The organism is Bradyrhizobium sp. 23AC (assembly GCF_054863025.1).
Map to the genome: position 1 here is coordinate 1 of NZ_JAVAYN010000014.1, position 57,671 is coordinate 57,671.

General features: G+C 64.9%; 49 protein-coding genes (1 of these 49 running past the window's edge). 23 read left to right on the forward strand and 26 right to left on the reverse strand.

Features of this window, described 5'->3' with window-relative positions; genetic code table 11:
* Positions 1-376 precede the first annotated feature (376 nt).
* Positions 377-1,930, forward strand: a complete 1,554-nt coding sequence (locus tag RAD10_RS27210; RefSeq protein WP_461619912.1) for a DEAD/DEAH box helicase — start codon at positions 377-379, stop codon at positions 1,928-1,930.
* A gap of 165 nt (positions 1,931-2,095) precedes the next feature.
* Positions 2,096-3,163, forward strand: a complete 1,068-nt coding sequence (locus RAD10_RS27215; protein ID WP_461619913.1) for a GGDEF domain-containing protein — start codon at positions 2,096-2,098, stop codon at positions 3,161-3,163.
* A gap of 66 nt (positions 3,164-3,229) precedes the next feature.
* On the opposite strand, the gene RAD10_RS27220 is transcribed toward RAD10_RS27215, so the two are convergent.
* The 8 genes from RAD10_RS27220 to RAD10_RS27255 form a co-directional block, all read right to left on the reverse strand.
* On the reverse strand, positions 3,230-3,676 hold the full coding sequence (locus RAD10_RS27220; RefSeq protein ID WP_461619914.1) for a TfoX/Sxy family protein: 447 nt from the start codon (positions 3,674-3,676) through the stop codon (positions 3,230-3,232).
* A gap of 188 nt (positions 3,677-3,864) precedes the next feature.
* Entirely contained in the window at positions 3,865-4,263 is a 399-nt protein-coding gene (locus RAD10_RS27225; RefSeq protein ID WP_018323036.1) for a HesB/IscA family protein, read from the reverse strand.
* 49 nt (positions 4,264-4,312) lie between these two features.
* A complete protein-coding gene (locus RAD10_RS27230) occupies positions 4,313-4,684 on the reverse strand; it encodes an SUF system Fe-S cluster assembly protein (protein WP_063683732.1) in 372 nt (123 codons plus the stop codon).
* On the reverse strand, positions 4,681-5,928 hold the full coding sequence (locus RAD10_RS27235; RefSeq protein ID WP_461619915.1) for a cysteine desulfurase: 1,248 nt from the start codon (positions 5,926-5,928) through the stop codon (positions 4,681-4,683). The genes RAD10_RS27230 and RAD10_RS27235 overlap by 4 nt, the downstream gene beginning before the upstream one ends.
* Positions 5,925-7,229 carry a Fe-S cluster assembly protein SufD gene (gene sufD / locus RAD10_RS27240; RefSeq protein ID WP_461619916.1) on the reverse strand — a complete coding sequence of 435 codons (1,305 nt, stop codon included), beginning with the start codon at positions 7,227-7,229 and terminating at the stop codon, positions 5,925-5,927. The genes RAD10_RS27235 and sufD overlap by 4 nt, the downstream gene beginning before the upstream one ends.
* An 11-nt stretch (positions 7,230-7,240) precedes the next feature.
* Positions 7,241-7,993 (reverse strand): Fe-S cluster assembly ATPase SufC, encoded by a 753-nt coding sequence (gene sufC / locus RAD10_RS27245; protein WP_461619917.1) that lies wholly within the window; start codon positions 7,991-7,993, stop codon positions 7,241-7,243.
* Between the two features lie 61 nt (positions 7,994-8,054).
* Positions 8,055-9,551, reverse strand: coding sequence for a Fe-S cluster assembly protein SufB (sufB, locus tag RAD10_RS27250; RefSeq protein WP_461619918.1), 1,497 nt, complete (start codon positions 9,549-9,551; stop codon positions 8,055-8,057).
* 125 nt (positions 9,552-9,676) lie between these two features.
* Positions 9,677-10,816, reverse strand: a complete 1,140-nt coding sequence (locus tag RAD10_RS27255) for a cysteine desulfurase family protein (protein ID WP_461619919.1) — start codon at positions 10,814-10,816, stop codon at positions 9,677-9,679.
* A 349-nt stretch (positions 10,817-11,165) separates the two neighbouring features.
* Here RAD10_RS27255 and RAD10_RS27260 point away from each other — a divergent pair, with 349 nt between their 5' ends.
* Positions 11,166-11,813, forward strand: coding sequence for an alpha/beta hydrolase (locus tag RAD10_RS27260; protein WP_014495555.1), 648 nt, complete (start codon positions 11,166-11,168; stop codon positions 11,811-11,813).
* Between the two features lie 10 nt (positions 11,814-11,823).
* Here the strand turns inward: RAD10_RS27260 and RAD10_RS27265 are convergent, their stop codons facing one another.
* The 3 genes from RAD10_RS27265 to RAD10_RS27275 form a co-directional block, all read right to left on the reverse strand.
* Positions 11,824-12,147 carry a DMT family transporter gene (locus tag RAD10_RS27265; RefSeq protein WP_091956854.1) on the reverse strand — a complete coding sequence of 108 codons (324 nt, stop codon included), beginning with the start codon at positions 12,145-12,147 and terminating at the stop codon, positions 11,824-11,826.
* A gap of 9 nt (positions 12,148-12,156) precedes the next feature.
* The gene (locus RAD10_RS27270; protein ID WP_461619920.1) at positions 12,157-12,852 is read right to left on the reverse strand and encodes a glutathione S-transferase family protein; all 696 of its coding nucleotides are present in this window, start codon (positions 12,850-12,852) and stop codon (positions 12,157-12,159) included.
* Positions 12,853-12,946: 94 nt separating this feature from the next.
* Positions 12,947-14,050, reverse strand: coding sequence for an anhydro-N-acetylmuramic acid kinase (locus RAD10_RS27275; RefSeq protein WP_461619921.1), 1,104 nt, complete (start codon positions 14,048-14,050; stop codon positions 12,947-12,949).
* Between the two features lie 165 nt (positions 14,051-14,215).
* On the opposite strand from RAD10_RS27275, the gene tyrS reads away from it, so the two are divergent.
* From tyrS to RAD10_RS27295, 4 genes are all read left to right on the forward strand, one after another.
* Entirely contained in the window at positions 14,216-15,469 is a 1,254-nt protein-coding gene (gene tyrS / locus RAD10_RS27280; protein WP_461619922.1) for a tyrosine--tRNA ligase, read from the forward strand.
* 57 nt (positions 15,470-15,526) lie between these two features.
* Positions 15,527-16,774 carry an MFS transporter gene (locus RAD10_RS27285; RefSeq protein ID WP_095424240.1) on the forward strand — a complete coding sequence of 416 codons (1,248 nt, stop codon included), beginning with the start codon at positions 15,527-15,529 and terminating at the stop codon, positions 16,772-16,774.
* A gap of 220 nt (positions 16,775-16,994) precedes the next feature.
* Positions 16,995-17,432 carry a DoxX family protein gene (locus RAD10_RS27290; RefSeq protein ID WP_461619923.1) on the forward strand — a complete coding sequence of 146 codons (438 nt, stop codon included), beginning with the start codon at positions 16,995-16,997 and terminating at the stop codon, positions 17,430-17,432.
* A gap of 362 nt (positions 17,433-17,794) precedes the next feature.
* Complete coding sequence (locus RAD10_RS27295; RefSeq protein ID WP_461619924.1) at positions 17,795-19,489, forward strand: methyl-accepting chemotaxis protein; 1,695 nt, start codon at positions 17,795-17,797, stop codon at positions 19,487-19,489.
* Between the two features lie 168 nt (positions 19,490-19,657).
* On the opposite strand, the gene RAD10_RS27300 is transcribed toward RAD10_RS27295, so the two are convergent.
* Entirely contained in the window at positions 19,658-23,470 is a 3,813-nt protein-coding gene (locus tag RAD10_RS27300; RefSeq protein ID WP_461620067.1) for a hypothetical protein, read from the reverse strand.
* Between the two features lie 204 nt (positions 23,471-23,674).
* Here RAD10_RS27300 and RAD10_RS27305 point away from each other — a divergent pair, with 204 nt between their 5' ends.
* Together RAD10_RS27305 and RAD10_RS27310 are read left to right on the forward strand one after the other, a co-directional pair.
* Positions 23,675-24,364, forward strand: coding sequence for a peroxiredoxin (locus RAD10_RS27305; RefSeq protein ID WP_461619925.1), 690 nt, complete (start codon positions 23,675-23,677; stop codon positions 24,362-24,364).
* A 110-nt stretch (positions 24,365-24,474) separates the two neighbouring features.
* Positions 24,475-25,827 carry a M23 family metallopeptidase gene (locus RAD10_RS27310; RefSeq protein WP_461619926.1) on the forward strand — a complete coding sequence of 451 codons (1,353 nt, stop codon included), beginning with the start codon at positions 24,475-24,477 and terminating at the stop codon, positions 25,825-25,827.
* 28 nt (positions 25,828-25,855) lie between these two features.
* On the opposite strand, the gene RAD10_RS27315 is transcribed toward RAD10_RS27310, so the two are convergent.
* The 9 genes from RAD10_RS27315 to RAD10_RS27355 form a co-directional block, all read right to left on the reverse strand.
* Positions 25,856-27,091 carry an ABC transporter substrate-binding protein gene (locus tag RAD10_RS27315; RefSeq protein WP_104461473.1) on the reverse strand — a complete coding sequence of 412 codons (1,236 nt, stop codon included), beginning with the start codon at positions 27,089-27,091 and terminating at the stop codon, positions 25,856-25,858.
* A gap of 107 nt (positions 27,092-27,198) precedes the next feature.
* Complete coding sequence (locus RAD10_RS27320) at positions 27,199-28,110, reverse strand: DMT family transporter (protein ID WP_461619927.1); 912 nt, start codon at positions 28,108-28,110, stop codon at positions 27,199-27,201.
* 79 nt (positions 28,111-28,189) lie between these two features.
* Positions 28,190-29,059 carry a DMT family transporter gene (locus tag RAD10_RS27325; RefSeq protein WP_461619928.1) on the reverse strand — a complete coding sequence of 290 codons (870 nt, stop codon included), beginning with the start codon at positions 29,057-29,059 and terminating at the stop codon, positions 28,190-28,192.
* Between the two features lie 14 nt (positions 29,060-29,073).
* Positions 29,074-29,955: an NAD(P)-dependent oxidoreductase gene (locus RAD10_RS27330; RefSeq protein ID WP_461619929.1), complete on the reverse strand. Its 882-nt coding sequence runs from the start codon at positions 29,953-29,955 to the stop codon at positions 29,074-29,076.
* A 2-nt stretch (positions 29,956-29,957) separates the two neighbouring features.
* Positions 29,958-31,089, reverse strand: a protein-coding gene (prfB, locus tag RAD10_RS27335; protein ID WP_461619930.1) for a peptide chain release factor 2 whose coding sequence is annotated in 2 segments (ribosomal slippage) — positions 29,958-31,019 and positions 31,021-31,089 — 1,131 coding nt in all. Because the reading frame shifts where the segments join, the coding sequence is not laid out codon by codon here.
* Positions 31,090-31,197: 108 nt separating this feature from the next.
* Positions 31,198-33,708 (reverse strand): penicillin-binding protein 1A, encoded by a 2,511-nt coding sequence (locus RAD10_RS27340; RefSeq protein WP_091956866.1) that lies wholly within the window; start codon positions 33,706-33,708, stop codon positions 31,198-31,200.
* Positions 33,709-34,006: 298 nt separating this feature from the next.
* Positions 34,007-35,308 carry an N-acetylmuramoyl-L-alanine amidase gene (locus tag RAD10_RS27345; RefSeq protein ID WP_461619931.1) on the reverse strand — a complete coding sequence of 434 codons (1,302 nt, stop codon included), beginning with the start codon at positions 35,306-35,308 and terminating at the stop codon, positions 34,007-34,009.
* A gap of 616 nt (positions 35,309-35,924) precedes the next feature.
* Positions 35,925-36,503 carry a hypothetical protein gene (locus tag RAD10_RS27350; protein ID WP_461619932.1) on the reverse strand — a complete coding sequence of 193 codons (579 nt, stop codon included), beginning with the start codon at positions 36,501-36,503 and terminating at the stop codon, positions 35,925-35,927.
* Positions 36,504-36,770 carry a hypothetical protein gene (locus tag RAD10_RS27355; protein WP_461619933.1) on the reverse strand — a complete coding sequence of 89 codons (267 nt, stop codon included), beginning with the start codon at positions 36,768-36,770 and terminating at the stop codon, positions 36,504-36,506.
* Between the two features lie 51 nt (positions 36,771-36,821).
* Between RAD10_RS27355 and RAD10_RS27360 the strand changes: the two genes are divergently transcribed.
* The gene (locus tag RAD10_RS27360; RefSeq protein ID WP_461619934.1) at positions 36,822-39,113 is read left to right on the forward strand and encodes an Rne/Rng family ribonuclease; all 2,292 of its coding nucleotides are present in this window, start codon (positions 36,822-36,824) and stop codon (positions 39,111-39,113) included.
* A 68-nt stretch (positions 39,114-39,181) separates the two neighbouring features.
* Positions 39,182-40,414: an NAD(P)/FAD-dependent oxidoreductase gene (locus RAD10_RS27365; RefSeq protein WP_461619935.1), complete on the forward strand. Its 1,233-nt coding sequence runs from the start codon at positions 39,182-39,184 to the stop codon at positions 40,412-40,414.
* An 85-nt stretch (positions 40,415-40,499) separates the two neighbouring features.
* On the opposite strand, the gene RAD10_RS27370 is transcribed toward RAD10_RS27365, so the two are convergent.
* From RAD10_RS27370 to RAD10_RS27380, 3 genes are all read right to left on the reverse strand, one after another.
* Positions 40,500-41,834, reverse strand: a complete 1,335-nt coding sequence (locus tag RAD10_RS27370) for a dicarboxylate/amino acid:cation symporter (protein ID WP_091956870.1) — start codon at positions 41,832-41,834, stop codon at positions 40,500-40,502.
* A gap of 84 nt (positions 41,835-41,918) precedes the next feature.
* Positions 41,919-42,476: a biotin transporter BioY gene (locus RAD10_RS27375; protein ID WP_461620068.1), complete on the reverse strand. Its 558-nt coding sequence runs from the start codon at positions 42,474-42,476 to the stop codon at positions 41,919-41,921.
* 89 nt (positions 42,477-42,565) lie between these two features.
* Positions 42,566-43,753, reverse strand: coding sequence for a pyridoxal phosphate-dependent aminotransferase (locus RAD10_RS27380; RefSeq protein WP_461619936.1), 1,188 nt, complete (start codon positions 43,751-43,753; stop codon positions 42,566-42,568).
* Positions 43,754-43,929: 176 nt separating this feature from the next.
* Between RAD10_RS27380 and RAD10_RS27385 the strand changes: the two genes are divergently transcribed.
* The 10 genes from RAD10_RS27385 (at position 43,930) to aat (ending at position 53,814) form a co-directional block, all read left to right on the forward strand.
* Positions 43,930-45,330, forward strand: a complete 1,401-nt coding sequence (locus RAD10_RS27385; RefSeq protein ID WP_461619937.1) for a M48 family metalloprotease — start codon at positions 43,930-43,932, stop codon at positions 45,328-45,330.
* Between the two features lie 98 nt (positions 45,331-45,428).
* Positions 45,429-46,196, forward strand: coding sequence for a DsbA family protein (locus tag RAD10_RS27390; RefSeq protein WP_461619938.1), 768 nt, complete (start codon positions 45,429-45,431; stop codon positions 46,194-46,196).
* Between the two features lie 207 nt (positions 46,197-46,403).
* A complete protein-coding gene (locus RAD10_RS27395; RefSeq protein ID WP_461619939.1) occupies positions 46,404-47,192 on the forward strand; it encodes a DUF1236 domain-containing protein in 789 nt (262 codons plus the stop codon).
* Positions 47,193-47,450: 258 nt separating this feature from the next.
* Positions 47,451-47,918 carry a type II 3-dehydroquinate dehydratase gene (gene aroQ / locus RAD10_RS27400; protein ID WP_092262044.1) on the forward strand — a complete coding sequence of 156 codons (468 nt, stop codon included), beginning with the start codon at positions 47,451-47,453 and terminating at the stop codon, positions 47,916-47,918.
* Between the two features lie 37 nt (positions 47,919-47,955).
* Positions 47,956-48,444: an acetyl-CoA carboxylase biotin carboxyl carrier protein gene (accB, locus tag RAD10_RS27405; protein WP_461619940.1), complete on the forward strand. Its 489-nt coding sequence runs from the start codon at positions 47,956-47,958 to the stop codon at positions 48,442-48,444.
* Positions 48,445-48,541: 97 nt separating this feature from the next.
* Positions 48,542-49,900 carry an acetyl-CoA carboxylase biotin carboxylase subunit gene (gene accC, locus RAD10_RS27410; protein WP_461619941.1) on the forward strand — a complete coding sequence of 453 codons (1,359 nt, stop codon included), beginning with the start codon at positions 48,542-48,544 and terminating at the stop codon, positions 49,898-49,900.
* A 106-nt stretch (positions 49,901-50,006) separates the two neighbouring features.
* Entirely contained in the window at positions 50,007-51,524 is a 1,518-nt protein-coding gene (locus RAD10_RS27415) for a sensor histidine kinase (protein WP_461619942.1), read from the forward strand.
* Between the two features lie 5 nt (positions 51,525-51,529).
* Entirely contained in the window at positions 51,530-51,970 is a 441-nt protein-coding gene (locus RAD10_RS27420) for a response regulator (protein WP_018323001.1), read from the forward strand.
* Positions 51,967-53,070, forward strand: coding sequence for a sensor histidine kinase (locus RAD10_RS27425; protein WP_038970183.1), 1,104 nt, complete (start codon positions 51,967-51,969; stop codon positions 53,068-53,070). Before RAD10_RS27420 ends, RAD10_RS27425 begins: the two co-directional genes overlap by 4 nt.
* 63 nt (positions 53,071-53,133) lie before the next feature.
* Entirely contained in the window at positions 53,134-53,814 is a 681-nt protein-coding gene (gene aat, locus RAD10_RS27430) for a leucyl/phenylalanyl-tRNA--protein transferase (RefSeq protein ID WP_028144855.1), read from the forward strand.
* 39 nt (positions 53,815-53,853) lie between these two features.
* Here the strand turns inward: aat and RAD10_RS27435 are convergent, their stop codons facing one another.
* Positions 53,854-54,885 carry a DUF2155 domain-containing protein gene (locus tag RAD10_RS27435; protein ID WP_461619943.1) on the reverse strand — a complete coding sequence of 344 codons (1,032 nt, stop codon included), beginning with the start codon at positions 54,883-54,885 and terminating at the stop codon, positions 53,854-53,856.
* A 208-nt stretch (positions 54,886-55,093) separates the two neighbouring features.
* Here RAD10_RS27435 and RAD10_RS27440 point away from each other — a divergent pair, with 208 nt between their 5' ends.
* Positions 55,094-56,041 carry an alpha/beta hydrolase gene (locus RAD10_RS27440; RefSeq protein ID WP_461619944.1) on the forward strand — a complete coding sequence of 316 codons (948 nt, stop codon included), beginning with the start codon at positions 55,094-55,096 and terminating at the stop codon, positions 56,039-56,041.
* A 32-nt stretch (positions 56,042-56,073) separates the two neighbouring features.
* Positions 56,074-57,078 (forward strand): Na+-dependent transporter, encoded by a 1,005-nt coding sequence (locus RAD10_RS27445; RefSeq protein WP_461619945.1) that lies wholly within the window; start codon positions 56,074-56,076, stop codon positions 57,076-57,078.
* Here RAD10_RS27445 and RAD10_RS27450 read toward each other — a convergent pair.
* Positions 57,075-57,671: the 3' portion of a GlxA family transcriptional regulator gene (locus tag RAD10_RS27450; protein ID WP_461619946.1), read on the reverse strand. It continues 342 nt past the right edge of the window; the window shows 597 of its 939 coding nt (coding positions 343-939); the start codon falls outside the window, past its right edge; the stop codon is at positions 57,075-57,077. The genes RAD10_RS27445 and RAD10_RS27450 overlap by 4 nt on opposite strands.

The window sequence follows — 57,671 nt, forward strand, 5'->3', positions numbered from 1 at the left end:
CCCAGCCAGCATCTTGAATCATATTCGCCCTAGCTCCGGAATCCCTTCCGATTCAATAAATAAGTGAACCGCTCTAGCGGCTGTTTTGGCGGCTCCGGCCGGAGCGCGGGGCTGGGCGGAAAAACCCCAGTCGCACCCGCTATTTGGTAAAAACCTCAGGTTTTTTAGGACCTTCCCGCGCCCGCTCCATTGACTTTGGCCGATTCCCGCCTATGTTCCGGGGCGACGCGGCTCAGATCGAAGACCGATTCCTGAGCCTGGCGCTTTGTTCGCGTGAGTCAGCACCCCCAGCTTCTTTGAGAGCGCGCCGTTTCGGGGTGGAACGCGACAGCCTTATTACCCTCGATTCCGAACGGCGGTTTCGACCAGAGGCTCAATGTCCTTTTCAGATCTCGGACTGTCCGAAAAAGTCCTCGCCGCAGTGGCGGCCACCGGTTACACCACCCCCACCCCCATTCAGGAACAGGCGATCCCCCACGTCCTCGCACGCAAGGACGTGCTCGGCATCGCCCAGACCGGCACCGGCAAGACCGCGGCCTTCGTGCTGCCGATGCTCACCATCCTCGAGAAGGGCCGGGCCCGGGCGCGCATGCCGCGCACGCTGATCCTTGAGCCGACCCGCGAGCTCGCGGCCCAGGTCAAGGAGAACTTCGACCGCTACGGCGCCGGCCAGAAACTCAATGTCGCGCTTCTGATCGGCGGCGTTTCCTTCGGCGACCAGGATGCCAAGCTGACGCGCGGCGTCGACGTGCTGATCGCCACCCCCGGCCGCCTGCTCGACCATACCGAGCGTGGCGGTCTGCTCCTCACCGGGGTCGAGCTGCTCGTTATCGACGAAGCCGATCGCATGCTGGACATGGGCTTCATCCCCGACATCGAACGCGTCTGCAAGCTCGTCCCGTTCACGCGACAGACCCTGTTCTTCACCGCGACCATGCCGCCGGAAATCCGGCGCATCACCGAAGCCTTCCTGCACAATCCGCAGAAGGTCGAAGTGTCCAAGCCTGCCACCACTGCCGTGACCGTCACGCAATCCCAGGTGCCAGCCGGGCGCGAGGCGCACGAGAAGCGCGAGCTGCTTCGCCGCCTGCTGCGCGAAGCCAAGGATCTCAAGAACGCGATCATCTTCTGCAATCGCAAGCGCGAAGTCGCCATCGTTCACAAATCGCTCCAGAAGCATGGTTTCAGCGTCGGCGCACTGCACGGTGACATGGACCAGCCGGCCCGCATGGCGGCGCTCGAACAGTTCCGCAAGGGCGAGCTACCGCTTCTCGTCGCCTCGGACGTCGCCGCCCGCGGCCTCGACATTCCCGAGGTCAGCCACGTCTTCAATTTCGACGTCCCCCACCATCCCGATGACTACGTCCATCGCGTCGGCCGCACCGGCCGCGCCGGTCGCACCGGCACCGCGATCTCGATCGTGACGCCGCTCGACCAGAAGTCGATGGTGGCCATCGAGAAGCTGATCGGCCAGAGCATTCCGCGCGCCGAAGGCGACTTTGAAATCCACGCCGAAGCCTCCGATGGGACCGAGCGTCCGCGCGAGTCGCGTGGCCGCGAACGTTCACGCGGCGGACGCGGCAAGCCGCAGCGCGGCCGTGATCGTGAGCGCAGCCACGAGCCGCGCGAGCCCCGTGGCGAGGCAAGACATGCTTCCGAGCCAAGACAATCTTCTGAAGCAAGACATTCTTCCGAAGCAAAGAGTTCTTCGGAGGCAAGACAGCCCGCTGAAGCCAGGCATCGTTCCGACGACAAGCGCAGGGCCGAGCCGCGTCACGACGCGCGCCAGCAGGCCAATAGTTCGCACGTGCCGTCGATCGGCCGCCCCGAGCCCCGCCGCCAGCGCGAGGCCGATAGCGAGCCGGGCGATCATTCGCATCTGCCGGCGTTTCTGCTCCGGCCGGTTCGCTCCTCCCCCGCCGGAGCCTGAGGCGCGAAGCGCCCCAGGTTTCGGTTGAGCAAAGCCGCCGCACAATTTTTTAGATGCATTCGTGAACGTATATTTACGGGGTGTTCACGATCGTCCGTTAGCCTACGAACATAATTTAAGCATTGCTGCGGTCGACGGCGCATCGACCGCTGTGGGGTATGTTCCGTGGTCAAGGTTCTCGATGAACACGAACGCACGATGGCGTTCGCCGAGGTAGCACTCGGGCAGATCCGATCGCTGCGGCAGACGGCAATTCCCCGCAACTATGAGATTTGGTACGTCTACGCCACCGGCTACAACGCGCCGCTCAACAAGATCGTCAATGAGACGCTGGCGCGCAGCGGCAAGCTGACTGAAGCCGATCTCGAGCAGATCTACGAGACCTATCTCTCCCACATCAAGACCACTGACCGCATCGACAAGGTCGGCGCGCGCGTCATCGGCGAGATCGACGACGTGATGAAGGTCTTGAGCGATGCACTCGGCATGACCGGCTCCTACGATGTCAGCCTGTCGGGAGCCACCGAGAAACTGGCGTCGGCCAAGAACCGCGAGCAGATCAAGTCGATCGTCGAGACGTTGCTGCGTTCGACCAGCGAGATGCGCGAATCCAACAAGACGCTGGAAGACCGGCTGACGCTGTCGAAGAACGAGATCAGCAATCTCCAGCAGAGCCTGGAGGCGATCCGCGCCGAGAGCCTGACCGATCCGCTCACGGGCCTCGGCAACCGCAAATATTTCGACCGCATGATCGACATGGCGGTGCAGAGCGCCCTCGCCTCGGGCGAGCCGCTGTCGCTGCTGCTGTTCGACATCGATCATTTCAAGTCGTTCAACGATTCCTACGGCCATCTCACCGGCGACCAGGTGCTGCGGCTCGTCGGCCTGTCGCTGAAGCAGACCATCAAAGGCCAGGACATCACCGCGCGCTATGGCGGCGAGGAATTCGCGGTCGTGCTGCCCAACACCGCGCTGCGTCAGGCCCTCACGGTGGCCGACCATATCCGCCGCGCAGTGATGGCGAAGGAATTGAAGAAGAAGTCCACCGGCGAGATCCTCGGCCGCGTCACCATCTCCGTCGGCGTCTCCATGCTCAAGCAGGGCGACGACACCGACGCGCTGATCGAGCGTGCGGATGCCTGCCTCTACGCCGCCAAGCGTAACGGCCGCAACCGCGTGATCTGCGAAGCCGATCCGGAATACGCGGTCGAAACCCACAGCCGGGTGGCGTAGATTTTCAAAGAGCTGCCGTAGGGTGGGCAAAGGCGCGTAAGCGCCGTGCCCACGATCTCGGCATGATTATTTCGAACCGTGGGCACGCCTCGCTTTGCCCACCCTACGCACCGCCTTCTTGGCAACCTTCTTTGCCACACGCTTCTTCGGCACGGCCTTCTTCACCACCGCCTTCTTCGCCTTCGGCCGATTCTTCACCTTGGCACGCTGGGCGGCAGCGAGGGCAGCCCTCGCCCATTGCGCGAGCTCCGCGGAATCGTCGAACAGGCGTGCCGGCAGCTCCCAATAGGAGTTGACCACCACGGTCTTGGCGCGGGTCGAGTACTGAAACGGTTTTGAGCCTTCGGCTTCAAAGTCCGGGATCGTCACCTCGTCGGCACGCAAGAACAGGCCGGCACGCAGTGACAGCGCGAAGTTGATGCCGTCGGCGGAGATGCCGTAGCCTGAAAACATCTTGCGGATGGTGACGGGGCCGAAATCGGCGAACAGGTCGGTCAGAAATTCGCGGTCCATGGGCACCCTCGTGCCCCGGACGCAGCGCAGCGTGACGTAAGCGCGTTTACGCGCGTCTTCGACTCGCTTTGGCGCTGCTGAGCCGGGGCCCAGTCTTTTGCGCTGGTGACTATAGCGTGGGTCCCGGCTCTGCGCAGCAGCGCAAGGGCGCTGCGGCGCGTCCGGGACACGAGAGTATTGGGAAGGCGTTACCCGTCGATCTTGGCCGGCCGCAGCTCGACCGACTCGCCGCAGCCGCAGGCGGAAATCTGGTTGGGGTTGTTGAAGACGAACTGGGCCTGCATCTTGTCGGCCTTGTAGTCCATCTCGGTGCCGAGCAGGAACAGCACGGCCTTGGGATCGACCAGGATCTTGACGCCCTTGTCTTCCACGACCTCGTCGGTCGGGCGGACATCATGGGCGTATTCGACCGTGTAGGACTGGCCGGCGCAGCCGCCGTTCTTCACGCCGACGCGCAAGCCGACGATCTCGGAATCGGCGCGCTGGGTCAGCTCGGTGATGCGCTGGGCAGCAGCGTCCGTCAGCCGCATCACCTGCGGGCGCGGCCGCCGCGGCTTCGGAGTGGATGCTGGTGTCGCCTGGGTCATCTTATCTATCTGGTCCGTTGCGGAGCAAATTCAATGCTGAGGTTACGCGTCACCACATGTTGAGCACGAGGCGCGCCTCGTCGCTCATGCGTTCCGGCGACCACGGCGGCTCCCAGACGACCTTGACGTCGACCACGCCGACGCCGGGGACGCTGGCAACCGCGTTCTCGACCATGGTCGGCAGCTCGCCGGCGGCCGGGCAGTTCGGCGTCGTCAGCGTCATCTGGACGTCGACGGAGCGGTCGTCCTTGATTTCGACCTTGTAGATCAGGCCGAGCTCGTAGATGTCGGCCGGGATTTCCGGGTCGAACACGGTCTTCAGCCCGGCGATGATCTCCGTGGTCAGCCGCTCGGTCTCCTCCGGCGGCAACGCCGAATGGGTCTCCATCGGATTGGCTTTGATTTCGGCCGTGTCACTCATGCGAACAAATCCCGCGCCTTCAAAAGCGCCTGTGCCAGATGATCGACTTCTTCCCGCGTATTATACATGCCGAACGACGCCCGGCAGGTGGCCGTCACGTTGAACCGCTCTAAAAGCGGCATGACGCAATGGGTGCCGGCGCGCACCGCGATGCCCTGGCGGTCGATCACGGTGGCGACATCGTGGGCGTGCGCGCCCTTCAGCTCGAACGAGATCACCGGGCCCTTGCCGCGCGCCGTGCCGATCAGCCGCAGCGAATTGATCTCGCGGAGCCGATCCTGGGCATAGGTGGTGAGATCGTGCTCGTGCGCGGCGATGCGCTCCTTGCCGATCGAATTGACGTAGTCGATGGCAGCGCCAAGGCCGACGGCCTCCACGATCGCGGGCGTGCCCGCCTCGAATTTGTGCGGGGGATCGCCATAGGTGACGACATCGCGCGAGACCTCGCGGATCATCTCGCCGCCGCCATTGAAGGGACGCATCGCGACGAGGTGATCGTACTTGGCCCAGAGGATACCGATGCCGGTCGGCCCATAAACCTTGTGGCCGGTGAAGACGTAGAAATCGCAGCCGATGTCCTGGACGTCGACGGGCAGATGCACCGCGCCCTGGCTGCCGTCGACCAGCACGGGAATGCCGCGCGCGTGGGCGATCTTCACGACCTCCTTGACGGGCACGATGGTGCCGAGCGCGTTCGACATCTGCGTGATCGCGACCAGCTTGGTCTTGGCCGTCAGCAGCTTCTCGAATTCGTCGATGAGGAAATTGCCCTCGTCGTCCACCGGGGCCCATTTGATCACGGCACCCTGGCGTTCCCTCAGGAAATGCCAGGGCACGATGTTGGAATGGTGCTCCATGATCGAGAGGACGATCTCGTCGCCATCCTTGATGTTGGGCCCGCCCCAGGACGAGGCGACTAGATTGATCGCCTCCGTCGCGTTGCGGGTGAAGATCACTTCTTCCGTACGGGGCGCGTTGATGAACTGCGCCACCTTGGTGCGGCCGCCCTCATAGGCTTCGGTCGCCGCGTTAGCGAGGTAATGCAGGCCACGATGCACGTTGGCGTATTCGCTCGAATAGGCCCGCGTCATGCGGTCGAGCACGGCGCTCGGCTTCTGCGCCGAGGCGGCGTTATCGAGATAGACCAGCTTCTTGCCGTAGACCTGCATGGCGAGCGCCGGAAAGTCCTGGCGCACGCGCGCGACGTCGTAGGCGCCGTTCTTGACCGCGGGATGCGTGCTCATGACCGCCGCTCCAGCCAGCGCTCGGCGATGCCGATCACATGCTCGCGCAAACCGTCATCGGCGATCTGCTCGATCGCCTCGCCCACGAAAGCCTGGATCAGCAGCGACTGGGCCTGCTTCTCCGGCAGGCCGCGCGCCTTCAGGTAGAACAGGAGGCTGTCGTCGAGCGCGCCGGCGGTGGCGCCGTGACCGCAGGAGACGTCGTCGGCAAAGATCTCGAGTTCGGGCTTGTTGTCGGCCTCGGCTTCATCCGAGAGCAGCAGCGCGCGGGTCATCATCTTGCCATCGGTCTTCTGCGCGTCGGGGCGGACGATGATGCGGCCCTGGAACACCGAATGAGCGCGGTCGTCGATCACGGCGCGGAAGATCTCGCGGCTGACGCAGTTCGGCACGGCATGGTCGACCACCAGCGTGGTGTCGCCGTGCTCGGTCTTCTGCAACAGGTTGACGCCGTTGGCGGAGAGCTCGCTGCCCTCGCCCGCCAGCGTGATGAAACTTTGCAAGCGGCTGACCGCGGCACCGGTCGTCATGTTGAAGAACTTGAGCTTCACGTTGGCGCCGACGGTGACGAAGTGCGAGGTCACGTTCACGGCGTCAGGTGCATCGTCCATCAAACGGATGTGCGCGACGTCGGAATCGTCACCGACCGAGACGAGCAGGGCGTCGTTGATCTGGTAGGCCTTGGCACCCGCCGCGACAAAGGTCTCGACGATGGTGGCACGCGCGCCCTTGCCGATCGCGATCTGCGAACGGGTGAAGGCCGACGCGGAACCCGCGGCCGCAATGTGGATGATCTGGATCGGAGCGGATAGCTGCGCGCCGTCGGCAATCGACAGCACCACGCCATCGGTCGCCATTGCGGCGTTCAGCGCGATCACGGCATCGGTGGACGCGGTCTTCAGGAGACCGGCATCCTTCTCCAGCGTCTCCCGCAACGTCTTGAAGCCGGCCTCGGAGGCAAGCGCCTTGACGTCGGAGAGATCGGCTGCGAACACGCCATCGACCAGCACCAGTTTGCGGGCGCCGTCGATCGCATGCGTCTTCACCGCGTCCGCGGCGCGCTTCAGCGCGGCTGCATCGGGGCTGGCTGCCAGCGGCAGCACCTCGCCGACCAGCGCGCGCAGGTCGGTGTATTTCCATTCCTCGATCCGGCGGTGCGGAAGGCCGAGACGCTCATAGGTCTCGAACGCCTCGCGGCGCACCGCGGTGACCGCGGTCGAACCCGGCAGCCGGCCCTCGGCGCTGGTGAAGAGATCGCTCACCGCGCGGCCCTTTCCGGTCTTTGCCACAGCAACGTTCATCGCAAAATTCCTTACGCGGCGTCCTCGAACTGGGCGTAGCCGGACGCTTCCAGCTCCAGGGCCAGTTCCTTGCCGCCGCTCTTCACGACACGGCCCTTCGACATCACATGCACCACGTCGGGCACGATGTAGTTCAGCAGCCGCTGATAATGGGTGATGACGACCATCGCGCGCTTGGGCGAACGCAGCGCGTTGACGCCGTCGGCCGCAATGCGCAGCGCGTCGATGTCGAGGCCGGAATCCATCTCGTCGAGGATGCACAGGCTCGGCTCGAACAGCGCCATCTGCAGCACCTCGTTGCGCTTCTTCTCACCGCCGGAGAAACCGACATTGACGCCGCGCTTGAGCATGTCCTGCGGGATGTTCAGCGAATTCGAGACCTCGCGAACCTTCTTCAGGAAGTCCGGCGTCGAATATTCGCTCTCGCCGCGGGCCTTGCGCTGCGCGTTCAGCGCGGTGCGCAGGAAATTCATGGTGGCGACGCCTGGAATCTCGACCGGATACTGGAACGCCAGGAACACGCCCTTGGCGGCGCGCTCGTCCGGCGACATCTCGAGCAGATCCTCACCCTTGAAAAGGATCTGGCCGTCGGTGACCTCGTAGCCGGGCTTGCCGGCGATGACGTGGGAGAGCGTCGATTTGCCGGAGCCGTTCGGCCCCATGATCGCGTGGACCTCGCCCTCGTTCACGGTCAGCGTCAGCCCGTGGAGGATCTCACGCTCCTCGACACGAACCTTGAGGTCTTTCACTTCAAGCAAAGCCATTTTGGTGTCCAGTCTATTCAAATGATGCATGGAGCGCTTAAGCGCACCGCGAGGGTCGATATTAACCGACCGACCCTTCAAGCGAGATCGAGATCAGCTTCTGCGCTTCCACCGCGAATTCCATCGGCAGCTGCTGAAGCACGTCCTTGACGAAGCCGTTGACGACGAGGCCGACCGCCTCCTCCTGCGAGAGACCGCGCTGGATGCAGTAGAACAGCACGTCCTCGGAGATCTTTGAGGTCGTCGCTTCGTGCTCGAACGTCGCCGAGGAGTTCTTGGCCTCGATGTACGGCACGGTGTGCGCGCCGCACTTATCGCCGATCAGCAGCGAGTCGCAGGCGGTGAAGTTGCGCGCGCCGGTCGCTTTCCGGTGCGCGGTGACAAGGCCACGATAGGTGTTCTGCGACTTGCCGGCCGCGATGCCCTTGGAGATGATGCGGCTCGATGTGTTCTTGCCGAGATGAATCATCTTGGTGCCCGAATCGACCTGCTGGAAGCCGTTCGAGATCGCGATCGAGTAGAACTCGCCGCTCGAATTGTCACCGCGGAGAATGCAGCTCGGATATTTCCAGGTGATCGCCGAACCCGTTTCGACCTGGGTCCAGGAGATCTTCGAACGGTTGCCGCGGCAGTCGCCACGCTTGGTGACGAAATTGTAGATGCCGCCCTTGCCTTCCGAATTGCCCGGATACCAGTTCTGCACCGTCGAATATTTGATCTCGGCGTCATCATGCGCGACGAGTTCGACCACGGCGGCATGCAGCTGGTTCTCGTCGCGCTGCGGCGCGGTGCAGCCTTCGAGATAGGAAACGTAGGAGCCCTTGTCGGCGATGATCAGCGTGCGCTCGAACTGGCCGGTGTTGCGCTCGTTGATGCGGAAATAGGTCGACAGCTCCATCGGGCAGCGCACGCCCGGCGGCACGTAGACGAACGAGCCGTCGGAGAACACCGCCGAGTTCAGTGTCGCGTAGAAATTGTCCGAGGTCGGAACCACGGAGCCCAGATATTTCTGCACCAATTCAGGGTGCTCGCGAATCGCTTCCGAGATCGGCATGAAGATCACGCCGGCCTTCTTCAGCTCCGCCTTGAACGTGGTCGCAACCGAGACCGAGTCGAAGACAGCATCGACCGCGATCTTGCGGCGCGCGGGATCTTCCTCGCCCGGCTTGGGTTCCACACCTTCGAGCATGGCGACTTCCCGCAAGGGGATGCCGAGCTTCTCGTAGGTCTTCAGGATCTCCGGATCGATCTCGTCCAGGGAGGTGACCGTCTTCTTCGGCTTTGGCGCCGCGTAGTAGTAGAGATCCTGGAAGTCGATCTTGGGATAATCGACGCGTGCCCAGGTCGGCTCGGTCATGGTCAGCCAGCGCCGATAGGCCTCGAGCCGCCACTGGAGCATCCAGTCGGGTTCGTTCTTCTTCTGCGAGATGAATTTTACGATCTCTTCCGACAGACCCTTGGGGGCCTTCTCGGTGTCGATCAGGGTCTCAAACCCATAACGATACTGGTCGACGTCGATGCGCTTCACGCGCTCGACCGTCTCTTGTACGGCTGGCATTCCATCCTCCGCTCGCGGTTTCAAGGACCGCGGTGGATCAAACTCGAACGATTATTACGGTGTCTATTACGATGTTTTTTGGCGGAAAGCACGCGCTTAGAACCGTTCAAGCCGTGTTTCATCGCTTAGCTCTTAAGTAGGGTATTACCGAGCTTTCGCCAAGCCTCTAACGCCCTATTGATGTCTTCGAGTTCCGTGGACCAGCCCAGACTGAGGCGCACCGCTCCCTGGGCCACGGCGGGATCGTACCCCATGGCCGACAGCACATGGGACGGCTGGACCTTGCCCGACGAACAGGCCGAACCCGAGGAGACTGCGATGCCTTCGAGGTCGAAGCCGATCACGGCGGTCTCAGCCTTGAGGCCGGGCGCCGTGAAAAGGACGGTATTGGGCAACCGCGTCACCTCATCCGAGAAGATCGTTGCGCCGGCGATTCCTCGGATGCCATTTTCCAAGCGATTTCTTAGGGTTGCCATCTGCTGCGCATCTTCCGAAAGAGTCTGAAGCGCGGCCTTCACCGCGGCGCCAAAGCCGGCGATTCCCGCAACATTCTCGGTTCCCGCGCGCCGGTTCAGCTCCTGGCCGCCTCCCCGCAGCAACGGCTCCAAGCCCGCCAGTCCCTCCGCCACGACCAGTGCGCCGACGCCCTTGGGGCCGCCGACCTTATGTGCAGAAAAAGTCGCAAGATCCACGCCCATATCTTTGATTTGGAATGGGATTTTGCCAAGCGCCTGGATTGCATCGACGTGCAGGAGGCCGCCGGCCTCATGGACGATCCGGGCGACCTCCGCGACCGGCTGGAGCGCACCGGTTTCGTTGTTCGCGACCATGACGGAAACCAGTGCCGGAGGGCCGTCACCGAGCAGGCTCCTGAGATGGTCGAGTTCAACGACACCGGAACGCATCACCGGGATCAGACCGATCTTGTCCGCCGCGAAGCGGCCACCGGTCAGCACCGAAGCGTGCTCGACGGCCGAGACCAGCAGCCGCTCGACCGGGCCGCCGGATGACCGCCGCAGGCCAGGCGACAGCGCCAGCGCGTTGGCTTCCGTGCCAGCGGAGGTGAAGACGACGTTTCGCGGCAGCGCCCCTACCGCTCCTGCGAGCGTGGCACGGGCCTCCTCGACCAGCCGTCGCGCCTCCCGTCCCTCGGCATGGACCGATGACGGATTGCCGACCAGGTCCCAGGCGGCGAGCATTGCGCGTCGCGCTTCCGCGCGCAGCGGCGTGGTCGCATTCCAGTCGAGATAAACGCGGTTCCGCATGTAGTATTATATTACCTTACTTGGAAATCTGGCCTGTGGGACCTACCCAGCCCGACATGGCGCCCCGGCACGCACTTGGCAACGGGCGATTCCATATCCACGGCAGCCGATGACGCGACCATGACACGCTAACATCTTGAGCCCATTGAGTGATGTTCAAGATGCTTGCTTTTTGACCCTCTGCCTATGTTAGAACCCGCACCGTCAAGTCACCGCGCGCCTTCAGCGCATCACCGCAAGGCGCGCCTTCTCACCCTTCATTCGCGCTTCCGTCGGCACCTGCCGATGAGGCCACAATCGGTTGATTGCCGAGAATCGTCTCTCCAGCAGATCAATCAAGAGATCATCGATGCCTGAAGTTATTTTCACTGGCCCTGCCGGCCGTCTCGAAGGCCGCTATCACCCGGCCAAGCAGAAGAACGCGCCGATCGCGATGATCCTGCATCCGCATCCGCAGTTTCACGGCACGATGAATCATCAGATCGTGTACCAGTGCTACTATGCCTTCGCGCATCGCGGCTTCTCGGTGCTGCGCTTCAATTTCCGCGGCGTCGGCCGCAGTCAGGGCTCGTTCGACCACGGCACCGGCGAATTGTCGGACGCCGCCGCTGCGCTCGACTGGGCGCAGACCATCAATCCCGAAGCACGCGCCTGCTGGGTCGCCGGATTCTCCTTCGGCGCCTGGATCGGCATGCAGCTCCTGATGCGCCGCCCCGAGGTCGAGGGCTTCATCTCGATTGCGCCGCCGGCCAATCTCTACGACTTCTCGTTCCTTGCGCCCTGTCCGTCCTCCGGGTTGATCGTGCATGGCGAGAAGGACGCGGTGGTGCCGCCGAAGGACGTCAACACGCTGGTCGAGAAGCTGAAGACGCAGAAGGGCATCGTGATCGACCAGCAGGTCATCCCCGGCGCCAACCATTTCTTCGACGCCAAGCTCGAACCGCTGATGGAAACCATCACGGCGTATCTCGATATGCGGCTCGCGAACGTTCGCTGAGACGCCCAGCTCAAGCCAGCTTGAGCGCGGCGATCCCCATCAAGACGAGCGCGATGCCCGCAAGCTTCATCGCGCTCAAGGTCTCGCCGAAGAGCACCACACCCATCACGAAGGTGCCGGCCGCGCCAATGCCGGTCCACACCGAATAGGCGACGCCGACCTCGAGCACCTTCAAGGCTCGCCCCAGCAGGAAGACGAACGCCGCGAGCAGCACCAGCGAAGCGACACTCCATCCCACCCGCGTGTAGCCTTCCGCGTACTTCATCGTAATCGCCCAGCCAACATCGAGCGCGCCGGCGATTACCAGCATCAGCCAGGCCATGGATTGTGACATCGGCTCGCCTCAGGCGGCGAGCTTGAGCAGATGCGCGTCGTGCCGCACCAGGAAAGCCCGCAGCAATTGCGGATAGTCCGCGCCGACCGCGGTGCGTACGCTCGGACGCTTCGCCAGCTCGGCACGCCACGCCCGCACCTTCGGCAGATCGCTGAAGATGCCGAGCTCGGTCAGTTCGTCGAACAGATCGAAGTAGCGGAAGACGGGAGCGAACACCGCATCGACCAGGCTGAACATATCGCCTGCGAAATACGGGCCCGCGCCAAGCGCTGCCTCGACACGCGCGAACTTTGCGACGAGCGCTTGCCGCTTGCTCTCGAACGTCGCCGGATCCGTCGTCGTCTCCAGTCCCCAGAGATCGCCGAGGATCGCCGAGCCGAATTCCATCCAGGCGCGGTGCTCGGCACGCTTCAGCGCATCCGCCGGATGCAGTTTCGCGCCGCCTTGCGTCTCCTCGATGTACTCGCAGATCACGTTGCTCTCGAACAGCGCGACCTCGCCACTATCGGTCGTGACCACCAGCACCGGCACCTTGCCGAGCGGCGAGAGCTTCATGAACCAATCCGGCTTGCTCGCCAGATCAATGTCGATCCGCTCGAACGGCACGCCCTTCTCCTTGAGTGCGATCACGGCGCGCTGCACGTAGGGACAAAGCTTGTGGCTGATCAGTTTGAGCGAAGCGGACGTTCCAAGTGCGGTCGTCATGGCAATGATCCCGGCGATTGATGCAACTGCATCCAATATAAATGCATCTGCATCCACTCGTCAAGTTCAATGCACCTGCATTAATCACGTGGCCTCACGGCCGCGCAATCACCCCGCCCGTCATCGGCATCGGCACGCCCGTGGTGGCCGGATAGGACAGCGGCAGGCCCTTCAGGCCGCGGGCGGCCAGAAAGCCGAAGGCCTGGGCTTCGATGGCGTCGGAGGCCCAGCCGAGCGTCTCGGCGGCCTCGACGGTCGCCGAGCCCACCCGCTCGCGCAGCATGCGCAGCATGGTGAGGTTACGGGCGCCGCCGCCGCAGACGATCCAGCTGCGCGGCCGACGCGGCAAGAGCGGAATCACCCGGGCGATCGCTGTCGCAGTGAAGGCGGTCAGGGTCGCAGCGCCGTCGGCCGGCGCCACGTCGCCCAGCCTCAAGGCGGCGAAATCGTTGCGGTCGAGCGATTTCGGCGGAGGCAGCGCAAAGAACGGCAGCTCCAGCGCGCGAGCGATCCAGGCCTCATCGGCCTTCCCGAGGCTTGCGAACTTTCCTTCCGCATCGAACGCCTGGTTCATGGTGCGGTACATGAAATCGTCCAGCAGCGCGTTGCCGGGGCCGGTGTCGCAGGCGATCAGCGTGTCGTTGCCGTCGATATAGGTGATGTTGGAGACGCCGCCGATATTGACCACGACGATCGGCCCCTCGCGATCCAGCGAGTTGGCCAGCGCGCGGTGGTAGACGGGTACGAAGGGCGCGCCCTGCCCGCCAGCCTCGACGTCGGCGGCGCGGAAGTCGTGCATTACGGGGATATGGATCGCCTTCGCCAGCGCCAGCGCGTCACCGATCTGCACCGTCAGCCGCCGCTCGGGGCGATGCAGCACGGTCTGGCCGTGGAAGCCGACGATGTCGATGTCCTCGGGCTTCATGCGGTTCTGAGCGAAGAAGCCGGCAACCGCCTCGGCATGGGCCCGTGTCACCGCGCGCTCGGCCTCGGCCAGGATGCCTGGCCGGGCGTCACGTTGCGCCAGGTGCACAGCCTCGGAGAGGGCCTGGCGCAGCAGATTGCGCTCCGCGGGGCTATAGGCCCGGTAGCCGGACGGCCCGAATGCCTTCACCTGTTTTCCATCGGTTTCGATCAGCGCGACATCTACCCCGTCCAGCGAGGTGCCGCTCATCAAACCGAGTGCCGTCAACATCATGGATCAGCGTCCTCAAGAGACCCCCTCCGGCATGCCGATCTTGTGCCAGAGGGACACATCTTATAATGCCACAGCGCCAAGCGGCGGGCAGCAATCGGGTTCCCACGGAAGACCCTTAAATTGCGCCCAAAACAGTAAACCAAGAATTGTCAGGCATGCCGACAGATGACTGCATTTAAATCGGATTTTCTCAATATCCTGCAGGAACGTGGTTTCATCCACCAATGCTCCGATTTCGAGGGGCTGGACGCGCTCGCCGCCAAGGGCGAGGCGACCGCCTATGTCGGCTACGATTGCACCGCCCGCTCGCTGCATATCGGCAACTACCTCACCATGATGATGCTGCACTGGCTGCAGGAGTCCGGCAACAAGCCGATCACGCTGATGGGCGGCGGCACCACCATGGTGGGCGATCCCTCCGGCAAGGACGAGACGCGCGCCATGCGCACCGTCGCCGAGATCGAGGCCAACAAGGAATCGATCCGCGGTGTGTTCGCCAAGGTGCTGCGCTATGGCGAGGGCAAGAGCGACGCCGTCATGCTCGACAATGCGGAGTGGCTGACCAAGCTGAACTGGATCGAGATGCTGCGCGACGTCGGCCGGCACTTCTCGGTCAACCGCATGCTGACGATGGACTCCGTGCGGCTGCGCCTCGAGCGCGAGCAGGAGATGAGCTTCATCGAGTTCAACTACATGGTCTGCCAGGCCTACGACTTCGTCGAGCTCGCCAAGCGCACCGGCTGCAAATTGCAGATGGGCGGCTCGGACCAGTGGGGCAACATCATCATGGGCGTCGATCTCGGCCGCCGCATGGGCACCCATCAGCTGTTCGCGCTGACGACGCCGCTGCTGACTACGGCATCGGGCGCCAAGATGGGCAAGACCGCGCAAGGCGCGGTCTGGCTCAACGCCGACGCGTTCTCGCCCTACGATTTCTGGCAGTACTGGCGCAACACCGAGGATGCCGACGTCGGCAAATTCCTGAAGCTGTTCACGACGCTGCCGATGGCTGAGATCAAGAAGCTCGAAGCGCTCGGCGGCTCGGAGATCAACGAGGCCAAGAAGGTGCTCGCGACCGAAGCGACCGCGCTGCTGCATGGCCGCGACGCCGCGAACGAGGCGGCGGAGACCGCGCGCCGCACCTTCGAGGAAGGCGCGCTGGCCGAAACCCTGCCGACGGTGGAAATTCCGCGGGGTGAGATCGACGCCGGCCTCGGCGTGCTCAACGCCTTCGTCAAGGCGGGCCTCGTTGCATCCAACGGCGAAGCCCGGCGCCAGATCAAGGGCGGCGGCCTTCGCGTCAACGACGAGCCGGTCACTGACGAAAAAATGGCACTGTCGGCAAACAATCTGACGCCCGAAGGCCTGATCAAGCTGTCCTTCGGCAAGAAGAAGCACGTCCTCATTAAGCCTGCATAGGCGTATGAGCTTTTCGCTGCTTGTCAGGGCGCACGGATGCGCGCTCCCTGACGAGCAATGGATCAGAACACGCCCAGGGAGAACGTCGCGAGCGATCAGCGGGACGCTGTTCGCACCGCGCTCGTCGTGCTCGCTCTGTGCTTCACGCTGGCCGTGCTCGGCCGCGGGCTCGGCGACAGCTTTACGGTGTTCCTGAAACCGATTTCGGAAAGTTTTGGCTGGGACCGCGCGCAGATCGTTTCGGTCTATTCACTGACCTGGCTCGCGAGCGGTCTCACCGCGCCCTTCGTCGGACGCCTGTTCGACCATTCCGGACCACGCATCGTCTACGCGCTCGGGCTGCTGCTGCTGGGCGCTGCATTCCTGGTCGCGGCCCACGCGCAACATCTCTGGCAGTTCCAGCTCTCGATCGGCCTCTGCGTCGGCATCGGCGTTGCCTTCATCGGCATCGTGCCGAACTCGATCCTGCTCGGCCGCTGGTTCGGGCCCCGCCTGCCGACCGCAATGTCGGTGGTGTATTCCGCGATGGGCGGCGGCGTGCTGGCACTGCTGCCGGCTTCGCAGCTCCTGATCGATCACATCGGCTGGCGCGACACCTACCAACTGTTCGGCTTTACGGCACTCGGCCTGTTGCTCCCGCTGATGCTGCTGCCGTGGCGGCTGTTCGCCGCGGGCTCGCCGCATGTCGTGAAAAGGACCGACCCTGACTTCGTCGACAATGGCTGGACCCTGCTCCGTGCCATGCGCCATCACGCCTTCTGGGCGCTGTTCTGGACCTTCTTCTTCACTGCCGTCGGCATGTACTCGATTGCCGCGCAGATCGTGGCCTATCTGATCGACGCCGGCTTTCCGCCGCTGCAGGCTGCGACCGCCTGGGGTTTCTCCGGCGTCGTGCTTGTGTTCGGCATGTTGGGCGTGTCCGCGCTCGACGGCCTGATCGGGCGCCGGCCGTCGGTGCTGCTGAGCTACGCGATCTCGATCCTCGGCATCGTCCTGCTGTGGCTGTTGCAGTATTCTCCGAACATCCTGCTGCTCACCGGTTTCGTCGTCTGCTTCGGCAGCATGATGGGCTCGCGCGGCCCGCTGATCAGCGCCACGGCGATGAGGATTTTCCAGGGCAAGCGGGTCGGCACCATCTACGGCACCATCTCGATCGGCAGTGGCCTCGGCTCGGCGTTCGGCTCCTGGAGCGGCGGCCTGATCCATGACGCGACCCATGGTTATAACGCGCTGCTTGCCTTCGCACTTGCGAGCGTGGTGCTCGGGATGATTCCATTCCTGATTGTGCCCGCCTTGCGGCGTTAGGTGTCCTGGAGGTAACTTGCGCGCATCCGCGTCACCGGGAAATTACGGATGGGCGCGACGCGGAATACGCGCGAAAGGTGCGGTCGTACGCGGCTGAAATCCTGGCCTGCGGTGTTTTGTCCGACATGACGAAAATGTCAGGACGAATCGAGTGTGCACGGCTTGCAGGGCGAAACCGAATGCGGTCCAAGTCGCAACATTGGATGGAGGGCACAAACCAATGAACTTTCCGTATCTCACTCGCTTTCAACCGGTTCTCTTGAGCCTGTTTCGCTTCGTCACCGGATTGCTGCTGTTCCAGTACGGCATCGCAAAGATCTTCAAGTTTCCGGTGCTCCCCTACTTCGCCAACATCCCGCCGCTGATCTGGACGGCAGGCGCGCTCGAACTCGTGCTCGGCGCGCTTCTGATGCTCGGCCTGTTCACCCGCCTCACCGCTTTCATTCTCTCGGGCGAAATGGCCTTCGCTTACTTCATGGGCCACATGCTCAAAGGCGAAACGCCGGTGTTCCTGCCGCTGCTCAATGGCGGCACCGCAGCAATCCTGTTCTGCTTCGCCTGCCTCTACCTCGCGGCCGCCGGCGGCGGTTCGGTCAGCGTAGATGCGCTGATGGGCAAGGAGAGCGACGCGGCGGGCGACGCCTACGCGCGGCGCTGAGGCGCTCGTAAATTGACCTGAAACCAAGACGGCACCGGCGGATCTGCCGGTGCCGATTCAGCGCGCCCCTAGCACGTTCCAGATCAGGACGAGGGCAGCCACGAGCAGCACGGCCATGACGATGCGGTGAACGAATCGGTTCATTGCCGCTCCGGCCCGGCTCGGTCACCACCAAACTCCGACATCATCTGTCTCAGCGACCTGACGCGCCACGCGCTGGCGAAGCGCGATTCCGCCTGCATGCTTGCGCATCCGGCTGCGGACGCTGCGCGCGCGGCAGCACGTCGCATGCGTCCATTCATGATTGGTAAGAACTTCATGCTACCGACGCGAGCAATAACAACCATTTCTTCGAGGCTGCGATGAAGCTGATGAGTCATCTCAAGATCCGGACCAAGCTCGCCAGCATGGTCTGTCTTTCAGCTCTCACAGTCACGGCCATCATCGGCGTATCGTCCGCCCTCAGCAAGAGCCGCATGATGGAGGATCGGGTCCAGCAGATGCGGACTGCGGTAGAGCTGCTCTACAACTACGCCCAATCGCTTCAGGAAGAGGTTACCGCCGGCAAGCTGACGCCGGCCGAGGCCAGGGCCCAGTTCCACCAGCGCGGCCGCCGCATGAGCTTCAACGGCGGCCAGGGCTATCCGGTGGTCTACAATTCCGACACGTCCTTGCTCGTGAACGGCGCCAACCAGCAGCTGGAAGGCAAGATCACCGGCGCCAAAGACTCCAACGGCGTCCTGATCGCCGACGCCATTCTGAAGGCGGCCGACCAGACCGCGCAGGGCGGCGTGACCTCCTATCTCTATCCCCGCCCCGGCCAGACCGAGCCGGTCCGCAAGACCGTGTTCACGCGAAAATTCGCACCCTGGAACGTGACGATCAGCTACGGCCTCTATGTCGACGACATCGACGCCGACGTGCGCGCGCTGACGCTGGAGCTCGGTGCGATCGGCGTCGGCCTGATGCTGCTGATGGCGACGCTGTCCTGGCTGATCGCCCGCGACGTGCTCGGCGCGCTCGATCGCCAGAAGAACCGCATGCAGGAGATATCGGAAGGCGCCATCGACAAGCCGGTCGAGGAGACCGACCGCGGCGACGAGATCGGCCGCATGGCCGAGACACTCGAAGTGCTCAGGCAGACCGCGCTGACGGCGCGGAACCTAGAAGCCGAGCAGGTCGCCACCAAGACCCGCAGCGAGCAGGAGAAGCGCGACGCCCTGATCGCCCTCGCCGATCGCTTCGATGCCTCCGTCGGTCAGCTCGTCGGCCTGATGGCCTCCGGCTCCGGCGAGCTCGAAACCACCGCCAAGTCGATGTCATCCACGGCTGAGGGCACCAACCGCCGCGCCGCCGTGGTCGGCACGGCCGCCACCGAAGCCAGCCAGCGCGTTCAGACCGTCGCGGCTGCCGCCGAAGAGCTCTCCTCCTCCATCACCGAGATCAGCCGCCAGGTCGCCCAGTCCGCCGAGGTGACGGGCCGCGCGGTCGACAGCGCGCGTCGCACCGACACCATCGTGCGTGCGCTCTCGGACGGTGCTCAGCAGATCGAGCATGTCGCCGAGCTGATCTCCAGCATCGCCGCGCAGACCAATCTCCTCGCGCTCAACGCCACCATCGAGGCCGCGCGCGCCGGTGAAGCCGGCCGCGGCTTTGCCGTCGTCGCTTCCGAGGTGAAGTCGCTGGCAAGCCAGACCGCCGAAGCCACCCGCGAGATCGGCGACAAGATCGCGCAGATCCAGGGCGCGACCAAGGAGGCCGTGGACGCCATCGGCGGCATCACCGCCACCATCGAGGAGGTCAGCCGCATCGCCACCTCGATCGGTGCCGCCATCGAGGAGCAAGGCGCGGCCACCGCCGAGATCGCCCGCAGCGTCTCGCAGACCGCGGAGGCGACCCAGGAAGTCACCACCAATATCGGCGGCGTCTCCACCGCCGCAAACGAGACCGGCAATGCCGCCGGCATGGTGCTCGCCGCCGCCTCGAACCTCTCCAAGCAGGCCGAGCAGCTCTCCGGCGAAGTCGGGACATTCCTCGCAGGCGTGCGCGCGGCTTAGGCGGCCGACAACACTCCAAGCGATCTCGGTCATGCCCGGGCTTGTCCCGCCTGCGCGGCCGAAGCCGCTTCGGCGAGGCGAAGGCCCGGGCATCCACGTTCTTGGTGCCGTGTGGTGAGGCGTGGATGGCCGGGACAGCCCGGCCATGACGCCGGAGACAGCCGGTCCCTACTGCCGCCGCGTCAGGCTGCAGCCGCTCGAGAGCTGGCGCGTCGAGCCGGTCGAACCGTCGTTTGACTGCGAGGGGAATTCTTCGAACGGCGAGTTCTGCTTGCCGGTGTTGAACTCGAAGATCTTGCGGAACAGGCCCGGGGCCATCGCCGAGATCGGATTGACGCGCATCACGGGCGCAGCCGGCGTGCCGACGACCTCATAGGTCACGCCGATCAGCCCTTCATTGTTGCCGCCGCCGAGGAAGATGCCGAACAACGGGATCTGGCCGAAGATGTTGTTGACGCCATACATCGGCACGAAGGTGCCGCTCATGCAGACCTGGTTGCCGGGATAGTCGATCGAGCCCTCGATGGTGGCGCCGATCATGGGACCCTTGACCACACCGTCACGGACCGTCAGTGCGCCGTTCTGCCGCGTGAACTCGGCGCGGAGCGCACTGAACGAGACGCCGTTGCCGGTGCCGTTGGGCGCGCCGGCGGCAACGCGCTCGAGCTGCGCCTCGCCTTTCACCGTGAAGTCGCGGACGTTGATGAGGCCCTCGCGCGAGGTGTTCGGCTCGGATGTCGGCGGCTCCATCGCCACCACCATCTGGCCGCCGACCGCCTTGGTATAGGTATCGGTGAAGCGCAGCAGTGCGCCAGCATCGTTGGTCTGGAGGTAGATCACCTCGCGGTTGCCCTGCGCACGGCCGCCGCGCAGGTCAGCCGCCACCGGCGTGTCTTTGCCGACCTTGCCGCTCAGCGTGAATGCCTTGATGGCACCATTGCGTTTCGACATCTTGGCATCGACGCTGCGCATCGCCTCGCCGTTGAAACCCGCGACAGCACCGAGCTTCACGTCGATGTCGAAATCGACGTTCTTCATCTTGTTCTTGTCGTCCTTGGAATTGCCGGAGATCGCCGACTTCAGGAAGCCCCGACCGTCAAACACATCGCCGCGCATCGTGCCCTTGATGACGCCATCCTGGCTGCGCTCCACCTTGAGCGAGGCCTTGTCGCCATCGGACGGCGAATAGGTGGGGAAGTTCGCATTCATGAGGTCGCCGTTCGCGTCGACCTCGAGCGAGCCCTTGATCGAGGCGCCGCCACCTTCGATGACGATGTCCTCCAGACGCGTCGATTGCGCGGTCGGCACGACCTTGAAGCTGGCCTTGCCCGACTTGCCAGGCAGCTTGACCCAGCCGGGCAGGATGTTGTCGAGCTTGACCGAGGTCAGGTCGGCCTCGACGCCGAGCTTCGTCGTCTGATCGGGGCCGCCGGCGATCTTGCCCGACAGCTTGATCGGCAACGATCCGCTGACGGCGGGGCTGAGATCGAATCCGAGGCGCGCCCGGCTCGCATCATCCAGCGTTGCCTGCAACCTGACATCCGCGTCGCCCTCGGCCGGCTTGCGATAGTCGAGCGAGGCCGCCTGCCCGTTGATCTTGACGTCGCCCTTGACCTGATAGCCCGTGTTGCTCGCGACGATCTTGAGAGTGTTGGCCTCCAGCTTCTGATTCATCACCAGCTTGTCGGCGGCAAAACCGTTGAGGTCGGCGGTGACGGCGTAGGTCGTGTCCGCCTTGGTCAGCTCGCCCTTGACCGGAAGGCCGAGCTGGATATTCGCCGTGAAAGTCCCCTTGCTGGTATTGGGATCGACGACGGTCGATGACAGATCACTCAGGCGATCATTCGAGAGCATCTCGGCCGCCGCGGGCACGGGTCCGTCGACGCGGAACCTGGTCCGCGACGGCGACGGCTTGGGCGCCATATCCGGCACTTCGAAGACGAAATCGGAAATCGTGACCTTGCGGCCGGCAGGCGTATCGGCGATGCCCTGTCCGATGGTCACGGTCGCGGTGCGGCCGGTCACGCGCGCCTTCAGATCGGCATCGTGCACAACAGGCATGCCGTCCACGGGACGGACCGCGACGCCGCTCGCCACGATGTTGACCGAGAGGCCGTCGTCGGGAATTGGCGGGCCCTTGCGCGGAAGGTTCTTCGTCGGCGAATTGACGCCGATCTCGATGCGCTGGAGCGTACCGCGCTCGATCCGCTCGATCACCCATTCGCGCAACTCGGGAACGACCAGCGTCGGCCACATCCGCTTCAGCGCGGAGGCCGACATCGGCGTTCCCGCAAAGCCCAGCGTCAGCCGCGGCTCGCCGGAATAGTCGATGGCACCCGTGCCGGCGACGCCGATCTCGCCATTGCTGATGTCGGCCTGCGTCAGCAAGAGGCGCTTGTGGTCGGTGTCGAAGCGGAAGCCGATCGCGATGCGGTTGAAGACGAGCGGCGGCTCGTTGTCGATGCCGCCGAGCAGGATCGAACCGCCGCTGAAGCCGAGCTGCCAGTCATTGATGGTGCCGTTGGGCGGCTCGAGATGGGCCAGAAGCGTCAGGCGGTTCGCGCCCGACAGGATCTTGAACGGTGCCACCAGCACCCGCCGATTGGCGTCCCACTCGACGTTGATCTCGGCCTGGTCGATCGCCATCGGATAGTCTGGCGTGTCGGTGTCGATGATATTGCCGGCGCCGACCGCGAGCTTGCCGCGGAAGAAGGTCGGCACGCCATCGCGGCCGAGTTCGCCCTTGAGCTCGCCCGTCAGCGGCAGGTCGGCCGTGTAGGTGAGATCCTTGACCCGCAACGCCAACAGGATGTTGGAGGTCGAGACCTTGTCGGCCTTGATGTCGACCGAGCGCACGCCGTTCTCGGCCGGCCCGATCGTGGCGCGCAGCATCCACGGGCGCGCGCCCTCTTCGCCCAGGCTGAGCGTGACGCCCCCGCGGCTCGGCCGGCGCAGGCTGAGCGTGATGTTCTCAAACGACCATTTGCTGCCGCGCTGCTGATCGTCGACGATCAGGTTGCCGTTCTTCAGACCGATCTCGTTGAGGTTCTGGCCGTCGAGGCCGGTCATGCTCAGACTGTCGAGCCAGTCGAGGCCCTGAAGGATGCCGCTCTGTGCCGTCGCCTGAGGCGGGCCTTGAGAGGCGGCTTGGGATGGATCCTGGCTCGCGGGCCCCGTGGCAAATGGCGGCGGCGGGACGCCGTTGCGCGGGAACGTCGGCGGCAGGCCCGCGTCCTTCTTCGAGGCGACGCCGGTTGCCAGCGGCTTTGCGGTATCGCCGGCGGACACGGTGACGGTACCGTCGGGCGCGATGCGGATCGCGAGTTCGGCATCGACCAAATTGAGGCTCTCGGCGCGCAGGTGCCCCATCAAGAGGCCCGCACCCGATAGCTTCACTTCGGCCTTCGGCGCGCTGGCAACGATGGCGTGATCGCGATCGCGGACGATGATGTCTCGGATGCGGACGGCGATGCGAACCCGGCCGGCGCGCTCGATCTGTGTGCCTCCGATCTCAACCGTGTTGCCGTGACCGATATTGTCCTCGATCGCGGCCGCCAGCCATGGCGTTGCAATGTCGAGATTGATGGGGCCGGCACCGAGCCGCCACCACAGGGCGCCGAAGCAGCCGATGAAGATGACGGCGAGCGTCCCGACGACAAGGACGACGCGCTTCAGCCAGCGATCGGCCGCCAGCCAGCGCCGCAGCGCGCCAAAACCGTCACCGAACCGATGAAAGCCCGAATTGGAACGCGACAACAGCCGGCGCGCGCGATGGCCCGCGGCCGCCTCCTGATCCGGATCCCAATCGGCATCGTCCCATTCCTGCGGCTGTTGCTGAACGCCGCGCCGATCGAAGTCCCGATTGTAATCCTGGGGCGACTTATTCCTTGCCATTGCCTCTCGATACAGGCGCCCGTCAAAGGATTGAGCGCCGCCGGGACCGCAGCCGTCCGCGGGAAGCGAAGCTCCCTGCGCCGGCATTGCCGCCATACCTCGAATATTCCTGCTGTTCGTCATTTCGCCCCGGGAGCGCGTTCAACGAGCAGTGGGGTGGTGCGTGGAATTCCTTGTAACCATACTCCGGCGCCGCCAGACTTGCCCAGCCGAGGGCGCGATTCCGGCACACCGGACGAGAGCTGCAATACCGTTTCGGTTGACCCGCCGAAAGCGTCGAAAGGAAGGCGTATGTCCAAGAAATCCCGAACGAAATCGTCCAAAACGCCCTCCGGCAGTCCGACGGCTAAAAAGACGGCCCTGAAAACGCGGGCCTCTACTCCGACAAAGTCCGCGAAAACCCAGCGGTCACCGGCGACCAAATCAACCGGGACCTTAGCAAAAGCAGGATCACATACGGCCGCATCGAAACAGTTAAATTCCTCCAAATCAGCGGCTCCGCCCGCCAAGGCGAAGTCGGGCCTGGCCGAGGGCCAGAAGGCCCCCGCCTTCCGCCTGCCCCGCGACGGCGGCGAGGTCGTCACATTGGCGGACTATGCCGGCCGAAAGCTCGTCCTGTTCTTCTACCCCCGCGCCGACACCCCGGGGTGCACCCGGGAGGCGATCGACTTCACCCGCCTCGCCGGTGCCTTCGCGGCTGCCGGCACCGCCGTGCTCGGCGTCTCCGCCGATCCGTTAAAGGCTCAGGAGAAGTTCCGCGACAAGCACAAGCTCGGTATCCCCCTGATCTCGGATGAGACGCACCAGATGCTGGAAGCCTACGGCGCCTGGGGCGAAAAATCCATGTATGGCAAGAGCTTCCTCGGGATTCTTCGCACCACGATACTGGTCGGGGCCGATGGCAAACTGGCCAGGATATGGCGCAATGTCCGGGTCGACGGTCATGCCGACGAGGTGCTGGAAGCGGCAAGAAGTCTTTAACCAGTCCTTTAAATTCGCGCGTTCCCATTTCCGGAAAATTAACCATGACCGGCCCAGATTGCTGCGGCAATTAGGCCGTACGGACTCATCCGACCGGCGCGGGAGTGCCGATGTCGAAAAGTTCTGCCCAATACTCGCAGTACGCCCAACATCATCCTCACGACCGCGGACGGGCCTCCCAACGCCGTCCCGCCCTCGCGGCAACCGCAGCGATTCCCCTTCCCGCGACCGACGACGCCTACACCATCGTCCATGCCGGCAAGCAGGTTCGCTTCGGGCCCGTGGTGTTCTGGATCGTGGTCGGCACGGTGGTGCTGCTCGGCCTCTGGTCGGCGGCGACCGCCACCTATTTCGCTTTCCGTGACGACGTCCTGACCCGGCTGATCGCCCGCCAGGCCGAGATGCAATACGCTTATGAGGACCGCATCGCCGAGCTGCGCGCCAAGGTCGACCGCACCACCAGCCGTCAGTTGCTCGACCAGGAACAGTTCGACCAGAAGCTCGACCAGATTATGAAGCGCCAGACGGCGCTGGAGTCCCGGGCGACGGCGCTTGGGGCCATGCCTGACGTGACCGGCTCGATCCCCCGCGCGGCCCCGCAGCGCGGCGATTCGAGCCAGAGCACGCCAAAGCCCTCGCCGATCAGCGACACCGTGATTTTCGTGGCGCCGCCGGACCGTGAGGCCCGCCTGGAGTCGCGGGCTCCGACGGTCGCAGCACCCCCGACCAGCCAATTCGCCAAGAACCAGGGTTTCGACAACGTCCTGGTTCGGCTCACGACCTCGCTCGACCAGGTTGAACGGCGCCAGATGGCGGCGCTCAGCGCCGTCGAGGAAGGCATGGATTCACGCATGCGCCGGATGCGCGGTGTCGTCAGTGATCTCGGCCTGAATCTCGCCAATCTCGAATCCGCCGTACCGCGCAGCGCGATGGGGGGGCCGTTCGTACCGGTCAAACTGACGGCCAATGCCGGTCCGTTCGAGAAGCAGCTCTCTCGCATCAACACCACGCGCGCCGAGATGGACCGTCTCAACCGCACGCTGGCGCTGGTGCCCTATCGCAAGCCCGTCATCGGCGAGGTCGAGTTCACCTCCGGCTTCGGCGTCCGCAGCGATCCCTTCCTCGGCCGGCCCGCGATGCATACCGGGCTCGATTTCCGCGCCGCCACCGGCGATCCGGTTCGCGTAACCGCCAATGGCAAGGTGATCTCGGCCGGTTGGTCCGGCGGCTACGGCCGCATGATCGAGGTCGACCACGGCAACGGGCTCTCGACCCGTTACGGCCATCTCTCCGAGATCAACGTCAGGGTCGGCGAGATCGTGAAGATCGGCCAGGTCGTCGGTCTGGTCGGGTCGACCGGTCGCTCCACCGGTCCGCATCTGCACTACGAGACCCGCATCGAGGGCGAAGCGGTCGATCCGCAGAAGTTCCTCCGCGCCGGCGTGCGCCTCAGCGCGGGCTAAGCCCGCGACAATAGGCGCCTGTGCATGATCACTGGCTGCGCTCGTGGCCGACCTCGCCGGTGATGACGTCGCCGAACAGCTCCCAGGCCTGCCCGTTGAAGCGCATCAGCTGCATCTGCTCGATCGGGAAATAATCGTCCGGCGAGGTGTTGACCATGATGCCGGGCAGCATCAGGTCGGTGTGGAAATCCTTCAGGTTGGCGGCCTGCTTCATGACGTTCTCACGCGTGAGATTGTCGCCGCACTGCTTCAGCACCTGCGCCATCGCCTCGGCCTGGACATAACCGTAGATGTTGTTGGAATTGGCCTTGTCGCCGTCGGGATAGTATTTGTCCATGAATTCGCGCCATTTCACCACGGCCGGATCCTTGTCCCAGGTCGGATCGGTCGGGTCCTTCAGATAGACCGTCGAGATGATGTCCTTGGAATAGTCGAGCCCGGCCGGCTTGAGGACCGAGGCGACCGAAGTCGCGGTGTTGGCCAGGAAGAATTTCGGCTTCCAGCCGAGCTCGCCGACCTTCCGGATCGCCTGTGCCGATCCCTTCGGCGCGGCCCATGAGAAGAAGATGTCGGCACCGGAATCGTGCAGCGCGACGATCTGCGAGTCGATCGAGGGATCGCTGACTTCGTAAGATTTGTCGGCGATGATCATATTGGCCTTGTCGCCGAGCCCGTCCTTCAGGCCCTTGAACTGGTCCTTGCCGGCATCGTCGTTCTGCCAGAACACTGCGATCTTGCTGCTCGGGAAATGATCGCGAATGTATTTGGCGTAGATGCGTCCTTCGCTCTGGTAGTTGGGCTGGAAGCCCATGGTCCACGGGAAGTTCTTGGGGTCGCCGAACTTGGTACCGCCGGAGGCGACGAACAGCTGCGGCACCTTCTTGGCGTTCATGTATTTCATGATCGCGGAATTCGAGGGCGTGCCGAGCGGCTGGAAGATCAGCAGCACCTCGTCGCTCTCGACCAGCTTGCGCGCCTGCTCGATCGCCTTCGGCGGCGAATAAGCATCGTCATAGCTGATGAAATTGATCTTGCGCCCGTTGATGCCGCCCTGATCGTTGATCATCTTGAAATAGGCGGCCTCGGTCTTGCCGATCACACCATAGGACGACGCTGGCCCGCTATAGGGCATGATGTTGCCGATCTTGATTTCGGTGTCGCTGGCGCCGGGGTCGTATTTTTTCTGCGCCGAGACCGGTGTCGTGATGAGCACTCCGGCAGCAAGCATGGCGAGGGCAGCAAGGTTTTTGCGACGACCCGGCATCGGTCTCTCCCCTGTTTTGTAGTCTTGTTTTGTAGGGAGTGTCGCAAGGCCGTTCGCGGCTGGCAAGCGCTTCGATTTTCCGCGAGATGAAACGGCGAATCCGGAATTTACTCGCTGCGTCGCAGCAGGTTCAAAACGCGTCCGTCGATCACGAGCAGCGCGCTGCCAATGACGATGGCGCCTGCGATCTCGCGCATCGAGATCGCCTCACCCAGCACCAGCCATCCCAGCAGGATGGCGGTGACGGGAATGAGCAGCGTCACCAGCATGACATTGCTCGCACCGGAGCGTCGTATGATCTGAAAGAAGACGATATAAGCGAGCGCCGTCGAGAGGCCCGCGAGCCCAAGCACGGCGAGCCAGGTCGTCAGGCCCGGCACCGGAAGACGCCAAGGCTGCTCAACCACGCCGGCGACGATCGCCATCATCACCGTCGACGCCACCAGCTGAAACGTTGCCGTGCCGAGCGGAGCTGAATCCTTCAGCATTCGCCGCGCTGCCACTGCGGCGAATCCATAGCTGAAGGCGCCGCCAAGGCAGAGCAGGATGCCGAGCCCCTGCCCCGGCGTCGTCTCGAGGCCCCATCCGCGCAGGATGATCACGCCGGCAAGGCCGAGCGCCACGCCGGCCACCCGCCGCAGCTGCAAGGCCTCTTCGCCCGCCGCGGCCATCACGACCACCGTGAACAGCGGTGTGGTCGCATTCAGGATCGACGCCAGTCCACTCGGAATGAACGTCTGCCCGACCACGATCAACGAGAACGGGATGACATTGTTGAACAGCCCGATCACAACGAACGGCTTCCACCCCACAATGCTCTTGGGCAAGCCGATCCCCTGCATGCGGAGCAGCGGCAGCAGCATGGCGGCACCGAGCGCGACGCGCAAAAACACCAGCGTCAGCGGCGGCAATTCCCGCAAGGCGGCGCCGTTGAAGAAGAACGAGCCACCCCAGAGAACGGAGAGCACCGCGAGCAGCGACCAATCGCGCGCGTCGATCCGGTTGTCGGTTGGGAGCATGCGTTTCACCTCGGCGCGGCTCCTCGCCTAGGACAACACGGAAAATCTCGCCACCCGGTTTCCGACAAGACTGCCAAGATCATCCCCGAGTCCGGCGATCGCCCGCGATATCGGCAACAACCGCCCCAATCACCAACGCGCCACCAATGAGCGCGTGGACGGCCGGTATCTCGCGGAAGGCAACCCAGATCCAGAACGGCATCAGCGGCGTTTCCAGCGTCGCGATCAGGGAGGCCTGTCCTGACGGCAGCAAGCGCGAGCCGAGCATGTAGAAGGTCAAGCCCAGCGCGACCTGAAGGCAGCCGAACATCGCGAGGATCGCGAGGCCGTTGCCGCCGACATGAGCGATGTCATGCGCGAATGGAAGGCTGACGAGGCTTCCGATGAAATTCGACAGCGCGGCCGCCGCCACCATCGACGTCTCGCGATGGCGCCGGACCACCACCGTCATGGTGGAGATGGCGAGCACCATCAGGCAGCTGAGCGCGATGCCACCGAGATCGGCGCCGGCTCGCACACCGCCGACCGTGATCACCACGCCGGCAAAGGCAATCAGGCTCGCAATCAGCGTGCGCCATGTCGCGGCCTCGTTGAGCCACAGCCAAGCCAGTGCGGCCGCAACGAACGGCTGTGTTGCGATCAGCACCGCCACGTTCATGACGTCGGTCATCTGCAGCGCGGGAATGAACGAAACCATGCCGATCGCGGACAATGAGGCCACGAGCAGGCCTGCCTTGCCCGGCGCCAGCAACTGCCGCAGGCCGGCGCGGCCTTGCATCACCACGAGAAGCACGGTGATCAGGCCGCCGGCGAACAGGCCGCGCCAGAACAGAATAGTCCAGGGATCGAACGGTAGAAGGCGCGTGAAGAACGGCGCCGTGCTCCAGGCAATCGCGGCGGCGACAACGAGGGCAATGCCAAGACCGCGTTCCGAACGAGGCTGCCCCATGTGGATGCGACCGGCTAGGACGGCTTCTTCGGCCGCGACACCAGCTCGATCATCCTGCCTTCGTCGTCGTCAGGCATCGCCGCCTTCGCTTGCGCGTAGGACTCGACCGCGGCCCGCGAGACCAACGGCTTGTCGGCCAGCAGGCTCTCCGCGAGCTTGACGGCATAGGCGGCATCCTTGTGCCGCAGCGCTGCCGTGAAGGTCGCGCCGCTGAAGTCGCGGGCGACCATGCGCTTGGAATGGCGCTGCACCTGCGGGCTTGCGGCCACGCCCGCCTGGATCGATTCCAGCACGAGGTTCATGTCCAGCCCGGCCTGCTCGGCGATGGCAAGGCCCTCGGCGAGGCCTGCGATCTGGATCGCGCCCATGAGGTTGTTGATGAGCTTGTAGACGGTGCCGGAGCCGACCGCGCCGAAATGGCGGATGGTCGAGCCGATCGGTTCAAGGTAGGGCCGCGCGCGTTCGAGATCAGCGCTATCTGCGCCGACCAGCAGCGTCAGTTTCCCGGCAGCCGCCGCATCGGGCAGTCCCGTCACGGGGCAATCGATGTAGATCAGCCCGCGCGCATTCAGCTCGCGGCCCATCTCGCGGGCGTGGTCATAGGAGACGGTGGAGCATTCGATCGCGATGGTGCCTGATTTCGCCGTCTTCGCGGCGCCCTTCAGTCCGAGCCAGACCGCGCGCGAGGCCTCGTCATCGGCAACCATGGTCACGACCGCATCGGCATCGATCGCGGCGTCCTCGGGCGAGGTCGCCCAAAGCGCGCCGCGCGCGATCAAATCTTCAGCCTTGGTCTTGCTGCGATTCCACACCGTCACCGTGAAGCCGGCATCAAGATAGCGGCCGGCCATGCCGTGGCCCATCCGTCCAAGCCCGATGAAGGCGACGCGGGGCATGATCAGTCCACGTCCTCGATGTCGGCACCGGTGGTGCCAAAAGCGCGCTGCGCCAGCGTCGCGGCCATGAAGTCGTCGAGATCGCCGCTGAGCACGCCCGAGGTGTCCGAGGTCTGCACGCCCGTGCGTAGATCCTTCACCATCTGATAGGGCTGCAGCACGTAGGAGCGGATCTGGTGACCCCAGCCGATATCGGTCTTGGCGGCCTGGTCGGCGGCGGCCTTCTCCTCGCGCTTCTTCAGCTCGATTTCATACAGGCGCGCGCGCAGCATGTCCCAGGCCTGCGCCCGGTTCTTGTGCTGGGAGCGGCCGGCCTGACAGACCACGGCGACACCGGTCGGAATGTGGGTCAGCCGCACCGCGGATTCGGTCTTGTTGACGTGCTGGCCGCCGGCGCCGCCCGAGCGCATGGTGTCGACGCGGACGTCGGCTTCCTTGATGTCGATCTTGATGCTGTCGTCGATGACCGGGAACACCTGAACGCTCGAGAACGAGGTGTGCCGCCGCGCGTTGGAATCGAACGGCGAGATGCGCACAAGGCGATGCACGCCCGCTTCCGTCTTCAGCCAGCCATAGGCGTTGTGGCCCGAGACCTGGATCGTCGCGGACTTGATGCCGGCCTCTTCGCCCTCGGATTCTTCCAGCACCTCGACCTTGAAGCCGTGGGTGTCGGCCCAGCGCGTGTACATGCGCAGCAGCATCTGCGCCCAGTCCTGGCTCTCAGTGCCGCCGGCGCCGGCATGGACTTCGAGATAGGAATCGAACCGGTCGGCTTCGCCCGACAGCAGCGCCTCGAGCTCGCGCCGCGCCACTTCCTTCTTGAGATTCTTGAGAGCCGCTTCGGCTTCCGCGACGACGCCGGCATCGCCTTCGGCCTCGCCGAGCTCGATCATGCCGATGTCGTCTTCGAGCTCCTGCTCGACCTTGCCGATGCCCGAGAGCGAATCCTCCAGCGAGGTCCGCTCCTGCATCAGCTTCTGGGCTTTCTGGGGATCGTTCCAGAGATTGGGATCTTCTGCGAGCTTGTTCAGCTCAGCGAGGCGCGCCGTCGATTTCTCGACGTCAAAGATGCCTCCTCAGCAGCCCGACTGACTGCTTGATCTCTTCTACCAACCGTTCGATTTCGGCGCGCATGTCGTTCTCTGGTCTCGCGGAATCCCGCGTGCAATTGAGTGGGGGATGTAGCGGCGGCGGCTGCAAAGCGCAACCGCTGACGCGAATAACGTCCCTATTGTTCTAGCCTCAGTACAGCCCGCCGGTGCCCGGCCGCATGAAGAAGCCGGAATCCGGCTGCTGCTGCTGCGAGGCCGGCATGCCGCCGCCACGCCCGTCAGCGTCGGCAACGCCAATGACCGAATAATTATCCGGCGGCGCCGTGCCCGGCTTGAAGGCCTCCAAAATGGTTCCGCCGGTCTCGCCGGGGCCGGCGCGCATGCCGGTCTTGGAGACGACGCGGACCAGCTTGATGCCGGCCGGCACCTTGAAGGGAACGGCGGGCTTGTCGGCGAGCGCGAGCTTGAGGAAATCGCGCGCGATGGGCGCGGCCAGATGGCCGCCTGTTGCGGCATTGCCCTTACCCAGCGGACGCGGCTTGTCGTAGCCCATGTAGATGGCGACGGCGACGTCGGGTGAGAAGCCGACGAACCAGGCGTCCTTGGCCTCGTTGGTGGTCCCGGTCTTGCCGGCGACGGGTTTGCCGACTTCCTTGATGACCGTGGCCGTACCGGCCTGCACCACGCCTTCCATCAGCTCTGTGATCTGATAGGCGGTCATGGAGTCCAGCACCTGCTCGCGGCGGTCGATCAGTTGCGGCTCGGCCTGGTTCTTCCAGCCGCCCGGCGCGTCGCAGCCGCGGCATTCACGCTGGTCGTGCTTGAAGATGGTGTGTCCGTAGCGGTCCTGGATACGATCGATCAGCGTCGGCTTCACCCGGCGGCCGCCATTGGCGAGCATCGAGTAAGCCGTGACCATGCGCATCGCCGTCGTCTCGCCGGCGCCGAGCGCGTAGGAGAGATAGTTCGGCAGTTCGTCATAGACACCGAAGCGGCGGGCATATTCACCGATCAAGGGCATGCCGATGTCCTGCGCCAGCCGCACCGTCACGGTGTTGAGCGACTGCCGCAGCGCGTTGCGCAGCGTCACCGGTCCCTGGAATTTGCCCGAGGAGAAGTTTTCAGGCCGCCACACGCCAGCGCCCTGCCCCTGGTCGATTTCAATGGGGGCGTCGAGCACGACGGTCGAGGGCGTATAGCCATTGTCGAGCGCCGCCGAGTACACGATCGGCTTGAACGACGAACCCGGCTGCCGATAGGCCTGCGTGGCGCGGTTGAACTGGCTCTGGTCGAACGAGAAGCCGCCGACCATGGCGAGCACGCGGCCGGTCCAGGGATCCATCGCCACCATCGCGCCGGACACTTCGGGGATCTGGCGCAGCCGGTACTGGCCCTCGACAGGCTGGCCGTCCTTGTAGAGCGGATCGGCATAGATCACGTCGCCGGGCTGCAGCACCTGCGACACCGCCGACGGCGTCTTGCCTTTGGTCCCGCCCTGCACGGCTCGCGCCCACCGCACGCCGTCAACCGTGACGATGCCGGTCTCGCGCTGCTTGCTCACGGCTCCGCCAAGCTCGCGGCTCGGCTGGAAGCCGATGCGGGCCGACTGGTCGCTGGTCTCCAGCACCACCGCCATGCGCCATGGCGAGATGTCGGAGAGCGATTTGATCTCGGCGAGCTTCACGCCCCAATCGCCCGACGTATCGAGCTTGCTCATGGCGCCGCGATAGCCCTGCTGCTCGTCATAGTTCACGAGGCCTGAGACCATGGCCTTGCGCGCCATGACCTGGATCTTCGGATCAAGCGTGGTGCGGACGGAGAGACCGCCCTCATACAGCTTCTTCTCGCCGTAGCGCTCGAAGATGTCGCGGCGGACTTCCTCGGCAAAATATTCGCCGGCGAAGGTGTGGGCGCCGTTGGAGCGGTTGGTAACGGCCAGCGGCTCCTTGCGCGCCTTGTCGGCGTCCGCCTGCTTGATCCAGCCGTTCTCCACCAGACGGTCGATCACGTAGTTGCGGCGCTCGATGGCGCGGTCGCGGTTGCGGACCGGATGCAGCGTCGCCGGCATCTTCGGCAGCGCGGCCAGATAGGACGCTTCCGCCACCGTCAGCTCGTTCACCGACTTGTCGAAATAGACCAGCGAGGCAGCTGCGATGCCGTAGGCACCCAGACCGAGATAGATTTCGTTCAGATACAGCTCGAGGATCTTGTCCTTCGAGTAGGTCTTCTCGATCCGCATCGCGAGCAGGGCTTCCTTGATCTTGCGGGCGAAGGAGACCTCGTTGGTCAGAAGGAAGTTCTTGGCGACCTGCTGGGTGATGGTGGAGGCGCCCTGCGGACGGCGGTTCGAGCCGTAGTTCTGGATGTAGACCACGCCTGCGCGCGCCATGCCGGTGTAGTCGATGCCGCCATGCTCGTAGAAATTCTTGTCTTCGGCCGCCAGGAACGCGTTGATCACGAGCTTGGGCACCGCCTGGATCGGCAAATACAGCCGCCGCTCCTTGGCGTACTCGCCGAGCAACGAGCCGTCGACCGCATGCACGCGGGTCATCACCGGCGGCTCGTAATCCTGAAGCTGAGAGTAGTCGGGCAAGTCCTTGGAGAAATGCCAGATCAGGCCTGCCACGGCCCCGACACCAACAAGGAACACCACCGTTCCCGCGGCGAACAGGAAGCCCATGAACCGCACCAGCAAGCGCATTATGTGTTTATCCGTTCAATCTCTGATCAGCTCAGTATCAGCCCCTTGGCACCCAAACAGGGGCCAACCTTCACGTCACGAATTCACCGGCTTACGCAATACCATCAGTGCCGGACTTTAGACGCTTGCCGAGCGGGATTCTCTCCGATTCCGGAACCCCCTGCGGCATTTTTATAAAGCGCCGGCTGTGGCCAAACTAGGGCTTTTGCGGCAGGACGGAAAAACCCTTTCAATTCGACGATCCCCAGGTCGTCAATTTGACGATCCCCGGGTCGTCAATTCGACGATCCCCGGGTCGTCAATTCGACGATCCCGCCGTGGCCATCCGCTTGGTCAAGAACCCGTCGATCGCCTGGGCCATCGAGCCCACGGCACGGGACCGCCAGCCCTCGGAGACCAGATGCTCGAGGTCGCCCTTATTTGAGACGTAACCGATCTCGACCAGCACCGAGGGCACGTCGGGCGCCTTCAGCACCCGGAAGCCCGCCGACTTCAGGGGATGCTTGTGCATCCGCACGGTCGACTTCATTTCGCCCATCAGAAGACGCGCGAAACGGTTTGAAAAAGTACGGGTTTCCCGCTGCGTGAGGTCGATCAGGATGTCGGCGACGTCGGTCGGCTCCTCGGCGAGGTTAAAGCCTGCGATCGCGTCCGCCCGGTTTTCCGCGTCCGCCAGCCGCTGGGCCTCAGCGTCGGACGCCTTGTCGGACAGCGTATAGATGGTCGCGCCCTGCGCATCGCCCTCGGCACGGGGCAGCGCATCGGCATGAATGGAGACGAACAAGGCGGCCTTCAGATTCCGGGCGATCTTGGTGCGGTCATTGAGGGGAATGAAGGTGTCGTCGTTCCGCGTCATGACCACACGGTATTTGCCGGCCTTCTCCAGCTTGTCGCGGAGCGCCAGTCCGAAGGCCAGCACCAGGTTCTTCTCGCTCTCGCCGCTCGACTGCGTGCCGTTGTCGATGCCGCCATGGCCGGGATCGATCACGACCACCGGGCGGCCATCGGCCTTCTGCTGCGCCGTGTCCGGGGTCGTCGTCGCGGGAGCGGTTGCGGGCTGCGCCTCAGCAATCGTGGGCCGCAGTTCGGGGCGATTTTCGGGTGCGAGCGACTGCACGAAGGCGGTCCGGTCGACCTCCTCCAGCTCCAGCTCCAGCACGAGCCGGGCCGGCTGGCCGTTGGCCGCCTCCAGCACATAGGAATTGGCGATCCGGGCCGGTCCCGTCAGGTCGAACACGATTCGCGAGCCGCCGGGCATGACGAGCCCGTAGCGGAAGGCCTTGACGAGGCCGCGCCCCCCGACCCCCGTGCCCGCGGGCAGCTGAAAATTGACCTGCGGCACGTCAACGACGACCCGGTACGGATCCGCGAGCGTGACCGCACGGAAGGTAACGGTCTGGTCGATGTCGAGAATGAAGCGGGTCTGCTTGCCATCGCCGGCCAGCCGCGCGGCCGAGGCGACTGGAAAATTCGCTACCGCAACAGTGGGTTGCGGCTGGCTTTCCGCGGCGCTCAGGCGCGAGGAATCAGCGCACGGCAACGCTGCGGCGCACAGAAGTGCGCATCCCAGCAAAACCCGTTGATTTGTGCGGCTCGCCACCGATTCCGTGCCTCCGAGCAGCCCTTTTAACGCAATAGAACCACAGGGTTAATCGATCCTTAATGACAGAAACGCGAAACTCGCTGACTGTGACCGCCGTGCGACGCTCCCTTGCACCGATGGCTCATTCCTCGTATGTACGGAATGCTGACGGCCGATATTTCCGGTTGTGTCGCATTCAGCCTCCCGGTGCAGCGCCGGAACTCTCAAGGTTTGGGAATTCCAGCGTTTTCTGCTCCCCTCTAAGACCAGCGCGGTGCGCGGCAGCGAGGTGGAGCGGGTCAAGCGCCGGCGGCGGACGGTCCTGGGTTACCTCTCGCGTTACCGGGACAGTTCTGACAGCGACGTAACCCATTACCCGGTCCCTTGATCCCAAGGGAGCGGTTCGTGATCCCCCAAGGCGAGCGCGCTCGCGCCATGCCTGGCCAGCAGCAACTGATTGAAGGGCGGCCTCGCCGCCCAATGTTTCATACGGGCCGACGCTTGATGCGCCAGACTGTGCCGACGAATTCTGAAGGATCATTCGCGACGCTGCGGGGTGAAAATCCCGCGCGCCGCCTTGGTCCTGAAGCTTCCGGTTCGGCAAGGCGCGAGAGACGGCGTTTCGGCCTTCCCCTCACCCCCGAATCAGGTGGACCGTCGCGTCACCCGGCAGCGCAGCTCGCGCCCACGGTGAATCGCGCCCGCCGCCGCCAAGAGTTAAGACATGCCCAACAAGATGTTGATCGATGCCACCCACCCGGAAGAGACCCGGGTCGTCGTGGTCCGCGGCAATCGCGTCGAAGAGTTTGATTTCGAGACCGCGCAACGCAAGCAACTGCGCGGGAATATCTACCTCGCCAAGGTCACAAGGGTCGAACCTTCGCTCCAGGCCGCCTTCGTCGAATATGGCGGCAACCGGCACGGCTTCCTCGCCTTTAGCGAAATCCATCCCGACTACTACCAGATCCCGGTTGCCGACCGGCAGGCGCTGATCGAGGCCGAGGAACAGGCCCATCGCGAGGCCGAGGAAGAGAGCGAGAACCGCTCCCACGGCCGCCGCCGTTCGCGCCACCGCAACGCCCGCCGCCGCGGTCATGGCGAGCGCGTGCGCAGCGACATCGTCGAAGGCCTCGACGCCGGGGCCGATCCCGCGGCTCAGCCGGTCGAGGGCGAAGCCCCGCACACCGAGGGCGCACTGCACGAGGGCGAGCATCTACACGCCGGTGCCGAGCATCATGGCGAGCACGACGGCCATGAGCATCACGACCACGAACATGGCGATCATGACCACCACGATCATGACCACGAAGCACATGGTCATGACGATCATCACCACGTCCATGCTGACGATCACGCGCACGATCATGATCACGATCACCACGACCATGATCATGCCGGCGAGACGCCCGCGCCTGTCGCGGCCGTCGGCGCCGAGCCCGTAGCCGCAATCGAGACGCAGGCGCAGCCCTTCGAAGCTCATGCCTCGGAAGCTCATGCCTCCGAAGCGCATGCCGAGGCTCTCGCCGAAGCCGTGACCACCGCCGCCGAGCCGGCCGACGCCGTGTACGGCGAGAGCGCCGAGACGCCGCATGCCGAGGCTGCGGAAACGACCGGCGAAGACGACGAGGACGAGGACGAAGACGGCGAGGAAGCCGAAGAGGAAGTCGTTGAATCCGTCGGCGGCGACGACGTGCTGGAGGAAGTGCCGGAGCGCACCTTCCGCCCGCGCCGCCAGTACAAGATCCAGGAAGTCATCAAGCGCCGCCAGGTGATGCTGGTGCAGGTGGTCAAGGAAGAGCGCGGCAACAAGGGCGCGGCGCTGACCACCTACCTTTCGCTCGCCGGCCGCTATGCCGTGTTGATGCCGAACACCGCCCGCGGCGGCGGCATCAGCCGCAAGATCACCAGCGCTCAGGACCGTTCGCGCCTGAAGGAAGTTGTGCAGGATCTCGACGTGCCCGAGGGCATGGGCATCATCCTGCGCACCGCCGGCGCCGCCCGCACCAAGCCCGAGATCAAGCGCGACTTCGAATATCTGATCCGGATGTGGGAGACGGTGCGCGACCTGACGCTGAAGTCGCAGGCACCGACCCTCGTCTACGAGGAAGGCTCGCTGATCAAGCGCTCGCTGCGCGACCTCTACAACAAGGAGATCGACGAGATCTCGGTTGCCGGTGAAGCCGGCTACCGCGAAGCCCGCGACTTCATGAAGATGCTGATGCCCGCCAATGTCAGCGCGGTGAAGCAATATCGCGACGGCCAGCCGCTGTTCTCGCGCATGGGCGTCGAGAGCCAGCTCGACGCGATGTTCTCGCCGACCGTGCAGCTGCGCTCCGGCGGCTACATCGTGATCAACCAGACCGAGGCGCTGGTCTCGATCGACGTCAACTCCGGACGATCGACCCGCGAGCACCATATCGAGGACACCGCGCTCAAGACCAATCTGGAAGCGGCCGAAGAGGTCGCCCGCCAGCTTCGCCTGCGCGACCTCGCCGGCCTGATCGTCATCGACTTCATCGATATGGACGAGAAGCGCAACAACCGTGCGGTCGAGCGCAAGCTGTCCGATTGCCTGCGGCAGGATCGCGCGCGCATCCAGGTCGGCCGCATCTCGCATTTCGGCCTGCTCGAGATGTCGCGCCAGCGCATCCGCGCCAGCGTGCTCGAGAGCTCGACCGATCCGTGCCCGCATTGCGGCGGCACCGGCCATGTCCGTTCGGTGTCGTCGGTGGCGCTGCAGCTGCTGCGCGGCCTCGAAGAGATCCTGATGAAGGGCGCGACCCACAATCTCGTGGTCCGCACCCGCACCGACGTCGCGCTCTATGTGCTGAACCACAAGCGCGGCCATCTGCGCGATCTCGAGAACGGCTTCAAGGTGACGCTGTCGGTCATCGCCGACGCGAGCGTCAGCGGGCCGCAGGCCTATCTCATCGACCGCGGCGAGCAGGTCCATACGCTGGAAGCCGCCAAGGCCCTACTGGTGGCGCAGGCGGCAGCAAGCCCGCCGCCGATCGTTGAAGAAGCCTATGACGACGAGGAATTCGATTCCGAACTCGAATCCGAGGTCGAAACCGAGGAGACCGAAGGTCTCACCGAGGAGCAAGCTTCGGGCGAGGCAGCCTCCGACCAGGACGGCCAGCGCCGCAAGCGCCGCCGTCGCCGGCGCGGCCGCGGTGGCCAGCGCGACGGCGAGTTGCGTGAGGATAGCCCCACCACCCTTCCCGAGGCGGCTGTTGCGGCCGGCGAAGGCGAAGAGGATGCCGAGTCCGAGCAGGATGGCGAAGAAGGCGAGGAACAGGCGGCCCGCGGCGAGCAGCAGGGCAGCGCTGACCGCCGCCGCCGGCGTGGTCGCCGCGGCGGACGCCGTCGGCGTGGTGGCGGTGAGGACGGTCTCGCCGGCTCCATCAGCGACGAGCTCGCGGCCAATGCGCCGCCGGAAGCGTCCGACGCAGTCGCCGATTTCGACGGCTTCGGCGGCGAGGCTGCGCCCTCGATTGCCCAGGCCGAACACACCGCTGAGCCTGAGGTCTCGCAGCCTGAGCCGCGCGCCGACGTGCAGACCGAGGTGGCGCCGGCCCAGCCCGAGCCCGTTGCCGCCGAGGAAGAGCCCGCCGACGACAAGGCCGCGCGGCGCCGCTCCACGGTCCGGGAAAAGGTGAGCTTCATGTCGAGCAGCCCGAGCGAGCCGGCAGCCCCGGTTGCGCAGGCGCCTGAGCCGGCTGCCCCGCAGGCAGCTGAACCCGCGCCGGAACCGGCAAGCGAAACGCCGGCCGCGCCACGCCGCGCCGGCTGGTGGTCCCGCCGCTTCGGCGGCGGTGAATAAAACCGAACACTCAAGAGAAAACGCCCGGGTCAAGCCGGGCGTTTTTTGATTTGGCGAGGACAGTTTCAATGCAAAGCGCAATCGTTCTCGGCGGCGGCATGATCGGCGTGAGCGCGGCGCTGCACCTCCAGCAGCGGGGTTGGGCCGTCACGCTCGTTGACCGCAGGGAGCCGGGGCGCGAGACCAGCTACGGCAACGCCGGGATGATCCAGGCCGAAGCGGTCCGCCCCTATCCGATGCCGCGCGACCTTGCGACGCTCCTGAAGATCGCGACCGGCCGCACCAACGACGTGCGCTACAGCCTGTCATCGCTTCATCTCCATATCGAGCCCCTGCTCCGCTACTGGTGGCATTCGGCGCCGAAGCGTCATCGCGAGGCGGTCGACGCGTGGGCGCGGCTGATCGCTTACGCGACGAGCGAGCACGACATCCTCATTCGCGAAGCCCATGCCGACAATCTCATCCGCCGCGCCGGCTATCGCATGCTGCATCGCGATGCCGCTTCATTCGACCTGGCGATCAGGACGGCGGAGGAAGACCGGCGCGAGTTCGGCGTGAATTTTCGCGTGCTCTCCGGCAAGGAGCTTGCGAGGGCCGAGCCGGTCCTGCGCGACGATCTTCCCGGCGCGATCCATTGGCTCGACACCTGGACGGTGTCCGATCCCGGCGCGCTGGTCACGGCCTATGCCGAGCTGTTCGAGCGCCGCGGCGGCACCATTGTGCTGGGCGATGCGCAGTCGCTGCAGCAGACCGCGACCGGCTGGTCGGTCGATACGGATCAGGGGCGTCTCGAGGCCGCCAACGCCGTCGTGACTCTCGGGCCGTGGTCGCCCGATCTCCTCCACAAATTCGGCTATCGCATTCCCCTGGTGCGCAAGCGCGGCTACCACATGCATTACAGCGGCGGCGCTTCGCTCGACCTGCCGCTGATCGACAAGGCTGGCGGTTATGCCATGGGGCCGATGGCCAAGGGCATTCGCATCACCACGGGAGCCGAGCTGACGAGCCCGGACGCGCTCGCGACGCCCGTGCAGCTTGCCAGCGCCGAAGCATCCGCACGCGAGCTGATCGACCTCGGCAAGCGCGTCGAGCCGGATCCGTGGTTCGGCACCCGCCCCTGCACGCCCGACATGCTGCCGGTGCTCGGGCAAGCTCCGCAGCATCCCGGCCTCTGGATGAATTTCGGCCACGGCCACCAGGGCTTTACCCTTGGACCCGCGACGGGGCGCCTGCTCGCGGAGATGATGAGCGGCGAGACGCCCGCGATCGATCCGACGCCGTACCGGCCGGAGCGGTTCTAGCCCCAAGAAAAAGGGCTGATCGAGGATCTCGACCAGCCCTATGACTTCAAGGTCTGACAGCACAGCTCGCGCTGTCGGATCCAGATCAGTCCGTCGTGATCGCCGTCTCCATGTCGGTCGGATCGATCTGCTTGGAGAGGTTGGCGTTGAGCTTGTCGCGGTCGAGCTCACCCTCCCACCAGGCGACGATCACGCAGGCGACGCCATTGCCGCACAGATTGGTCAGCGCGCGGCACTCGCTCATGAACTTGTCGATGCCGAGCACGATCGCCATGCCCGGCACGAGGCGCGGGTCGACCACGGCCAGCGTCGCCGCCAGCGTGATGAAGCCCGCACCGGTGATGCCGGAGGCGCCTTTCGAGGTCAGCATCGCCACGACCAGAATGGTGAGCTGCTGGCTGAAGCTGAGATCGACGCCGAGCGCCTGCGCGATGAACAGCGTCGCCAGCGTCATGTAGATGTTGGTGCCGTCGAGGTTGAACGAGTAGCCCGTGGGCACTACCAGACCGACCACCGACTTGGAGCAGCCGAGCCGCTCCAGCTTCTCCATCATGGACGGCAGCGCGCTCTCCGAGGAGGAGGTGCCGAGCACGATCAGCAGTTCGTCCTTGATGTAGGCCAGAAACTTGAAGATCGAGAAGCCGGCCAGGCGCGCGATGATGCCGAGCACGACGAACACGAACAGCGCCGCGGTGGCATAGAAGGTCGCGATCAGACCGATCAGGTTGAGGATCGCACCGGTCCCGAACTTGCCGATGGTGTAGGCCATCGCACCGAACGCACCGATCGGTGCCGCGCGCATCACGATCGAGATGACGCCGAACACCGCATGCGCCGCATCGTCGATGAAGCTGCGGATGGTGTGGCCGCGCTCACCTAAGCTCATGATGGCGAAGCCGAACAGCACCGAGAACAGCAGCACCTGCAGGATCTCGCCTTGCGCGAAGGCGCCGACCACGGTGTCCGGAATGATGTGCAGCACGAAGTCGACGGACTTCTGGCCGGCGGCCTGCTTGGCGTAGTTCGCAACGGCCGCTTCGCTCGCCGCAGCATTGCCAAAACCTGCACCCGGCTTGACGAGATTGCCGACGATGAGACCGATGACCAGCGCGAAGGTCGAGACGACCTCGAAATAGACCAGCGCCTTGACGCCGATGCGGCCGACCTTCTTGGCGTCCTGGATGTGGGCAATACCGGAGACCACGGTGCAGAAGATGATCGGCGCGATCACCATCTTGATCAGCTTGATGAAGCCGTCACCGAGCGCCTTGATCCATTCGTTGGTTGCGAACTGTGGCCACAGCCAGCCGACAATGGCACCGAGCACGATCGCGATCAGCACCTGGACGTAGAGAACCTTGTACCACGGCTTGGCGACGGGCGGCGCGACCGGCGCCCCCGCCATCGTTGTCGTCGTCATCGTTTCACTCCCCCTCAAAACACTGGGCCAGCCAAGATCAACTTGGCCGGCCCTGTCAATTGGAACCGCTCGCTGTTGCGCGTTTTACCGGCGGCGATCGATCAGCCTGCGCGCCGCCGGCATCAACGCCGCGCCAAGCGCGTTCTTGATCAGCGAGGCCGCAACGAACGGCACGATGCCGACCTGCCAGGCCTTCGCAACGCCGAGCCCCAGGCCGAACGCCAGCCAGCCGAACCCTGCGGCCAGAATGACGATATGGCCGACAGCCATCGCTGCGAACAGCAGCATGACACTGCGATCCCAGCCGCGCTCGGCGAGCCAGCCGGTCACGAAGGCGGCCGCAATGAAGCCGAACAGATAGCCCGCAGTCGGGCCAACCAGCGGTGCAATTCCACCCACCGGCCCGGCGAACACCGGCGCGCCAAGCGCGCCTTCGGCGAGGTAGGCGATCATGGTTGCGCTGCCAAGGCGCCAGCCATAGGCAGCGCCGATCATCAGCACCACCAGCGTTTGCAACGTCATGGGCACATAAGGCAGCGGCAGGCTGACCTTGGCTGATAGCGCCATCAATGCGGTGCCGAGCGCAATCAGCACGACGGCACGCACCGCGCCGACGGTTTCGCCCGGCCGGGTCGGCCACATCAGTGCGGCGAGAGGAAAATGCGGCGTGGCGGTGGTCGGGACAGATCGGTCAGACAAGATGAACTCCGGAAGTGGTCGAAAACTGGCGGCTATTTAAGCCAGTGAGCGATCCGGTCAACTGCCTCTCGCATCTCTCCGGGCGAGCGCGCATAGGAAAGACGAATGAACGAGCGGCCGTGAACGGGATCGAAATCGAGCCCGGGCGTGGCCGCGACGCGCGCCTGTTCCAGCATCTGCTTGGCGAACTCGAAACTGTCGGAGGTGAAGTCCGAGACGTCGGCATAGAGATAAAATGCACCATCGGCCGGCAGAAACTTGGCTAGCCCGGCTTTCGGCAATCCCTCGATCAAAATGCGCCGGTTTTCCTGATAGCCGTGCTTGATCGCCTCCATCTCGGCCGCGCCGTCGAAGGCGGCCTCTGCCGCGATCTGCGACAGCGACGGCACCGAGATCGACAGGTTCTGCTGCAGCCGCTCGATCGGTCGCACCAGAATTTCAGGCACGACCATCCAGCCGACGCGCCAGCCCGTCATGCAAAAATACTTCGAGAACGAGTTGATCACGAGTGCGTGCTCGGAGAGCGCGGCCGCGGTGACCGCCGGAAACGCATAATCAAGCCCGTGATAAATCTCGTCCGAGATGAACCGGATGCCGGCATCTTCGGCGGCCGCCATCAAGCCGGCGAGCGCTTCGCGGGACATCATCGTCCCCGTCGGATTGGCGGGACTGCCGACCAGCACGCCCTTCAGCGGCGCCTTGCGATGTGCCGCAAGCAACGCCTCGCCAGTGAGCGCATGGCGCGTCTCGTTCGTGGTCTCGATCAGCACCGGCTCGCAACCGAGCGCGGTGAGGATATGGCGATAAGGCGGATAGCCCGGCACCGTCACGGCGACGCGGTCGCCGGGCTCGAACATCGACAGGAAGGCCAGGATGAACCCGCCGGAGGAGCCGGTGGTCACCACGATCCGGTCAGGGCTGACGTCACAGCCATAGGCATCGCGATAATGGCGCGCGATGCGCTCGCGCAGGCTGGGAATGCCGAGTGCGGAGGTATAATCGATCCGCCCGGCCTCGAGCGCCGCGTGGGCGGCCGCAATCGCGGTGCTGGGCGCCCCGGCCGCGGGCTGGCCGACCTCCATGTGGATGACGTGGCCGCCGGCGGCCTCGATTCGGGCTGCCGCGGCCATGACGTCCATCACCATGAACGGGGGAACATCACTGCGGCGGGAGGGCTCGAGCCACTGCCCCAACCGGTTCCTCAAGGTCGCATCGTGCATCGATTTCTGCTATTTCGCTGGCGGGCCGGTCCGTCCGGTCCGGGAAACGGGGCGCTTGCGCCCCAGACTGGCCGCATTGTACGGCTCATAAGGGTAACGCTCATAAGGGCATATCGCGTATCCGGTCCGCCGCCAATCGCCAAAACCAATCACGAAACTGCTCTCCAGACCGTTTGATGTTTCTCCAGATCGCATTGCGCAAGAAGGCCTCCGCCCTCACCGCCCTCGTCACGGCTGCGGCGATCGCGCTGCTGCCACTCCCGGCGGCGCGGGCGCAGCAGAAGGGGCCACCGGTCCTGCGCGACACCGAGACCGAGCAGCTGCTGCGCGAATATACGCGCCCGATCCTGCGCGTCGCCGGTCTGGAGAAGCAGAACATCCAGATGGTGATCCTCAACGACGGCTCGTTCAACGCGTTCGTCGCGGACGGCCGCCGCATCTTCGTCAATTACGGCGCGATGCTGCAGTCGGAGACGCCGAACCAGATCATCGGCGTGCTCGCACACGAGACCGGGCATCTGGCGGGCGGCCATCTGTCAAAGCTGCGCGAGCAGCTCGCCGCCGCCCAGACCCAGATGATCATCGCCATGCTGCTCGGCGCTGGCGCGATCGCCGCGGGTAGCACCCAGCGCAGCAGCGCAGGCAACAACGGGCTCGCCAATGCCGGCGCCGCCGCGATCTCAGCTCCCCAGGAGGTAATCCGCCGGACGCTGCTGTCCTACCAGCGCCAGCAGGAGGAGAACGCCGACCGCGCCGGCGTGAAATTCCTGACCGCGACCCAGCAATCGCCGAAGGGCATGTACGAGACCTTCAAGCGCTTCACCGGTGAGAGCCTGTTCGCCGCGCGCGGCGCCGATCCCTATCTCCAGTCGCATCCAATGCCGGCCGAGCGCGTCGCCGCGCTTCAGGAATTCGCCAGCTCCAGCCCCTACTGGAACAAGAAGGACGATCCCGCACTGCAGCTCCGCCACGACATGGTGCGCGCCAAGATCTCCGCGTTCATGGAGCGGCCGGAGACGGTGTACCGCCGCTATCCCCAGACCAACGACAGCATGCCGGCGCGCTATGCCCGCGCCATCAGCACCTATCTGCACGGCGATCTCCGTAGCGCGCTCGCCCAGATCGACGCGCTGATCCAGGTCCAGCCCAACAATCCGTACTTTTACGAGGTGCGCGGCCAGGCCCTGTTGGAGAGCGGCAAGCCGGCCGAGGCAGTCGCTCCGCTGCGCAAGGCCGCACAGCTTTCCAACAACGCGCCCCTCATCGAGATGTTACTTGGGCAGGCTCTGGTTGGAACCGATAATAAGGCCTACACCGACGACGCCGTTCGGATTCTCCGCGCCGCGGTGGCGCGAGAACCCGAGGCGGTGCTCGGTTATACCCAGCTCGCGATGGCCTATGGCCGGAAGGGCGACTATGCCGAAGCGGATCTCGCCTCGGCGCAAGCCGCTTACCTGCGCGGCGACAACAAGACCGCCCGCGAGCTCGCCACGCGCGCGAAAACCCGTTTCGCCGTCGGCACGCCCGGATGGGTCAAGGCCGACGACATCGTGGCGGCGAAGCCGCCGCGCAACTGACGCAACTCGAACGACGCCCGATACCACGACGTCACGACACCGAGCTTAAGTCCGCCGGGACGTATTCCGAAACCTGCTTTGGATAAGAGGATTCACCTATGCCTTCGCTGCGCCTGCTTGCTCCCGCGTTGTTTGCGCTCGCCCTGTTCGGCGCAGCCGTGCCCGCGTCGGCCGACAGTTTCTCCGACACCCAGCGCACCGACATCGAGAAGATCATCAAGAACTATCTCATCAGCCATCCCGAGGTGCTCGAGGAGGCCATGGCCGAGCTCAGCAAGCGGCAGGCCGCGGCCGAGACGCAGAAGCACGAGGCCAGCATCGCGCAGAATGCGGACGCGATCTTCAACTCGCCGCGCCAGGTCGTGCTCGGCAACAAGGACGGCGACGTCACCTTCGTCGAGTTCTTCGATTACAATTGCGGCTACTGCAAGCGCGCGATGGACGACATGCTCACCATCATGAAGGCCGATCCGAAGCTGAAGGTGGTGCTGAAGGAATTTCCGGTGCTGAGCCAGGGCTCGGTGGAGGCTGCGCAGGTCGCGGTCGCCGTGCGCATGCAGGATCCCTCCGGCAAGAAATATCTCGACTTCCACCAGAAGCTGCTCGGCGGCCGCGGCGCGGCCGACAAGGCGCGTGCGCTTCAAGCCGCCAAGGAAGCGGGCCTCGACACCGCAAAGATCGAGAAGGACATCGCCAGCCCCGAGGTGCGCGCCACCATCGAGGAGAACTTCAAGCTCGCCGAAGCGATGGGCATGAACGGCACGCCGAGCTATGTCATCGGCAAGCAGATCGTGATCGGCGCCGTCGGCGTCGAAGGCCTCAAGGAAAAGATCGGCATTGCCCGCTGCGGCAAGGCGACCTGCTGATCATACGTTTACGATCCTGAAAACCCGAAAAGGCCGGCTGACAAGCCGGCCTTTTTCTTGCGCCGAACGTTGGCGACTTCGTGCAAAGTCATTCATCTGGCATTCAACAAACAAATGCCGCGGAACAGGCGAAGTTCCGGAACAACTCAAATCTCCTTTCGTTGTCGGCGCGGGCAATGACGCAAAGAAACACGTGAGGAGAATTCGATGTTGAACCGCTTTATGATTTCTGTCGCCGCAGTCGCCCTGGTCGCGGGCGCCGGTCTGGCGAACGCACAAGACAAGGGCCGTGACAGCGGCGCTGGCTCGCAGCAGATGCAGCATTCGCAGCCTTCCGGCGGCGCTGCCGAGCGGGGCGCGACCGGCCGCGACTCCATGAGCCATGACAAGGGCACCGTCGGCCAGGCCGGTGGCGCTGGCACCATGAAGTCCGATCGGGCTTCCGAAGACAAATCCGGCGCGATGAAGGACGAGCGCTCCCCGGGCGGCGCGATGAACAAGAACGCGGCCGAGGACAAGGCCGGCGCCACCAAGGGTCAGCGCACTGACGAACGCGCGCAGGACAAGTCCCAGCAAGACAAGTCGAAGAGCATGAGCTCGGATTCGACGAAGTCTGACCCCGCCAAGTCTGCCAAGGACATGAAGGCCGAGGACAACAAGGCCGGCGGCGCCGCCAAGACCAACAATGCGGCTACGACCGACAAGTCCCAGACCACGACCGGCACCGCCTCCGCGACGGCTTCCGCGCCGCCGGCCGAAAAGCGGACCGAAATCTCGACGGCGATCAAGTCGACCAAGATCGAAGAGACGACGAACGTCAACTTCAACATCTCGGTCGGCACCGCGATCCCGGCCTCCGTCCGAGTCCATCCGCTTCCGCCCCGGATCGTGGAGATCTACCCGGAGTGGCGTGGCTATGAGGTGATCTTTGTCCGCGGTCAGTACGTAATCGTCCGTCCGCAGACGCGCGAGATCGTCTACATCATCGAAGGCTAAGCTGCTTCGCTGAAGCCCAAATGGGCCCTTGCCGAGAGATCGGCAGGGGCCTTTGGCCTATGCGTCGCCCTCCCCTGCGAGCCTCCCTCCGGCAGCCACGATTAGAACTGGTTAACAAGCAATTTCCGTAGCTTCCGCACAGGTTTTTGCACCGGGGATGAGGTACCTGAAGGCCCCTGGGAGGCCCTTCAAGGCTTCCCCTAGGCCGCTTTGTTACCTATAACCCCGCCACGCCGAGCACCTCTTCCCGGGATTGGAATGGCAGAACCTGCAACCGATACGATCCTCGTCCTGAACGGGCCGAACCTCAACATGTTGGGAACGCGCGAGCCCGAGAAGTACGGCCACGCCACGCTGGCCGACGTCGAGGCCCTGTGCCGGGAGACCGCGGCAACGTTCGGCCTCAAGGCCGATTGCCGGCAGTCCAACCGCGAGGGCGAGTTGATCGACTTCATCCACGAGGCGCATGCGCGCAAGATGAAGGGCATCATCGTCAATGCAGGCGGCTATTCGCACACCTCGATCGCGCTGCACGACGCGCTGCTCGCGGTGCAGATCCCGACGGTCGAGGTGCATGTGACCAACATCCACGCCCGCGAGAGCTTTCGTCACCACTCCTACACCGCACGCGCGGCTTTCGCCTCGCTCTGCGGTTTCGGCATCGAGGGCTACCGCCTCGCCATCCAAGGCCTTGCCGCCAAGCTTGCCATCAAGCCCAAAGCCTGAAGCCCCCTCATCAAACAGAACATTCGGATCAAAGAACATGGCGCGCCAGCCAGACGACAAAGCAGCCGCAAAGTTTTCCAGCGAGGATTCCGCGCTCGTCCGCGAGCTCGCTTTGCTGCTCGATGAGACCAGCCTCACCGAGATCGAGATCGAACGTGCGGGCCTGCGCCTGCGCGTCGCCCGCAACGTCAGCGTTGCTGCGACCATGCCGATGCAGATGGCAGCCGCTCCCGCCGCCCTGCCGGTCGCCTCCGCCGCGCCTGCCGCCACCGGTCCCGACCTGTCGAAGCATCCTGGCGCCGTCAGCTCCCCGATGGTCGGCACCGCCTATTGGGCACCGGAGCCCGGCGCCAAGCCATTCATCGAGGTCGGCAGCAAGGTCTCGGTCGGACAGACGCTGCTGATCATCGAAGCCATGAAGACCATGAACCAGATCCCCTCGCCGCGCGCCGGCACGGTGACGCAGATCCTGGTCGAGGACGGCCAGCCGGTCGAGTACGGCGAGCCGCTGGTGATCATTGAGTAGGCGAATGGGGAGTAGCGAATAGCGAAGGGTGTCACCGTTCTCTACTCGCTATTCGCCACTCGCCATTCGCACCTTCCTGTTTGCCCCCTGAGGCACCATGTTCGACAAGATCCTCATAGCCAATCGCGGCGAGATCGCCCTTCGCATCCTCAGGGCCTGCAAGGAGCTCGGCATCGCGACCGTCGCCGTGCACTCCACCGCCGACGCCGATGCCATGCATGTGCGCCTGTCGGACGAGAGCGTCTGCATCGGACCGCCGGCATCCAAGGACAGCTATCTCAACGTGCCCGCGCTGCTCGCGGCCTGCGAGATCACCGGCGCCGATGCCGTGCATCCCGGTTACGGCTTCCTGTCCGAGAATGCCCGCTTTGCGGAGATCCTCGCCGAGCACAATCTGCATTTCATCGGTCCCAAGGCTGAGCACATCCGCCTGATGGGCGACAAGATCGAGGCGAAGAAGACCGCCAAGAAGCTCGGCATCCCCGTGGTGCCCGGCTCGGACGGTGCGGTCGGTCCCGATGACGACGCGCTGGCGATCGCCAGAAAGATCGGCTTTCCGGTACTGGTGAAGGCGGCGGCCGGCGGCGGTGGCCGCGGCATGAAGGTCGCGCAGAGCGAGGCCGACCTGCAGGTGGCGCTGTCGACGGCGGCCAACGAGGCCAAATCCGCCTTCGGCGATGCCTCGGTCTATCTGGAAAAATACCTCCAGAAGCCGCGTCACATCGAGATCCAGATTCTCGGCGACGGCCGCGGCGGCGCGATCCATCTCGGCGAGCGTGACTGCTCGTTGCAACGCCGCCACCAGAAGGTCTGGGAAGAGGGCCCCTCGCCTGTCCTTGCCGCCGCCGCGCGCGCCAAGATCGGCGAGACCTGCGCCAAGGCGATGCGCGAGATGAAATATCTCGGCGTCGGCACCATCGAGTTCCTGTTCGAGGACGGCGAGTTCTACTTCATCGAGATGAACACCCGCATCCAGGTCGAGCATCCCGTCACCGAGAGCATCACCGACATCGACCTCGTGCTGGAGCAGATCCGCATCGCCGCCGGCGGCGATTTGCCGGCAAGGCAGGAAGAGGTTCAGGTCATCGGCCATGCGATCGAGTGCCGCATCAACGCCGAGAACCCCCAGACCTTCCGGCCCTCGCCCGGCCGCATACTGCAATACCATCCGCCCGGCGGACTCGGCGTCCGGATCGATTCCGCGGTCTACCAGGGCTACACGATCCCGCCCTATTACGATTCCCTCGTCGGCAAGCTGATCGTGCACGGCAAGACCCGCGCCGAATGCCTGATGCGGCTGCGGCGGGCGCTGGACGAGATGGTCGTGGAAGGCATCGAGACCACGCTGCCGCTGTTCCGCGCGCTGGTGCGTGAAGACGACATCATCAACGGCGATTATCACATCCATTGGCTGGAACAGTACCTGGCCGGCAAGACGGAACCCGCTCCGCGATAAATCCACTTTCGTCGTGGAACCCTTTGGGCCCCATCGCGTTCTCGACGCGGGGACAGTTCCAAGGGGGCGTTTTGACTTCCGCTGAACGTGACAGAGCGAGGCCGTCGTGACGGCCGAGGCCCATCGACGGCGCGCATTTTGGCAGATCCTGCTGATCGCGGCGGGCCTTCTGATTCTGACTGTGATCAGCGCCGGTTCGGTCTACCTCGTCAACAAGGCGCGGGACGACAGCAAATGGGTGGTTCACACCATCGAGGCGGAGAGCCAGATCAACGCCCTGCTGCTCGAAATCCGCCGCGCCGAGAGCAGCGCCCGTGGCTTTCTCCTGACACAGGGACCGGATTTCCAGTCGGACCACGAGAAGGCCGTCGCAGCGATCATTCCGGCACTCGATAAGCTCACGCGCCAGATCGGCGACAATCCGGCGCAACGCGACAGCATCGAGAAGCTGAGTGCGGCGATTGCGACCCGGCTCGACCAGTTTTCGCGCGAGATGAAGTTCGTGAAGGAGGGCCAACCGGACAGGGCCACGGCGCTGATCCGCGAGGCCGCGGCCGGCAACACCACGACGACGATCACCAACTTGGCCAACGCGATGATCCGCGAGGAGGAGCTGCTGTTCCGGGTCCGAACGGCAAACTCCGACCGGAGTCAGACCCTGGCTGCATCGATGACCGGCATCGGCTCCGGCCTCGTCGTGCTGCTGGCCCTGATCTCGACGTGGCTGGTGCGGCGCTCGGCCCGCGCCCGTGACGAGGCCGAAGCGCGCATGCGCGATGCCAACGTCAATCTGGAGTCCGTCGTCGACGAGCGCACCGCGGACCTGCGCGAAGCCAACGCAGAGATCCAGCGCTTTGCCTATATCGTCAGCCACGATCTGCGCTCGCCGCTGGTCAACATCATGGGCTTCACCAGCGAGCTCGAAGAGCTCAGCGGCGATGTCTTCCGCCGCCTCGGCAGCCTCACCCAAGTCCCCGCCGGCGGGCCGCCGCTGGCGCCTAGCGCGCCCGGCGAGATCGTGCTCGAAGGCGCCGACAAGCAGCTCTCGGAGGATTTTTCCGAAGCGCTCGGCTTCATCAAGACGTCGATCGCCAAGATGGACCGGTTGATTTCGGCCATCCTCAACCTCACCCGCGAGGGCCGACGCGAATTCCAGCCGGTGAAGATCGACACCAGCGAGCTGATCGAGGCCATCGTGTCGACGCTGGCGCACCAGGCCGCCGAGGCGCAGGCCCAGATCCACCTCGAGCCTCTGCCTGACATCGTCAGCGACCGGCTCGCACTCGAGCAGATCTTCTCCAATCTGATCGACAATGCGATCAAGTACCTGAAGCGCGGGGTGCCCGGCGAGATCAGAATTCGCGGGCGGACCAAGCTCGGCTACGCTATCTTCGAGATCAGCGACAATGGCCGCGGCATCGATCCGAAGGATCATCAGCGGATATTCGACCTGTTCCGCCGTGCGGGAACCCAGGACAAGCCCGGCCAGGGCATTGGTCTTGCGCATGTGCGTGCACTTGTGCGTCGCCTCGGCGGCACCATGTCGGTATCATCGGAACTGGACGCGGGCAGCACCTTCACGATCACGCTGCCGATCGCCTGGAATGTGAGCAACCGGAACTGAGATCGATGACCCAGCCTGTCACCATCATCATGATCGAGGACGACGAGGGGCACGCCCGCCTGATCGAGCGCAACATCCGCCGCTCGGGAGTCAACAACGAGATCGTCTCGTTCCCCAACGGCACGGACGCGATGCAGCATTTGTTCGGCGCCGACGGCAGCGGGCTCGTGCAGAAGGGCAACGCGCTGCTGATCCTGCTCGACCTCAACCTGCCCGACATGACCGGGATCGACATCCTGAGGCAGATCAAGGAAAACAAATATCTGAAGGCTTCGCCTGTGGTGGTGCTGACCACCACCGACGATTCCCAGGAAATCAAGCGTTGCTACGAGCTCGGCTGCAACGTCTACATCACCAAGCCCGTCAACTACGAGAATTTCGCCAATGCCATCCGGCAGCTTGGCCTGTTCTTCTCGGTCATCCAGGTCCCTCCCGCCGCCCCATGAACCAGCGCACGCCAACACTGCTCTACATCGACGACGACAGTGCGCTGGCGCGCCTGGTCGATCGCGGCCTGACGCGGCGCGGCTACAGGGTCGTCCATGCCGCGAGCGGCGAGGAAGGCCTGGAGCGCATCCGCCGCGCCGCGGTCGAGGGCGGCATCGACGTGGTGGCGCTCGACCAGTACATGCCCGGCCTCGACGGGCTCGAGACGCTGGAGCAGATCATGGCGATCCCGGGGGCGCCGCCGGTGGTGTTCGTCACGGCCTCGCAGGATTCCAGCATCGCCGTCACCGCGCTGAAGGCCGGCGCGGCCGATTATCTCGTCAAGGACGTCACGGGCGATTTCATCCCCCTGCTCCACGTCGCGACCGAGGGCGCGCTGCGCCAGGCCGAATTGCAGAAGGCGCGCGAGGAAGCCGAGGCCGAGATCCATGCCTCGCGCGACCGCTACGCCGCCCTTGCCGCCGAACGCGAGCTGCTGCTGCGCGAGGTCAACCACCGCGTCGGCAACTCGCTCCAGATCATCGCCTCGCTGCTGCACCTCCAGGCAAGCTCCGCCGCGCAGGACGAGGTCAAGGCGGCACTGACCAATGCGATGGGCCGCGTCGCCGCGGTCGCGCAGGTGCACCGCCGCCTCTACACCTCGCAGGATCTGAAGAGCGTGGTCCTGAACCAGTATCTGGACTCGCTGCTCGAGGATCTCCGCCGCTCGGCCGAAGGCAACCGGATGTCGCGCCTGACGCTGAAGGCCGAGCCGATCGAGATCGATCCCGACCGCGCGGTCGCTGTCGGCATCATCGTCAACGAGCTGGTGATGAACGCGGTGAAATACGCCTATCCCGACGGCGCCGGCCCGATCCATGTCGAGCTGCACGCGCAGGGCGACGATGTCCTGCTGTCGATCACCGACGACGGCGTCGGCGACAACGTCAAGGCCGATCCGCGCTCCACCGGCATGGGCCAGCGCATCGTCGCGGCCATGGCCTCCAAGCTCGACGCCACGGTCGAGCGCGATCCCGCCCATTCCGGAACCCGGATCGTGCTGAAATTCGCTCGCATGCCCGCAGCCCCCGGCAGGACCAGCACCGCCGCCGCGAGCTGATCTCGCTGCCCTGCTGCGCACCCCCATCGCAACCGCGTCGCGATCCTGCTATGATTGCGAACCATGACTTCGCGCGACTCCGCCCCATCTGAAATCACACCGGCCGTGCTGCTGCGCGCCTATGCCTGCGGCATCTTTCCGATGGCCGAGAGCGCCGAAGATCCGACCCTGTTCTGGGTCGAGCCGGAGCTGCGCGGCGTCATCCCCCTCGATGGATTTCGTGTCGCCTCGCGGCTCGCGCGCACCGTGCGCTCGGATGTGTTTCGCGTAACCGTCAACACCGCGTTCAAGGCGACGATCGCCGGCTGCGCCGCGCCGCAGGCCGGACGCGAGGACACCTGGATCAACAAGCGCATCCGTGACCTCTATGGCGGCCTGTACGAGCTCGGCCATTGCCACAGCGTCGAGGCCTGGCAGGGCGAGGACCTCGTCGGCGGGCTGTACGGCGTCAGCCTCGGACGGGCCTTCTTCGGCGAGAGCATGTTCCACACCGCGCGCGATGCCTCGAAGGTCGCTCTGGTGCATCTCGTCGCGCGGCTCATCCATGGCGGCTTCGAGCTGCTCGACACCCAATATGTCACCGAACATCTGAAGAGCTTTGGCGCGGCCGAGATCTCGCGGCGGCGCTACACCGCGCTGCTCGACAAGGCGCTCGCGGGCGAGCCCGGCGATTTCCTGAAGCTCTCTGCGGGTGAGGCGATCCCGGGCGCACGCGCGCTCGAGATCATCGCCGCGCGGCAATAATCTAGCCAGGCCTAGCGGCCGAACCCCGGGGGATTTGGCCTAGCGGCCAAACCCCGGAATACCGAACAGACCCGGCCGCTGCTCGGGCGGCGGAGGCGGCGGTGGCGCCGGTTGCTGCTGCTGGATCGGCGCAGGCTGCGGCGGACGCTGCTGCACCTGCTTCGGCGCGGCCTTCTTCTGCGCGGGCGGCGGCGGAGGTGCGGGCTTGGTCGCGGGATCCGGCGCTGCGGTCGCAATGGTCTGCTGCGGCTCTTTGCAGTCGGTGAGCCAGATGTCGTAGATCGGGTGCTCGACGCCGTGCAGGCCCGGACTTGCCGCGTACATCCAGCCCGAGAAGATCCGCTTCACCTCGCCCTGCAAGGTGATCTCGTCGACCTCGACGAAGGCGTCGGTGTTGGTGGCCTCGGTCGCCGGCCGCGTGTAGCAGGCGTCGGTCTTGACCCTGAGCGCGCCGAACTGGACGGTCTCGCCGATCTCCTCGTCGAAATTGATGATGCGCCCGGTGATCTTGTCGAGCCCCGAGAACGTCGCCTTCTTGTTCACGATCTTCTGGGCCGGCGGCTCGGTGACAACCTCGTCGCCCGGCTGCAGGCTTGCCGGGGTCTGCGGCACGGCACCACCCGGCCCGCCCTTCTGCTGCGGCTGGCGACCCGGCGCACCCGGCTGGCCGGCGCCCGGCGGCGCGACCGCCACAGGCGGCGGCTGGTTTGGCGGGGCGACGGTGGAGCCGGGCGGCGGCGCCAGAGGCTGGGTCTCAACCGGCCCCGGCATCACATTGCCCTGCCGGCCCGGCGGCGGAGGCATGGGGCGCGACGGCAGCACGCGGCCCTGCGGCGGCAGCTCCGGCACCTCTTCGTCGTCATCGGGGATCTGCTGCGGCTGGGGCTGGCCACGCGGAATGTTGCCGGGGGGCCGCAGCGGAGGCGGATCGGAAAAGATCGTGCCGATCTGCGCCTGAGCCGGCGTCGCAACCGTCAGTGCGGTGGCGGCCAAAAGCGCCGCAAGACCTGTCAGGGTAATGGTTCGAAACATCTCGCGCGGCTTCAACAGCGAATCGGGCTTGTTGGACATTCTACAGGGGATACCGCCGCTCGCAGGCCCTCCGGTTAACACGGGGAATACGGCGGGGGAAGGGCGGCATCCCTGCCCTGCCCGCCGCCCGCTGGCCAGGGCGGCTGACGGGTGGGATAGTCGAAAGCCCCTCCCAGGGGCGCGAGGCGGACATCGCCCCGAAAATGACATCCAACGATAACCGGAAACCCCAGAGGTGCGCCCTTCCATGCCCGTTGTGCTCGATCCCGATGCCACCGCCGTCTACAAGGCTTTCCAGGAGGCCGGCCGCCCCGCCTACGAGACGCTGACAGCGCCGGAAGCGCGCGCCTATTATTCGCAGGCCCGCTTTGCCACCAACCCCGAGCCGCCGGAGCTCGCGCGCGCCACGCCGCTATCGATCCCTGCGCCGCACGGGGTGATCCCCGCGCGCCTCTACGTGCCCAAGGAGCCGCGCCGGCACGACGCCCTGTCGCCCGCGCTGGTGTTCTTCCATGGCGGCGGCTGGGTGATCGGCGATCTCGACTCCCACGACGTCGTCTGCCGCCAGTTGGCCGACGCCGGCGCGCTGATCGTGATCTCGGTCGACTACCGCCTCGCGCCCGAGCACAAATTTCCCGCGGCCATTGAGGATGCCATCGCCGCGACCCAATGGATCGCCGCGAACGCGCGCGAGCTCGGCATCGACGCCTCGCGCCTGTCGATCGGCGGCGACAGCGCCGGCGGCAATCTTGCCGCGGTCGTGGCGCTCGCCGCACGTGAGGCTGGCGGTCCCGCGATCGCGGGCCAGGTGCTGATCTATCCGGCCACCGATTTCGCCATGACGCACGGCTCCCACAGCGAGCCCGAGACCAGCGTGCTGCTGACGCATTCGGTGATCCGCTGGTTTCGCGACCACTACCTCAACGGCGCGGCCGACATCCACGACTGGCGCGCTTCACCGGCGCGTGCGCAAGATCTGGCCGGCCTGCCGCCGGCCTATGTGCTGACCGCCGGCGCCGATCCGCTGCGCGACGAAGGCGACGAATATGCCGAGCGCCTCAAGCAGGCCGGCGTATTAGTCACGACCAAGCATTATCCCGGCCAATTCCATGGCTTCTTCACGATGGGCAAGCTGTTGCAGCAGGCCAATGTTGCCGTCAGCGAGATCGGCGCATGGCTGAAGGGATTGGGGTGACAGTCCCGTAGCCCGACGCACCAACGATACCGATGCCTCTCCTTCTCCAAACCATCATCACCTTCCCGCTGCGCGTCCTGACATGGCTCGGCGGCCAGGGCACGCGCGGAGTCGCCGCTGTCGTATTCATCGCGGCCGCGGTGCCACCGCTCGGCGCGCTGCTGCGTCCCTATCTCACCGAGGCGATCCTCTGCCTGCTCTGCATCTCCTTCATGCGGGTCGATCTGGCCGCCCTCTACAGGCATCTGCGCCGGCCGGCGCTGGTTGCAACCGCCACGGCCTGGACCACGATCGGCGTGCCGCTGATCGTCGGATTGATCGCCCACGCAACCGGACTCACGGCTCGCGCGCCCGGGCTTTCGCTCGCACTGATGCTCCAGAGCATGGCCTCGCCGATGATGGCCTCTCCGGCCCTGGCCGCGCTGATGGGTCTTGATGCCACGCTCGTGCTGATCACGCTGGTGACCTCGACCGCGCTGGTGCCCTTCACGGCCTCGATGTTCGCCGGCCTCTTCCTCGGCGACATGCTCAGCGTCACGCCGTTGACGCTGGGCCTGAAACTGCTCGGCATCCTCGCAGCATCGCTGCTGGCGGCGACCGCCATCAGATGGATCTTCGGCGCGGAGGCGATCCAGCGTCACAAGACGCCGATCGACGGCCTCAACATCATCATCCTCTTCATCTTCGCTGCTGCGATCATGGGCGATGTCGTCAGCGACCTTCTCGCACAGCCGCTGTTCACCCTCGGCCTCGCAGCTCTCTCATTCGCGATCTATTTCACCCTGCTCGCGATCACCACGCTGCTATTCCGCCGCATCGGCTATGAGCGCGCGCTGGCGCTCGGGCTGATGGTGTCACAGCGCAATCTCGGCCTGATGCTGGCGGCGACGGCCAGCGCATTACCGCCTACCACCTGGCTATACTTCGCGATGACACAGTTTCCGATTCACCTTGCGCCTTACATGCTGATGCCGATCGCGCGGCGCCTGACGGTACGCGCGAACACCTCCAGCTCTGCTGCGACAAGCACCCCCTAACCCGCCCTCGCCGCGCGCCGCAGCGCCTGCGGCGGCTGGCCGAAGGCGCGGATGAAGGCGCGGCGCATGCGCTCGGGGTCACCGAAGCCGGTCGCTTCGGCGACGAGCTCGATCCCCTCCCGTGAGGACTGCACGCGCTCGCGCGCGACTTCGAGCCGCAGCCGCTCGATCGCCTTCGAGGGCGTCGTGCCGGTCTCCGCGGCGAAGGCGCGGGCGAAATGCCGTGCGCTCATGCCGGCACGATCGGCGAGGTCCTCCACCGTCAGCGGCGCGTCGAGATTTTCGCGCGCCCAGGACAACAGCGCGCCGAAGCGGCCGTTCGGCGTCTTCAGCTCCAGCAGCGAGGAGAACTGCGACTGGCCGCCGCTGCGGCGATGGTAGAGCACGAGCTGTCGCGCGGCCTGCTGCGCGATCTCCTCACCATGGTCCTCGGTGACCATCGCGAGCGCCAGATCGATGCCGGCGGTAATGCCGGCCGACGTCCAGACATTGCCGTCGCGGGTGAATATCTGGTCCGGCTCGAACTTCACCTTCGGATAACGCGCGACGAAATCGCGCGTCCGTCCCCAATGCGTGGTGGCGCGGCGGCCGTC

What these genes read in the sequence shown, in the direction of transcription:
- RAD10_RS27210 (WP_461619912.1), top strand. Translation starts at nt 377, where the DNA reads ATGTCCTTTTCAGATCTCGGACTGTCCGAAAAAGTCCTCGCCGCAGTG.
- RAD10_RS27220 (WP_461619914.1), bottom strand. Translation starts at nt 3,676, where the DNA reads ATGGACCGCGAATTTCTGACCGACCTGTTCGCCGATTTCGGCCCCGTC.
- RAD10_RS27225 (WP_018323036.1), bottom strand. Translation starts at nt 4,263, where the DNA reads ATGACCCAGGCGACACCAGCATCCACTCCGAAGCCGCGGCGGCCGCGC.
- RAD10_RS27230 (WP_063683732.1), bottom strand. Translation starts at nt 4,684, where the DNA reads ATGAGTGACACGGCCGAAATCAAAGCCAATCCGATGGAGACCCATTCG.
- RAD10_RS27235 (WP_461619915.1), bottom strand. Translation starts at nt 5,928, where the DNA reads ATGAGCACGCATCCCGCGGTCAAGAACGGCGCCTACGACGTCGCGCGC.
- sufD (WP_461619916.1), bottom strand. Translation starts at nt 7,229, where the DNA reads ATGAACGTTGCTGTGGCAAAGACCGGAAAGGGCCGCGCGGTGAGCGAT.
- sufC (WP_461619917.1), bottom strand. Translation starts at nt 7,993, where the DNA reads ATGGCTTTGCTTGAAGTGAAAGACCTCAAGGTTCGTGTCGAGGAGCGT.
- sufB (WP_461619918.1), bottom strand. Translation starts at nt 9,551, where the DNA reads ATGCCAGCCGTACAAGAGACGGTCGAGCGCGTGAAGCGCATCGACGTC.
- RAD10_RS27255 (WP_461619919.1), bottom strand. Translation starts at nt 10,816, where the DNA reads ATGCGGAACCGCGTTTATCTCGACTGGAATGCGACCACGCCGCTGCGC.
- RAD10_RS27260 (WP_014495555.1), top strand. Translation starts at nt 11,166, where the DNA reads ATGCCTGAAGTTATTTTCACTGGCCCTGCCGGCCGTCTCGAAGGCCGC.
- RAD10_RS27265 (WP_091956854.1), bottom strand. Translation starts at nt 12,147, where the DNA reads ATGTCACAATCCATGGCCTGGCTGATGCTGGTAATCGCCGGCGCGCTC.
- RAD10_RS27270 (WP_461619920.1), bottom strand. Translation starts at nt 12,852, where the DNA reads ATGACGACCGCACTTGGAACGTCCGCTTCGCTCAAACTGATCAGCCAC.
- RAD10_RS27275 (WP_461619921.1), bottom strand. Translation starts at nt 14,050, where the DNA reads ATGATGTTGACGGCACTCGGTTTGATGAGCGGCACCTCGCTGGACGGG.
- tyrS (WP_461619922.1), top strand. Translation starts at nt 14,216, where the DNA reads ATGACTGCATTTAAATCGGATTTTCTCAATATCCTGCAGGAACGTGGT.
- RAD10_RS27285 (WP_095424240.1), top strand. Translation starts at nt 15,527, where the DNA reads ATGGATCAGAACACGCCCAGGGAGAACGTCGCGAGCGATCAGCGGGAC.
- RAD10_RS27290 (WP_461619923.1), top strand. Translation starts at nt 16,995, where the DNA reads ATGAACTTTCCGTATCTCACTCGCTTTCAACCGGTTCTCTTGAGCCTG.
- RAD10_RS27295 (WP_461619924.1), top strand. Translation starts at nt 17,795, where the DNA reads ATGAAGCTGATGAGTCATCTCAAGATCCGGACCAAGCTCGCCAGCATG.
- RAD10_RS27300 (WP_461620067.1), bottom strand. Translation starts at nt 23,470, where the DNA reads ATGCCGGCGCAGGGAGCTTCGCTTCCCGCGGACGGCTGCGGTCCCGGC.
- RAD10_RS27305 (WP_461619925.1), top strand. Translation starts at nt 23,675, where the DNA reads ATGTCCAAGAAATCCCGAACGAAATCGTCCAAAACGCCCTCCGGCAGT.
- RAD10_RS27310 (WP_461619926.1), top strand. Translation starts at nt 24,475, where the DNA reads ATGTCGAAAAGTTCTGCCCAATACTCGCAGTACGCCCAACATCATCCT.
- RAD10_RS27315 (WP_104461473.1), bottom strand. Translation starts at nt 27,091, where the DNA reads ATGCCGGGTCGTCGCAAAAACCTTGCTGCCCTCGCCATGCTTGCTGCC.
- RAD10_RS27320 (WP_461619927.1), bottom strand. Translation starts at nt 28,110, where the DNA reads ATGCTCCCAACCGACAACCGGATCGACGCGCGCGATTGGTCGCTGCTC.
- RAD10_RS27325 (WP_461619928.1), bottom strand. Translation starts at nt 29,059, where the DNA reads ATGGGGCAGCCTCGTTCGGAACGCGGTCTTGGCATTGCCCTCGTTGTC.
- RAD10_RS27330 (WP_461619929.1), bottom strand. Translation starts at nt 29,955, where the DNA reads ATGCCCCGCGTCGCCTTCATCGGGCTTGGACGGATGGGCCACGGCATG.
- RAD10_RS27340 (WP_091956866.1), bottom strand. Translation starts at nt 33,708, where the DNA reads ATGCGCTTGCTGGTGCGGTTCATGGGCTTCCTGTTCGCCGCGGGAACG.
- RAD10_RS27350 (WP_461619932.1), bottom strand. Translation starts at nt 36,503, where the DNA reads ATGCTCGCCCTCGTGCAGTGCGCCCTCGGTGTGCGGGGCTTCGCCCTC.
- RAD10_RS27355 (WP_461619933.1), bottom strand. Translation starts at nt 36,770, where the DNA reads ATGAGCTTCGAAGGGCTGCGCCTGCGTCTCGATTGCGGCTACGGGCTC.
- RAD10_RS27365 (WP_461619935.1), top strand. Translation starts at nt 39,182, where the DNA reads ATGCAAAGCGCAATCGTTCTCGGCGGCGGCATGATCGGCGTGAGCGCG.
- RAD10_RS27370 (WP_091956870.1), bottom strand. Translation starts at nt 41,834, where the DNA reads ATGACGACGACAACGATGGCGGGGGCGCCGGTCGCGCCGCCCGTCGCC.
- RAD10_RS27375 (WP_461620068.1), bottom strand. Translation starts at nt 42,476, where the DNA reads ATGTGGCCGACCCGGCCGGGCGAAACCGTCGGCGCGGTGCGTGCCGTC.
- RAD10_RS27380 (WP_461619936.1), bottom strand. Translation starts at nt 43,753, where the DNA reads ATGCACGATGCGACCTTGAGGAACCGGTTGGGGCAGTGGCTCGAGCCC.
- RAD10_RS27385 (WP_461619937.1), top strand. Translation starts at nt 43,930, where the DNA reads ATGTTTCTCCAGATCGCATTGCGCAAGAAGGCCTCCGCCCTCACCGCC.
- RAD10_RS27390 (WP_461619938.1), top strand. Translation starts at nt 45,429, where the DNA reads ATGCCTTCGCTGCGCCTGCTTGCTCCCGCGTTGTTTGCGCTCGCCCTG.
- RAD10_RS27395 (WP_461619939.1), top strand. Translation starts at nt 46,404, where the DNA reads ATGTTGAACCGCTTTATGATTTCTGTCGCCGCAGTCGCCCTGGTCGCG.
- aroQ (WP_092262044.1), top strand. Translation starts at nt 47,451, where the DNA reads ATGGCAGAACCTGCAACCGATACGATCCTCGTCCTGAACGGGCCGAAC.
- accB (WP_461619940.1), top strand. Translation starts at nt 47,956, where the DNA reads ATGGCGCGCCAGCCAGACGACAAAGCAGCCGCAAAGTTTTCCAGCGAG.
- accC (WP_461619941.1), top strand. Translation starts at nt 48,542, where the DNA reads ATGTTCGACAAGATCCTCATAGCCAATCGCGGCGAGATCGCCCTTCGC.
- RAD10_RS27420 (WP_018323001.1), top strand. Translation starts at nt 51,530, where the DNA reads ATGACCCAGCCTGTCACCATCATCATGATCGAGGACGACGAGGGGCAC.
- RAD10_RS27425 (WP_038970183.1), top strand. Translation starts at nt 51,967, where the DNA reads ATGAACCAGCGCACGCCAACACTGCTCTACATCGACGACGACAGTGCG.
- aat (WP_028144855.1), top strand. Translation starts at nt 53,134, where the DNA reads ATGACTTCGCGCGACTCCGCCCCATCTGAAATCACACCGGCCGTGCTG.
- RAD10_RS27435 (WP_461619943.1), bottom strand. Translation starts at nt 54,885, where the DNA reads ATGTCCAACAAGCCCGATTCGCTGTTGAAGCCGCGCGAGATGTTTCGA.
- RAD10_RS27440 (WP_461619944.1), top strand. Translation starts at nt 55,094, where the DNA reads ATGCCCGTTGTGCTCGATCCCGATGCCACCGCCGTCTACAAGGCTTTC.
- RAD10_RS27445 (WP_461619945.1), top strand. Translation starts at nt 56,074, where the DNA reads ATGCCTCTCCTTCTCCAAACCATCATCACCTTCCCGCTGCGCGTCCTG.